The sequence below is a fragment of the Enterobacter sp. BIGb0383 genome, assembly GCF_003751845.1.
Taxonomy (GTDB): Bacteria; Pseudomonadota; Gammaproteobacteria; order Enterobacterales; family Enterobacteriaceae; genus BIGb0383.
Genome location: NZ_RJKQ01000001.1, coordinates 1,427,173 through 1,484,843, shown reverse-complemented (window position 1 = coordinate 1,484,843; position 57,671 = coordinate 1,427,173). Strand labels below are relative to the sequence as shown.

The window sequence follows — 57,671 nt, the reverse complement described above, 5'->3', positions numbered from 1 at the left end:
GGTGCCTTTATGAGCTTCGGTGAACGTCGTCTTCTGGGTCTGTTCCAGAACCGCTATGGACCGAACCGCGTTGGCTGGGGCGGTTCGCTCCAGCTGGTGGCGGACATGATCAAGATGTTCTTTAAAGAAGACTGGATCCCGAAATTCTCGGATCGCGTCATCTTTACCCTGGCACCGATGATCGCCTTTACCTCGCTGCTGCTGGCCTTCGCCATTGTGCCGGTCAGCCCGAGCTGGGTGGTTGCAGACCTCAATATCGGGATCCTGTTCTTCCTGATGATGGCCGGTCTGGCGGTGTACGCCGTGCTGTTCGCTGGCTGGTCGAGCAACAACAAATACTCGCTGCTCGGCGCGATGCGTGCATCTGCGCAGACCCTGAGCTACGAAGTGTTCCTTGGGCTCTCCCTGATGGGCGTGGTGGCGCAGGCCGGTTCATTTAATATGACCGACATCGTCAACAGCCAGGCGAATATCTGGAACGTCATCCCGCAGTTCTTTGGCTTTATCACTTTCGCTATCGCGGGCGTGGCGGTGTGTCACCGTCACCCCTTCGACCAGCCGGAAGCAGAGCAGGAACTGGCGGACGGCTACCACGTCGAATACTCCGGCATGAAGTTCGGTCTGTTCTTCGTGGGTGAATACATCGGTATCGTCACCGTTTCCGCAATGATGGTTACGCTGTTCTTCGGTGGCTGGCATGGCCCGTTCTTACCGCCTTTCATCTGGTTCGCGCTGAAAACCGCGTTCTTTATGATGATGTTCATTTTGATTCGCGCCTCATTACCGCGTCCGCGTTATGACCAGGTAATGTCCTTCGGCTGGAAAGTGTGCCTGCCGCTGACGCTGATCAACTTGCTGGTAACGGCGGCTGTCATTCTCTGGCAGGCGCAATAAGGGTGAAGAAACCATGACCTTAAAAGACATAGTGGTAGGGTTTGGCACCCAGGTTCGTAGTATCTGGATGATCGGCCTCCACGCGTTTGCAAAACGCGAAACCCAGATGTACCCGGAAGAGCCGGTTTATCTGCCGCCGCGCTACCGTGGCCGTATCGTGCTGAGTCGCGACCCGGACGGTGAAGAGCGCTGCGTTGCCTGTAACCTGTGTGCGGTAGCCTGCCCGGTAGGCTGTATCTCTCTGCAGAAAGCAGAAACCAAAGATGGCCGCTGGTATCCGGAATTTTTCCGCATCAACTTCTCGCGCTGCATCTTCTGCGGTATGTGTGAAGAAGCGTGCCCGACCACGGCTATCCAGCTTACGCCGGACTTCGAGCTGGGCGAGTACAAGCGTCAGGATCTGGTGTACGAAAAAGAGGATCTGCTGATTTCCGGTCCGGGCAAATACCCGGAATATAACTTCTACCGGATGGCAGGTATGGCAATCGACGGCAAAGACAAAGGCGAGGCGGAGAACGAAGCCAAACCTATCGACGTCAAGAGCCTGTTACCTTAAGGAGAGGGCAATGGAGTTCGCATTTTATATCTGTGGCCTTATCGCCATTCTGACCACGTTTCGGGTGATCACGCACACCAATCCGGTGCATGCGCTGCTGTATCTGATCATCTCGCTGCTGGCCATTTCCGGCGTCTTCTTCTCGATGGGCGCTTACTTCGCAGGTGCGCTGGAGATTATCGTCTACGCGGGTGCCATCATGGTGCTGTTCGTGTTTGTGGTGATGATGCTGAACCTTGGCGGCGCCGAAGTCGCCCAGGAACGTCAGTGGCTGAAGCCGCAAATCTGGATTGGCCCGGGTCTGCTCTCTGCTGTCCTGCTGGCCGTTATCGTTTACGCCATTCTCGGTGTGAACGACCAGGGTATCGACGGCACGCCAATCAGCGCGAAAGAAGTCGGTATCACCCTGTTCGGGCCGTATGTCCTGGCGGTCGAGCTGGCGTCAATGCTGCTGCTGGCGGGTCTGGTTGTCGCCTTCCATATCGGTCGTGAAGACCGTAGTGGTGAGGTGCTGAGCAACCGCACGGATGACCGCGCGAAACGTAAAACGGAGGAGCAAGCATGATCCCCTTACAACATGGACTGATCCTTGCCGCGATCCTGTTTGTTCTCGGCCTGACCGGTCTGATTATCCGCCGCAATCTGCTGTTTATGCTGATCGGGCTGGAAATCATGATCAACGCCTCCGCGCTGGCCTTTGTGGTCGCCGGTAGCTACTGGGGCCAGCCTGATGGCCAGGTAATGTATATCCTCGCCATCAGCCTTGCGGCTGCGGAAGCGAGCATTGGCCTGGCGCTGCTGCTGCAGCTCCACCGTCGCCGCCAGAACCTGAACATCGATTCAGTAAGTGAGTTGCGTGGATGAACATGCTTGCCTTAACCATTATCTTTCCGCTGATCGGCTTTATCCTGCTGGCATTCTCACGTGGGCGCTGGTCTGAAAACCTGTCTGCCACCGTGGGTGTGGGTTCGATTGGCCTTGCGGCCTTAGTCACCGCGTATGCGGGCATCGACTTCCTGAGCAACGGCAAGCAGGCGTTTAGCCTGCCGCTGTGGACCTGGATGTCGGTTGGTGATTTCAATATCGGCTTTAGCCTGGTGCTGGACGGCCTCTCCCTGACCATGCTTTCCGTGGTCACCGGCGTGGGCTTCCTGATCCATATGTTCGCGTCCTGGTATATGCGCGGTGAAGAGGGCTACTCCCGCTTCTTCGCGTACACCAACCTGTTTATCGCCAGCATGGTTATCCTTGTGCTGTCCGATAACCTGCTGTTGATGTACCTGGGCTGGGAAGGCGTGGGCCTGTGTTCCTATCTGCTGATCGGCTTCTACTACACCGATCCGAAGAATGGCGCAGCGGCAATGAAAGCGTTCGTCGTGACCCGCGTGGGTGACGTCTTCCTCGCCTTCGCGCTGTTCATTCTTTACAACGAACTGGGCACGCTGAACTTCCGCGAAATGGTCGAACTGGCGCCTGCGCACTTTGAAGCCGGCAACAATATGCTGACCTGGGCCACTCTGATGCTGCTGGGCGGTGCCGTCGGTAAATCGGCACAGCTGCCGCTGCAGACCTGGCTTGCGGATGCAATGGCCGGTCCGACGCCGGTTTCTGCGCTGATCCACGCCGCCACCATGGTGACCGCGGGCGTCTACCTGATTGCCCGTACGCACGGCCTGTTCCTGATGACCCCGGAAATTCTCCATCTGGTGGGCATCGTGGGTGCCGTGACCCTGGTGCTGGCAGGCTTTGCCGCGCTGGTGCAGACCGATATCAAACGCGTACTTGCCTACTCGACCATGAGCCAGATTGGCTACATGTTCCTCGCCCTCGGCGTGCAAGCATGGGACGCGGCGATTTTCCATCTGATGACGCACGCATTCTTTAAAGCGCTGCTGTTCCTGGCGTCCGGCTCGGTGATCCTGGCCTGCCACCACGAGCAGAACATCTTTAAGATGGGCGGCCTGCGTAAGTCGATTCCGCTGGTATACCTGAGCTTCCTGATTGGTGGTGCGGCCCTGTCGGCGCTGCCGCTGATTACCGCCGGCTTCTTCAGTAAGGACGAGATCCTTGCGGGCGCGGTAGCAAACGGTCATATCAACCTGATGGTGGCGGGTCTGGCAGGGGCGTTTATGACCTCCCTCTATACCTTCCGTATGATTTTCATCGTCTTCCACGGTAAAGAGCAGATCCACGCGCATGCAGGGAAGGGGATTACCCACCACCTGCCGCTGATTGTGCTGATGGTGCTGTCTACCTTTGTTGGCGCGCTGATTGTGCCGCCGCTGCAGGGCGTACTGCCTGCTACCACCGAACTGGAGCACGGTAGCGTGATGACCCTGGAGATTGCCTCCGGCGTGGTGGCGATTGCCGGTATCCTGCTGGCCGCATGGCTGTGGCTGGGTAAACGCACGCTGGTGACCTCCGTCGCCAACAGCGCACCGGGCCGTCTGTTGGGCACCTGGTGGTATAACGCCTGGGGCTTTGACTGGCTGTACGATCGCGTGTTCGTTAAGCCGTTCCTCGGCGTCGCCTGGCTGATTAAACGCGACCCGCTGAATGCGCTGATGAACCTGCCTGCGCTGCTGTCGCGCTTTGCCGGTCGCGGCCTGCTCTATAGCGAAAACGGACAGCTGCGCTGGTACGTTGCCTCTATGAGCGTTGGCGCGGTGGTCGTGCTGGTGCTGCTGATGGTTCTGCGTTGATCGCAAAGTGGATTTTATTCGAATTCGTTGAAAATCAGGCCCCTGCCGGGGGCCTTAAAAAGGAATGTAAATCGCCATGTTATTACCCTGGCTAATATTAATTCCCTTCATTGGTGGATTCCTGTGCTGGCAGACCGAACGCTTTGGCGTGAAGATGCCGCGTTGGATCGCGCTGATCACCATGGGACTGACATTCGCGCTCGCGATGCAGCTTTGGCTGCAGGGCGGCTACGGACTGACGCAATCCAGCGGTCTGCCGCAGTGGCAGTCGCAGTTTGAACTGCCGTGGATCCCGCGCTTCGGTATCTCTATTCACCTTGCTATCGACGGTCTGTCGCTGCTGATGGTGGTGCTGACCGGCCTGCTTGGCGTGCTGGCAGTACTCTGTTCCTGGCGTGAAATCGAGAAGTATCAGGGGTTCTTCCATCTTAACCTGATGTGGATCCTGGGCGGCGTTATCGGCGTGTTCCTCGCCATTGACCTGTTCCTGTTCTTCTTCTTCTGGGAAATGATGCTGGTGCCGATGTACTTCCTGATCGCACTCTGGGGCCACAAGGCCTCCGACGGGAAGACGCGTATTACCGCGGCCACCAAGTTCTTCATCTACACCCAGGCGAGCGGCCTGGTGATGCTGATTGCCATCCTGGCGCTGGTGTTCGTGCACTATAAAGCCACCGGCGTGTGGACCTTCAACTATGAAGATCTGCTGAATACGCCGATGTCTCACGGTGTGGAATACCTGCTGATGCTCGGCTTCTTTATCGCCTTCGCGGTAAAAATGCCGGTAGTGCCGCTGCATGGCTGGCTGCCGGACGCGCACTCTCAGGCACCGACGGCGGGTTCTGTTGACCTGGCGGGTATTCTGCTGAAAACCGCGGCCTACGGTCTGCTGCGCTTCTCGCTGCCGCTGTTCCCGAACGCGTCCGCCGAGTTTGCCCCGATTGCGATGTGGCTCGGTATTATTGGTATCTTCTACGGCGCGTGGATGGCCTTTACCCAGACCGATATTAAACGTCTGATTGCCTACACCTCCGTGTCCCATATGGGCTTCGTACTGATTGCCATCTACACCGGCAGCCAGCTGGCGTACCAGGGCGCGGTCATTCAGATGATTGCTCACGGCCTTTCCGCTGCGGGTCTGTTCATCCTGTGCGGCCAGCTGTACGAGCGTCTGCACACGCGCGATATGCGTATGATGGGCGGTCTGTGGAGCAAAATTAAGTGGCTGCCTGCGCTGTCGATGTTCTTCGCGGTGGCGACCCTCGGGATGCCGGGTACCGGTAACTTTGTCGGCGAATTTATGATTCTGTTCGGCAGCTTCCAGGTGGTGCCGGTGATTACCGTTATCTCCACCTTCGGGCTGGTCTTCGCCTCCGTTTACTCGCTGGCGATGCTGCATCGCGCCTACTTCGGTAAAGCGAAAAGCGATCTGGCAAATCAGGACCTGCCGGGGATGTCACTGCGTGAACTGCTGATTGTTCTGCTGCTGGTAGTACTGCTGGTACTGCTGGGCGTCTATCCGCAGCCGATTCTGGATACCTCGCACTCTGCGATGGCGAATATCCAGCAGTGGTTTGTTAATTCCGCAACTATTACAAGGCCGTAAATCGCCATGACAATAACTGCACAACACCTGATTGCGCTGCTACCGCTGCTGATCGTCGGCTTGACGGTGGTGGTTGTAATGCTCTCCATTGCGTGGCGACGCAATCACTTTCTCAATGCCACGCTGTCGGTACTCGGCCTTAACGCCGCGTTAGTCTCGCTCTGGTTTGTTGGCCAGGCGGGCGCGATGGACGTCACGCCGCTGATGCGCGTTGACGGCTTTGCCATGTTCTATACTGGCCTGGTGCTGCTGGCGAGTCTCGCCACCTGTACCTTTGCCTACCCGTGGCTGGAAGGCTATAACGACAACCAGGAAGAGTTCTACCTGCTGGTGCTGATTGCCGCGCTCGGCGGTATTCTGCTGGCCAACGCCAACCATCTGGCGGCGCTGTTCCTCGGTATCGAGCTGATTTCGCTGCCGCTGTTCGGCCTGGTGGGCTATGCCTTCCGGCAGAAACGCTCCCTGGAAGCCAGTATCAAGTACACCATCCTGTCCGCCGCAGCCTCTTCATTCCTGCTGTTCGGTATGGCGCTGGTGTATGCAGAATCCGGCAGCCTGTCGTTTGTTGAGCTGGGCAAAAGCCTCGCCGACAACATGCTGCACGAGCCGCTGCTGCTGGTGGGTCTGGGCATGATGATTGTGGGCCTCGGCTTTAAACTCTCTCTGGTGCCGTTCCACCTGTGGACGCCGGACGTTTACCAGGGCGCACCTGCGCCGGTCTCCACCTTCCTGGCGACCGCCAGCAAGATTGCCATCTTTGCTGTGGTGATGCGTCTGTTCCTGTACGCGCCGGTTGGCGACAGTGAAGCGGTACGCGTGGTGCTGGGTGTGATTGCCTTCGCCTCCATCATCTTCGGTAACCTGATGGCGCTGAGCCAGACCAATATCAAACGTCTGCTGGGCTACTCCTCCATCTCCCATCTGGGCTATCTGCTGGTGGCGCTGATTGCCCTGCAGAATGGTCAGATGTCGATGGAAACCGTAGGCGTTTACCTGGCCGGTTACCTGTTCAGCAGCCTCGGCGCTTTCGGCGTGGTGAGCCTGATGTCCAGCCCGTACCGTGGTCCGGATGCAGATTCGCTCTACTCCTATCGCGGCCTGTTCTGGCACCGTCCGATTCTGTCGGCGGTGATGACGGTAATGATGCTGTCTCTGGCAGGTATCCCGATGACGCTGGGCTTTATCGGTAAGTTCTACGTGCTGGCCGTCGGTGTGCAGGCCAACCTGTGGTGGCTGACCGGTGCGGTGGTGGTGGGTTCGGCTATCGGTCTCTACTACTACCTGCGCGTGGCCGTGAGTCTCTATCTGACCGCGCCGCAGCAGCTGAACCGCGATGCCCCGTCCAACTGGGCCTACAGCGCGGGCGGTATCGTGGTGCTGATCTCTGCACTGCTGGTACTGGTGCTGGGTATCTACCCGCAGCCGCTGATTAGCCTTGTACAGCTTGCCCAGCCGCTGATGTAAATCAGTCCGGGCAATAAAAATGCCGGTCACCTCAGGGTGATCGGCATTTTTTTTCGCTATTAGTCAGACAATTAATTTTCTGAATAAATAACATTGTCTGCTCTTAATTATAATTTCTATATATTCCCGCCCCGCCCTCCACGCGATATACCTTTCTGGAGGTAGATTTCCATTCGTCTTGTTTTTAATTGATTTTGCACAAAAACTGCATCGCTATATATGGAATTATACAGCGATATATCCTGACAAGATGAATACCACTATGCTGACACGTCGTTTATTTCTCCAGGCGCTGAGTTCCGCATTTCTTCTTCATATCAGTCCTGCAAGGGCAGAAGAGCGGGCCAGCGGCCTGTTTCCGATTGGCAAGATCCCCGGCCCCGAACAGATCCAGCGGGTGGTGAGCGCGGGCGCGCCTGCCGATCTGCTGCTGCTGGCCGCCGCGCCGGAAAAAATGGTCGGCTTTTCCTCCTTTGATTTTTCGCTGCGGGCGGGGGGGATTGTGCCCGATAAGATCCGGCGTCTGAAGAAAATAGGGCGGATTGCCGGGCGGGCCAGTACCCTCTCCCTGGAGTCGCTGATGGCGCTGAAGCCGGATCTGGTGATCGACTGCGGCTATTCGGATGAAACCTGGCTCTCCCAGGCGCGCCGGGTTAATGCCCAGACGCAGATCCCCTGGCTGCTGATCGACGGTACGCTGCGTGATTCGCCGCAGCAGCTGATGACCGTCGGTCAGGCGCTGAATACCGAATTCCGCACCACGCCGCAGGCGGCGCTGGCCCGCCAGTTTATCGGGGAGGCGCTGGACTTCTCCCGTACGCCTGCCGCCGGGATGAGCTTCTATGCCGCACGCGGTCCTCGCGGGCTGGAAACCGGTTTGCAGGGCTCGCTGCACACCGAAGCCGCAGAGCTGCTTGGCCTGCGTAACGTGGCGAAAATTCCGGGGCGTTCCGGGCTGGTGCTGGTGTCTATGGAGAATCTTCTGCAATGGCAGCCGGATATTATCCTCGTTCAGGATGCCACCACCGCACAGTATCTGCGCCAGGATCCGATCTGGCGCGGCGTTAAGGCGGTCGCGCAAAACCGCATTCTTTTTCTCAGCGGGCTGCCCTTTGGCTGGCTGGATGCGCCGCCGGGCATCAACCGTCTGCTGGGTCTGCGTCGTCTTCACGCCTGGCTGGATGCGGATATTCAGCGGGGCTTTAAAGAGGAGATGGGCCGCTTCGCAGATCTGTTCTGGCACCAGCCGCTCAGCGATGCGCAGTATCAGCAGATCGCAGGTGGGCAATGAAAACCTCCACCCTCAGCCTGCTGCTGGGCACCATCTTACTCCTGTGTATTGCCGGGGCGTTGGTCTCCGGGGCCTATTCGCTGACGCTCCATCAGCTGGCAGGGATGATATTGGCGGGCGGAGAGGTGAGCCCCCAGGACCAGATTGTCTTCTGGCAAATACGTCTCCCACGGATTCTGGCCGCGCTGTTGCTTGGCGCGGCGCTGGCGGGAGCGGGGACCACCTATCAGGGCATGTTCCGCAATCCGCTGGTGTCGCCTGATATTCTCGGCGTGGCGGCGGGGGCCGGGCTGGGGGCGTCCACGGCGATTTTGTTTGGCTTGCCCATGTGGCTAATTCAGCTCTACGCCTTTGGCGGCGGGATGCTGGTCGTCACCGGCGTCTGGCTGATTACCCGACGTATCACCCGGCACGATCCGGTCCTCGCGCTGGTGTTGGTGGGCATTGCGCTGGGCACCCTCTGCGGCGCCGGGATTTCGCTGATTAAAATCCTCGCCGATCCCTACACCCAGCTTCCGACGATCACTTTCTGGCTGCTCGGCGGGCTATCGACGCTGACGGTGGAGGATCTCGTCTATTCGGCTCCGGTGATACTGGTCGGCGCGACGCCGCTGCTGCTGCTGCGCTGGCGGATGAACCTGCTGACGCTGTCGGACGATGAGGCGCGGTCGCTGGGGATTAACGTCACGCGCCTGCGGCTGGGACTAATAGTGTGCGCGACGCTGATCACCGCCAGCACGGTGGCGATTGCCGGCGTTATTGGCTGGATTGGACTGATCGTGCCGCATATCGGACGCCTGCTGATCGGGAGCAATCACCAGCGGCTGCTCCCGGTGTCTATGGCCATTGGCGGCCTCCTTCTGCTGCTGACCGATACGCTTGCCCGCAGCCTCAGCACCACTGAAATTCCGCTCGGTATTCTGACCGCGTTTATCGGCGCGCCGTTCTTTTTGCTGCTTTTGCTGCGCGGAGGCGGGCGATGAACAGGCTAAGGGTGCGTCAGGTCGCGCTGGGATATGGCGGACAGCCCATCCTGCGCGATATCAATTTTGCGCTTTGTGCCGGGAGCATCTGCTGCCTGCTGGGCGGCAACGGCAGCGGAAAAACCACCCTGATGCGCGCCATTCTCGGCGTACTGCCGCTGATAGACGGCGAGATTCTGATCGACGACACACCGCTTTCCCGCCTCTCTGACCGGGCGCGCGCCACGGCTCTGGCCTGGGTTCCTCAGGCGCACAGCGGGGCATTTACCTTTAGCGTGCTCGACAGCGTCCTGATGGGGCTGGCAGCGCAAATGGGCGCATTTTCCATCCCCGGTAAGCATGAACGCGACCAGGCGTATCAACAGCTGGAGGCGCTGGGCATCGACCATCTGGCGAACCGGCAGTGGAATGCCCTGAGCGGGGGAGAGCGCCAGCTGGTGCTGATCGCCCGTGCTCTGGTGCAGCGCCCGCGCGTATTGCTGCTGGATGAACCCGCATCCAGCCTCGACTTCGGGCATCAAATCAGCCTTCTTGACCGACTGCAGACGCTGAAAAAGTCAGGGATGACGCTGCTGATGGCGACGCATCATCCTCTCCATGCCAGAGCGATAGCCGATAGCGTCGTGCGTATCGAGCCGGACGGTCTGGTAACGCAGGGCGACCCGAAAAGCCAGCTGGATACCGAACGACTGGCGGCGCTTTACCAGGTGACGCCTGAGCAAATCCACCACCACCTCTATGGTGCTTCTCCATAAGGAACTGCGATGCTTATTGATGAGATTAACTTTGCCGAACTCTATCGCCAGCAGCTGGCGCTGGCGAAACGCACGGAAAAATCCCCTGAGCACTGGGATAAACGGGCAGAAAAAATGGCGGATAACTGCGCGTTGCCGCAGGACAGCTATTTGCTGCAACTGCTGAGCAAGATTGATCTGCAGGGTGCCGACTCCCTGTTTGATATGGGATGCGGACCGGGAACCGTCGCCCTGGCGCTGGCGGATAAACTCGGCAGCGTCTACGGCGTGGACTACAGCCAGGGCATGCTTGACGTGGCTGCCCGGCGTGCGGCAGAGCAGGGCGCCACGCACGTTCAGTGGGTCCGGCGCGCATGGGAACAGACCTGGGACGATATACCCCGCTGTGATATTGCCGTCGCTTCGCGGTCGACGCTGGTCGCGGATATGCGCCAGGCGATGGCCCGACTCAACCGTCAGGCGAGGCTGCGCGTCTATACCACCCATCTGGTTAATGCCTCCTTTGTCTCCGCCGATATCCAGCGGGTGGTCGGACGCGAAGTGACCGAACTGCCTAATTATATTTATGCCCTGAACGTGCTCTATCAGATGGGGATCCGCGCCCGGGTCGACTTTATTCGCGGGCGTAACTGCCAGCAGGACAACAGTACCTGGAGCCGCTTTGAAGAGAATATTCGCTGGACGCTGGGCGAGCTAAGCGATGACGAGCGTGCGCGGCTGCAGAGCTGGTATCAACAGCAGGATCCCGACTCGATTGCACCGGCCAGCCGCGACTGGGCGCTGATTTGGTGGGACCGCGTGCCGGAGGCGCAACTATCATGATTTTTATCTCTCAGGCCCAGACGGATGCGTGGCTGCTGGAGGATATTCAGGGTGGCGATCTCACCACGCGGGCGCTGGGCATTGGTGCGCTGCCCGGCACGATGGGGTTTTATCACCGGCAGGGAGGATGCGTCAGCGGTATCGCTATCGCCCGACAGATGCTGCTTTCGCTCGGGCTGAAGGTTGAGGTGCAGATACAGGACGGCGAACGTGCGGTGGCGGGCCAGCTGCTGCTCAGCGCCAGCGGTCCGGCGGCTGCGTTGCATCAGGGATGGAAAGCCGTGCAGAACGTGCTGGAGTGGAGCTGCGGCGTCTCCGGCTACCTCGCCCGCATGCTCGAACGGCTGCACGCCCACTATCCCGCCGGGCAGATTGCCTGTACCCGCAAACTTATCCCCGGAACCCGGGCTCTGGCGACCCAGGCGGTGATTGCCGCCGGCGGGATGATGCACCGTGGCGGCTCTGCGGAAACGGTGCTGCTGTTCGCCAACCATCGGCGTTTTCTTCAGCCCTGTACCGGCTGGCAGGAAACCCTCGCTCTGCTGCGCCGCCAGGCGCCGGAAAAAAAGATCGTCGTTGAGGCGGATACGCCGGATGAGGCACGCGCTGCGCTGCAGGCCGCTCCTGACGTACTCCAGCTTGACAAATTTTCGCCGGACCAGGCGGCAGAGATCGCGGTGATTGCGCCTTCTCTGGCACCGGGATGTACGCTGGCGCTGACCGGCGGGATTACGCTCGACTCGCTGGAAAGCTATCTCCACTGCGGTATTGAACTGTTTATTACCTCCGCTCCCTACTACGCCTCCCCGGCGGATATTAAGGTCCACCTTGCGCCGGACGGGCAGGGAATATAACGCTAACAACAGGGAATGATCATTATGAAAACGAAGAAAACGCTACTTTGCACCGCTTTGTCACTCGCATTTGCGCATCAGGCGATAGCCGCGCAGGAGGGCGAATCCATGACCGTCTGGTCAAGTCCTGTGACCACCAGTACGACCATTCTCGGTCAGACAACGATAAAAGCGCTGGATAAGCAAAATGTCGCCCAGGCGCTGAGCGTCGTGCCGGGCGTGACGTTGCAAAAGTCCGGCGGGCGCAATGAGCTGCAGGTCAGAGTTCGCGGATTTGATAGCCGTCAGGTTCCCGTCTTTTTTGACGGCGTGCCGATATATACACCCTACGATGGCAACCTGGATTTAGGGCGTTTCCTGACCTCTGATATTGAGTCTGTGGAAGTGTCGAAAGGCTATTCGTCGCTGCTGCAGGGGCCGAACCAGATGGGCGGGGCTATCAATATCACCACCCGGAAACTGTCCCAGCCGCTGGAGGCCAGCATCGGCTACCGGCAGGGCTGGAGCGGTGGGAAGCATAATGCCTGGGACGGGCATGCCTCTTTCGGTGCGAGCAACGATCTGGGCTATATCCAACTGAGCGGTAGCCGATTGAAACAGGATTTTCTCGGCCTGCCGGGCGGGGTGAATAATGAGATTGCCGGGCAAAACCGCAGAATGATCAACTCCTCTGCAGATGATAAGCACGGCGTTGTGAAGGTGGGTTTTACCCCTCGCGCCAACGATGAGTATACGTTCACCTATATCAATCAGGATGGTCAGAAAGATAACCCGCCTTATTCCGGGACCCTTCAGGGTGCGCGCTACTGGCAGTGGCCCCAGTATGATAAAGAGAGCTATTACTACCAGGGCATCACCCATATTGGTGAAGGCCTGACCCTGAAGAGCCGACTCTATCACGACACCTTCAAAAACACGCTGATGCTGTATAACTCGCTGGCCGGTCTTAAAAATAAGATCGGAGACTACAGCTACTATTCTGCTTACAGCCAGGGTGGCGGTCTGCAGTTATCCGCAGATGTGCGCGAAAGCGATGTCCTGTCGTTTGCCGTAAACTGGAAAGATGATGTTCATCGGGAAAAAAAGGCGGTCAACGCGCCATTCGACCTCTATAAAGACCGGACCTGGTCATTGGCCAGCGAATACCAGTGGGCCGCGGCCGATAACCTGGACGTGGTGGCCGGTATCAGCTTCGACCAACGCGACAGTCGGGAAGGGCTGAAGTATGAGAGCAACGGCACCGTCACCCGCTATGACGATAATAGCCCGACGGCGTTTAACTGGCAGGTGATGACCAAATACCATTTCGACAATGAGGATACGCTGGCGCTCTCCTTGTCCGACAAAACCCGGTTCCCGACCCTGAAAGAGCGTTACACCACGTCCAGACCGGCGTCGAATCAGGTTGCACGGGTTAACCCTGCGCTCAAGCCCGAACGTGCGAAGATCCTCAATCTGACCTGGAATGGTACTCTCGGTCGCCACTGGGGCTATGAGATTGGCGCTTACTATAACCGTGTCGGCGATGCGATCAGGTCGCAGAATATTGATGCCTTCACGGTACAAAATCAGAACACGGGCCGGGTGGATTACAGCGGTCTTGACGTGGGACTGAAGGGGGAACTGAGCGACATGCTGGATGTGGGGCTGAGCTATGGCCTGATCCATGCCGACCCTAAACGCAGCGACGTGGGAAAAATCACCGGTCTGCCGACGCAAACCCTGACGGCCTGGATGACCTTTAAGCCCTGGGATCCGCTGAGTGTGACCCTGTCGGAAGAGGCGCGCTCTTCCAGCTACAGTAATACGAATGGCACGCAAAAGGCGGCGGGCTTTGCCCTTACCCATCTGCGGACAGATTACCGCATCGGGCATGGGTTTAGCGTCAATGCTTCGGTGAATAATCTGTTCGATACCCGCTACGCTTACACGGAAGGTTTTATCGAAGAAGGCCGCAACTACTGGCTCGGCGTTGAGTATAAATTTTAAGTAACCGCCTCCCGCGCAGGCGGGAGGCACCTCGCCCCGAATCCACGTTGTTCTCTGTCATTAATTTGTCATGCAACTCCTCAATACTTAAACGAAACAAAGCCCAACAATTTGAAATGATTTGAAAATAATTAATGTTATTTTAAACCAATGGAGAATTAGTATGACCCGTCAACGCCCCGCGCTGAACGCTTCCGCTCTGTTTCGTAAAAGCCATTTAGCCCTCTGCATCTTGTCCTTCGCCGGTATGGCTGCGGCCGTGCCTTCTGTGGCAACGGCAGCCGAGGTCAAAGCCAAAAACGTGATTGTGATGATCAACGACGGGGCGGGTTGGGGAGCCTGGGACGCAACGGCCGACTGGCAGTATGGCGGCCGCGAGCACACGCCGTACGCCGGGTTCCCGGTAAAATATGCCATGACGACCTATCCGCTGAACGCGTCGAAAAAAGCGACCCACAGCGCCGAGTCATTAGTGAATTACGATCCGCAGAAGGCCTGGGATACCGCCCCGAACGCGGATAAAGACCTGCCGTTTAAAGGCTATGCGTATCTGGCAACGGACCCGACCGACAGCGCTGCCGCCGGTACCGCCCTGGCCTCCGGCACCAAGACCTATAACAACGCCATTAACGTCGACAACAACGGCAAACCGGTCAGCTTTGTTACCCTCGTCGCGAAAGAGCAGGGTAAAGCGACCGGTGTGGTCACCAGCGTACCGTTCTCTCACGCAACGCCTGCTGCATACGGCGCACAGAACGCATCCCGCAACGATTACCATGCTATCTCCCACCAGATGCTGACGTCCGGCAAGCTGGATCTGATTATGGGCACCGGTCTGCCGGGCTTTAACTCGAACGGCACCGAGTGCGGCAAGCTGGCGAAGGATGAGTCTGCCGCAGGCTGTGGCGATGACTCATATACCTATCTGGCCAAAGCGGAAGCGGATGCGCTGACCTCCGGCAAACTGACCCCGGCCGGAGGCAGCCAGCCGTGGAAAGTGATCCGCAGCACGGATGAGTTTACCCAACTGGCAAGCGGCTCTCTGCGCTATGAAGGCCCGCTGCTGGGTTCTCCGAACGTGGCGCCGAACGGCACTCTGCAGCAGGGACGCCAGGCGGCCATCGTCGGTAAAGATGCGGCCACGCCTTCCGGCGATGCGTATATCCGCACTGTCCCGACGCTGAAAACCATGACCGAGGGTGCGATTCAGCACCTGAGCAAAAATACCAACGGCTTCTTTGTGATGGTTGAAGGCGGCGCGACCGACTGGTCCGCGCATACCAGCAATGCCTGTACCGGCAAAGGCGACTGGGGTAACTCCTATAACCCTAACTGCGTGGGCGTGGAATATGGTCGTCTGATTGAAGAGACCGCTGATTTTAACAACGCGGTGTCGTCGGTTATCGAGTGGGTAGAGAAAAACAGCAGCTGGGATGAAACCCTGCTGATCGTCACCACCGACCACGATAACGGCATGCCGATGGGCCCGGACGCGCAGAAAACCGCGTTTGAAGCCGTGACCAACAAAGGTAAAGGCCAGATGCCGGGTATCTCCTTCCGTCCGACCGGCAACCACTCTAACGCGCTGGTTCCGCTGTGGGCGAAAGGCGCAGGCGCTGACGCCTTCGCTTCGCGCGTGCACGGCACCGACGCAGGCTACGCGAAATATGTGGGTCTGAATGACGGGAAGTATATCGACAATACCGATGTCTTTCGCGTTGTGAAGGCGGCGCTGGAAGGATCGTCCGTTGAGAAAGTGACGCCGTAAACGCGAGCTTTGCAGGATAAAAAGGCCTCTGTTTCGACAGAGGCCTTTTTCGTTGTTACCAGGAGGTTGATGGCGACAGGGAAGGTCGCTTCATGTCCGTGGCGCGAGCTGGCCGCGACGCCGAACCTTCAACGACAAAGGCTTTCATCAGTTCCACCAGATGGGCAGCCTGATCGCTCAGGCTATCGGAGGCGGAAGCAGACTCTTCCACCAGAGCGGCGTTCTGCTGGGTGACCTGATCCAGCTGGTTGACCGCATCGTGGATCTGCGAAATACCGGCCGACTGTTCCTGGGTGGTGACGCCGATTTCGCCGATCAGCACGGCGACCTGGTGGGCCTGGCGTACCAGTTCATCGATAGTGCTACCGGCGTCGGTCACCAGCGCAGAACCGGTTTCGACTTTCTCAACGCTGTGGTTAATCAGCTCTTTAATCTCTTTGGCGGCGGAAGCAGAACGCTGCGCCAGCGAGCGAACTTCACCTGCTACCACCGCGAAGCCACGACCCTGCTCACCGGCGCGGGCGGCTTCAACGGCGGCGTTCAGTGCCAGGATGTTGGTCTGGAAAGCGATGCCGTCGATGACGCTGATAATGTCGCCGATTTTGTTCGAGCTATCGGTGATCTCTTTCATGGTGACCACGATATTACCGACCGCTTTACCGCCTTTGGCTGCGGTCTCGCTGGTGGTTTTTGCAAGCGCACTGGCGCTGCGCACCGTATCGGTATTCTGCTGAACGGTCTGGCTCATCTCTTCCATTGAGGCGGCGGTCTGCTGCAGGCTGGCGGCCTGCTCTTCCGTACGCTGGCTCAGGTCGGTGCTGCCGGCGGCAATTTCGCTGGCGCCGGTGGCAATGGATTCGCTGCTATGACGAACCTGTTCAACTATATTGCTCAGGCTCTTACGCATACTGTTCATCGCGGCCAGCACGCTGTGCTCATCGCCCGGGCGCAGATCCACGGCTACGGCCAGATTTCCTTCGGCAACCTGACGGGCCACTTCGGCGGCGTAGGAAGGCTCGCCGCCAATCTGGCTTTTAATCGTGCGGGTGATCAGGAAGGAGACAATGACGCCGACCAGCGCACCCAGGGCGGCAATCCACAGCAGCATCGCGCCGTCTGCGCGGGCTTCTTCCATGGCGCTGGTGGTCACCTCAAGGGTTAACTTTTTCTGCAGTTCGGTCATGCTGTCCAGGGCGGCGAACACCGGGGCCTGGGTGGTCTGCATCTCATTGACCATGATTCGCAGGGCTTCGGCACGATCGTCCGGGTTTTCGGACACGCCAAGGGTGACCGCTTTATTCACCGCGTCGCGGTAGGGCGGGCGCGCTTTGGTCAGACTTTCCAGCTGGTCGCGGGTGGCGGGCGTATCGAGGATTTCATACAGCTTTGCCAGGGTGTCGGTATTGCGGGCGATTTGCTGGTCGATCAGCGTCTTTTCCTGCTGGATACGGCTGCGGTCGTCGGACAGGCCGATATTGCGTACCGAGCGGGCGACGGAATCAAAACCGCTCTTCGCATCCTGAATCAGGATCAGGCTGGCGAGGTTTTTTTCCGAGAGGGATTGAATGTCGCCACCCAGGTCGACCAGGTGCGAACGGCCCAGGGCCGCGACCAGCAGGCCGATGACAATAACCGTCGTGAAACCGGTTACAAGCATTGTGCTGAGTTTAATCTTTGTTAAAAAGTTCATGGTATTCCTTTGATAATTATCCTTCGGTTAGAGCTTTTCCCGCGCGATAGCCCAGAGGATCGACGGGAGATATGGGTTGTTATGTGATGCGGAAAAGCATGAAAGAGAGAACAGGCATACTGTCAGCCCGGGAGTGTTTTCTCTTCCATAAAAAAATGCCGCGACTCTCAGGCTCGCGGCGTGTTCTTATTATGACGACTTGCTCACCGGCAGGGCTTTCGACTCCTGGCGCTGACGGCTAATCAGCGGGCCCTGAACATTGTTGGCGACGCGCTCCAGCACTTCCTGGATCACGGATGACAGCTCGTTGACCTCAAACTTTGCCACGTAGCCATCGGCCTGCACTTTACGCACGTGGTCTTCGTTGGCATTACCCGACAGGGAAGAGTGAATAATCACCGGCAGCTTTTTCAGACGCGGATCGGTTTTGATCTTACGGGTCAGCGTAAAGCCGTCCATCTCCGGCATCTCCAGGTCGGTCAGCACCAGCGAGATTTTGTCGGAAATCGGCACGCCTTCCGCCTGGGCTTCGGCAGCCAGCAGCTCAATCTTCTCCCAGGCTTCTTTACCGGTAATATGCAGTTGAGCAGGGATCTCCATCGCCTCAAGGCCTTTTTCCAGCATCGAACGCGCCACTTTGGAGTCTTCGGCAACAATGGCTACCGCACCCGGCTTGATGTTGAATTTGTTGGTTTTCAGGTTCTTGGCATGCAGATCGTGATCTTCCGGGGTAATGTCATAGAGGATCTGTTCCACGTCCAGTACCAGGGCCAGGTTGTTGCTGTCTTTGTCTTCATCGAGACAGGCAATACTGGTGATGTAGTGGCCGTTTACGGCTTTCTCTGCCGTATGAACCTGCTTCCAGTCGAGGCGAATAATATTGTCCACCGACTCCACCGCAAAGGCCTGTACGCTGCGGGCATATTCGGTGATCAGCAGAATATTCAGGCCGGTGCTCGGCGTACAGCCGGCGACGGCAGCGAGATCGATAACCGGGATAATCTGGTCGCGAATATTGACCATACCCATCAGCGGAGACTTGATACCCGCGGGTTTAGTAAAGACCGGCATCGGAACAATTTCACGCAGCTTAAACACGTTAATGCCAAACAGCTCGGACTTCTCAGAGTGCGCAGACGTACCAAGACGGAACAGCAAAAGTTCAAACCGGTTCGACAGGGTAAGGTTCGCCCTGTCATCGATATCTTTCTGGAAAGTATCCATAAAACCCTCAAGCATTAATACGGGAGTCGAGCTGTGTATTTCGGTTATCGGCACAGCAAAGAAAAAATACAGGGGGTTTACGCAGGCCAGCCCCGGTCTGAGGGGCTTCAGTGCGCAGAGATAAAGGGGAAGGGCGCGAACGGCAAGGCTTGCAGACCGTTCGCGCAGCAAAAACTAAAGTGAAATAATGCTGAAATCTTCCGCCATGTCGGTATTCGGGAACACCTCCCGGGACTCGTTCAGCAGTTGCTGGCAGCCTTCTGCGTCATAGCGCGAACTGACGTGGGTGACAATCAGTCGTCCGACACCGGCCTCCTTTGCCAGCCTTGCCGCCTGGCGGGAGGTGGAGTGGCCCCGGGCGTTGGCTTTTTCCGCCATCGCATCTTCCAGGGTGGTTTCATGGACCATCACATCCGCGTCGCGAGCCAGCTCCAGCGCGGCCGGGCAGGGAGCGGTATCGCCGAAAATGGCCAGCGTCTTACCGCGCTGGGGCGGGCCGAGGAAATCGCTGCCGTTAACCACGCGTCCATCGTCAAGCTGAACGCTTTCGCCGCGTTTCAGGCGCTGAAACAGCGGGCCGGGCTGAATTCCCTGTTCGCGCAGAGCGGCGGCGTTCAGCGATCCGGGCTTGTCGTGTTCCACGATGCGATAGCCGTAGCACTCAACCGGATGGTCAAGCGGCCAGGCGGTGACGCTAAACTGACCGTCATCGAACACCTCTCCGGGAGTGATTTCATGAATGGTCATCGGATAGTCGGTCCAGGAGCCGCTCAGGCGCAGGGCCATCTCGACAAACTCACGCAGCCCCTTCGGGCCGTACAGGGTGAGCGGCAGGCTCGAATTGCCCTGCATGGATCGGCTGCACAGCAGACCGGGCAGGCCAAACAGATGGTCCCCGTGCAGATGGGTGATAAAGATTTTATCGACCTTGCCCGGATTAAACGCCGTTTTCAGAAACTGATGCTGCGTGCCTTCGCCGCAGTCAAACAGCCAGATCCCGGCGCGGTCCGGCTGTTGCAGGTTCAGCGCGATGGATGTCATATTACGCGTGCGGGTAGGGACGCCAGCGGAAGTTCCCAAAAAAATCAATTCCATAACCATTACCTTCGGCACCGTGTCAGAGACTTATCATATACGCTGCGCGGAGGAATAAGGAGTAAAGCATGATCGCCTGGCAGGATTTACATCACGACCAGCTAACCGTTCCCCAGCTCTATGCGCTGCTGAAATTGCGCTGCGAAGTCTTTGTTGTGGAACAGAATTGCCCCTATCTGGACGTTGACGGCGACGATCTGGTGGGTAATAACCGCCATATCCTGGCCTGGCGCGACAACCAGCTGATCGCGTATGCGAGGATTCTGAAAAGCGACGACGATCTTGAGCCGGTGGTGATTGGACGGGTGATTGTCAGCGACGCGGCTCGCGGTGAAAAACTGGGCAATAAGCTGATGGAGAAAACCGTCGCCAGCTGCCGCCAGCACTGGCCTGACAGCGAAATCTACCTGAGCGCGCAGGCGCATTTACAGGGCTTCTACGGCCACTTCGGTTTTGTGCCCGTGGGGGAAACTTACCTCGAAGACGGCATCCCGCATATCGGCATGGCATGCGCTGCAGGCCAGGCATAACCGGGCGGCATTGACTATAGTTAGCGGACTGATTGTAAACAGGAGAGAAAAGAATGACCCAACATTCCTGGGACTCACGTATTGATGACGATCTGGCCCTGCTGAGCGAAACGCTTGAAGAGGTGTTACGCGCCTCGGGCGATCCGGCGGATCAAAAGTATCTTGAGCTGAAAGCCCGCGCCGAGCTGGCGCTGGAAGAGGTCAAATCCCGCGTCTCTAATGCTTCGGATACCTATTACTATCGGGCCAAACGCGCGGCGTATCGCGCCGATGACTATGTGCATCAAAACCCCTGGCAGGGTATCGGCGTGGGTGCCGCTGCCGGCCTGGTGCTTGGCCTCCTGCTCCGCCGCTAACCTCCCGCCTCACCCCTCCTTAATCAGGGGTACTGTAATTTAGTCGGTACCCCCGTATAATATGCGGCTTTCAGCAAGGAAAGCCGTGCTTCTTCGCCTTTCCTTTGCGCAGGCGTCTGTTTTTCATGTCGCACTGACTCACACAATAACGACCCATATCAAAAATCTATTATTCGCGATTCATTATACTGAGTCGCAATATTGATACCGGACAAACTCATGTCAGTAAGCGCATTTAACCGACGCTGGGCGGCGGTCATTCTTGAAGCTCTCACCCGCCACGGCGTGCAGCACGTCTGTATCGCGCCCGGCTCGCGTTCGACCCCGCTAACCCTGGCGGCGGCGGAGAACCCTGCGCTCACTTCCCATACGCATTTTGACGAGCGCGGTCTTGGTCATCTGGCGCTGGGGCTGGCGAAAGTCAGCCAGCAGCCGGTGGCGGTGATTGTCACCTCCGGTACGGCCGTCGCGAACCTCTACCCGGCGTTAATTGAAGCGGGTCTGACCGGTGAAAAGCTCATCCTGTTGACGGCCGACCGCCCGCCTGAACTGATCGACTGCGGGGCCAATCAGGCCATCCGCCAGCCGGGGATGTTTGCCTCGCATCCGGCGCAAAGCCTGGCCCTGCCGCGTCCGACGGAAGCCATTCCGGCGCGCTGGCTGGTATCGACTGTCGATAATGCCTTGTCTACTCTGCGGGGCGGGGCTATTCATATTAACTGTCCGTTTGCTGAACCGCTGTACGGCGATATGGACGAAACTGGGCTAGCCTGGCAACAGGCGCTCGGTGACTGGTGGCAGCAGGATACGCCCTGGCTGCGCAGCGGGTCGTCGGCCCCGGGTCAGCCTGAGCAGGACTGGGCCTTCTGGCGACAGCAGCGCGGCGTGGTGCTGGCAGGCCGAATGAGCGCCGACGAAGGCCGTCAGGTCGCCGACTGGGCACAAACGCTGGGCTGGCCGCTGATTGGCGATGTGCTGTCGCAAACCGGTCAGCCTTTGCCCTGCGCCGACTTATGGCTGAGCAACCCGCGTGCGCTCGACGCGCTGAATCAGGCGCAGATTGTTATCCAGCTGGGCAGTAGTCTGACCGGCAAGCGCGTGCTCCAGTGGCAGGCCAGCTGCGAACCGCAAGAATACTGGGTGGTGGACAGCCTCTCGGGCCGTCTGGATCCGGCCCACCATCGTGGACGTCGGCTGGTGGCCCCGGTTGGCGACTGGCTGGCGCAGCATCCGGCGGAAAAACAGCAGCCCTGGTGCGTGACGCTTCCCGCGCTGGCGCAGCAGGCCTGGCAGTTAGCCGTAGCGCGTCGCGATGCGTTTGGCGAAGCGCAACTGGCTCATCGTATGGCGGGGTATCTGCCGGAGCAGGGGCAGCTGTTTGTCGGCAACAGCCTGGTGGTCCGTCTTGTCGATGCGCTTTCACAGCTTCCGGCCGGGTATCCTGTTTACAGTAATCGCGGTGCCAGCGGTATCGACGGCCTGATTTCGACGGCCGCCGGCGTGCATCGTGCGGGTCAGAGACCCACGCTGGCGATTGTCGGCGACCTTTCCGCGCTCTACGATCTTAATGCCCTGGCGCTGCTGCGTGACGTTTCCGCGCCGCTGGTGCTGATCGTCGTTAACAATAACGGCGGCCAAATTTTCTCTATGCTGCCGACCCCGGCCGAAGCGCGGGAGCGTTTCTACGCGATGCCGCAGAACGTCCATTTCGATCACGCCGCGGCCATGTTTGGTCTGGACTATCATCGGCCGCAGAACTGGCAGCAGTTCGATGATGCGCTGAACGGGGCGTGGCATGGCAAAGGCACCACGCTGATTGAGCTGGTGGTGGACGATACTGAGGGCGCACAAACCCTCTCGCAGCTGCTGGCGCAGGTAAGCCAGCTGTGACGCTGCACGCGGTGGCGCAGCCGGGCAAGCCGGGGTTACCCTGGCTGGTGTTTTTGCACGGTTTTTCCGGCGATGCCCGGGAGTGGCAGCCGGTGGGCGCACGATTAGCCGACTATCCCCGGCTCTATATCGATTTGCCCGGACACGGTCAGTCGGTCGACGTTGAGGTTAGCGATTTCGCCCAGGTTCGTCAGGCGCTGCGCGCTACCCTGAATAGTTACAACATACTCAAGCACTGGCTGATCGGTTACTCGATGGGCGGTCGTATTGCGATGAGCTGGGCCTGCGAAGACGCGGAGCCGGGTCTGTGCGGCATTATCATTGAGGGCGGGAATCCCGGCCTGGCGAATGAGGCTGCACGCCAGGCGCGCTGGGTTAGCGATAGCCGCTGGGCGACGTGTTTTCGTCAGCAGCCGCTGCCGCAGGCGTTCGATGCCTGGTATCGCCAGCCGATATTTGCCGACATGATGCCCGACGCACGGCGTGCGCTGGTGTCTCTGCGCCAGGAAAACAACGGCCCTCAGCTGGCAAAAATGCTGCTCGCCACTTCTCTGGCGGTCCAGCCTGACTATCGCCCGGCGCTGCGTACGCTCGGGGTGCCGTTTCATTATCTGTGCGGCGAGAACGACGCTAAGTTTGCGACCATTGCCGACGAACTGGCCGCGCCACACCATCTTATTCATGATGCCGGACACAACGCCCACCGGGAAAACCCGGCTCGGGTCGCGGACCGTCTGGCCCACATTCTGCATTTCTGACGAAAGGACACACTATGCTCTATCCTGATGAATCCATGCTGTATGCACCCGTTGAGTGGCTCGACTGTTCCGAAGGCTACAGCGATATCCGCTACCAGAAATCCACCGACGGTATCGCCAAAATCACCATCAACCGCCCGCAGGTGCGTAACGCATTCCGCCCGCTGACGGTTAAAGAGATGATCGATGCCATGAACGATGCCCGCTACGATGACAATATCGGGGTTATCGTGCTGACCGGCGAAGGCGATCAGGCCTTCTGTGCCGGCGGCGATCAGAAGGTGCGCGGCGACTACGGCGGCTATCAGGATGACTCCGGCGTCCATCACCTCAACGTGCTCGACTTCCAGCGTCAGATCCGCACGCTTCCGAAGCCGGTTGTGGCGATGGTCGCGGGTTACTCCATCGGCGGCGGTCACGTGCTGCATATGATGTGCGATCTGACCATTGCGGCTGAGAACGCGATTTTCGGCCAGACCGGCCCGAAAGTCGGCTCCTTCGACGGCGGCTGGGGCGCGTCCTATATGGCGCGTATCGTTGGACAGAAAAAAGCGCGTGAGATCTGGTTCCTCTGCCGTCAGTACGATGCAAAACAGGCGCTGGATATGGGCCTGGTCAACACGGTTGTTCCGCTGGCGGATCTGGAAAAAGAGACCGTACGCTGGTGCCGTGAAATGCTGCAGAACAGCCCGATGGCGCTGCGCTGCCTGAAAGCAGCCCTTAACGCCGACTGCGACGGCCAGGCCGGTCTGCAGGAGCTGGCGGGTAACGCCACCATGCTGTTCTATATGACCGAAGAGGGTCAGGAAGGGCGCAACGCCTTCAACCAGAAGCGTCAGCCGGACTTCAGCAAATTTAAACGGAATCCGTAAGATGCGTCGGGCGCAGGTTTACCGCTGGCAAATCCCGATGGATGCGGGCGTGGTGCTGCGCGAGCGGCGCCTGAAAACCCGCGACGGACTCTTTGTTCACCTGAGCGAAAATGGCAGGGAAGGCTGGGGCGAAGTGGCCCCGCTTCCCGGTTTTAGCCAGGAGACGCTGCAGGACGCCCAGGGTGCGGTGCTGGCCTGGGTCGATGCGTGGCTGGCAGGGCAGGAGGGCGACTGGCCGTCCGAGCCCTCCGCCGCTTTTGGCCTGAGCTGTGCGCTGGCGGAGTTGCAGGAGACGCTGCCCCAGGCGGCGGACTATCGTGCTGCCCCCCTGTGTACCGGTGACCCGGACGAGCTGTTTGCCGCGCTTGCCGCTATGCCTGGCGAGAAGGTGGCGAAGGTCAAAGTCGGCCTGTACGAAGCCGTGCGCGACGGGATGGTGGTCAACCTGCTCCTGGAGGCGATCCCCGATCTGCGTCTGCGTCTCGATGCAAACCGCGCCTGGACGCCGCTAAAGGCGCAGCAGTTTGCGAAGTATGTTAATCCGGACTATCGCTCGCGCATTGCCTTTATCGAAGAGCCGTGCCGGACCCGGGACGACTCCCGCGCCTTTGCGCAGGAGACCGGGATCGCTATCGCCTGGGACGAAAGTCTGCGCGAGGCGGATTTCCGCTTTGCCGCCGAACCGGGCCTGAGCGCGGTGGTGATTAAGCCGACGCTGACCGGCTGCCTGGAGCGGGTACGCGAGCAGGTGACGGCGGCGCATGCGCTGGGTCTGACGGCGGTGATTAGCTCGTCGATCGAATCCAGCCTTGGCCTGACGCAGCTGGCGCGCATCGCGGCCTGGCTGACGCCGCAGACCATTCCAGGGCTGGATACGCTGAATCTGATGCAGACCCAGCTGGTGCGGCGCTGGCCTGACAGCCCGCTGCCGTGCGCGGAATTAACCTCTCTGGAGCGGCTGCGATGACGTTCAGTGACTGGCCATGGCGCGAATGGAGACAGCGTGGTGCGGACAGAACGGCCCTGCGTCTGAATGAGATCACCCTAAGCTGGCGCGCCCTGTGCCAGCAGCTTGACGGCCTGGCGGCGGGTTTTTACGCCCAGGGCGTGCGTGACGGTGACGGCGTGATGCTGCGGGCCGCGAACGGACCGCAGACGCTGCTCGCCTGGCTGGCATTATTGCAGTGCGGAGCGCGGGTTCTGCCGGTGAATCCGCAGCTGCCGGAGAGTTTGCTGGCGACGCTGCTGCCGTCGCTTAGCCTGCGTCATGCCCTGACGCTGGAAGATGACACGCCGTGCCCGGATTTACATCCCCTTATTTTACAGCCGCTGACGACGGCCTACGCCGTTGACTGGCAGCCGGATCGCCTGGCTTCAATGACCCTGACCTCCGGTTCGACGGGGCTGCCTAAGGCGGCGGTGCACAGCGGTCGTGCTCATCTGTCCAGCGCCGAAGGCGTGCTGGCGCTGATCCCCTACGCCGGGGATGATGACTGGCTGCTGTCGCTGCCCCTGTTTCACGTGTCGGGCCAGGGCATCCTCTGGCGCTGGCTACAGGCCGGTGCGCGCTTAACCGTGCGTGACAGGCAGCCGCTGGCGCAGGCTCTTGCCGGTTGTACTCACGCATCGCTGGTGCCGACTCAGCTCTGGCGCCTGCTGAATGACCCGGCCCGCATCTCCCTGAAGGCCGTCCTGCTGGGCGGCGCGGCGATCCCGGTGGAATTGACAAACGAGGCGCAGGCCAGAGGCATTCGCAGTTTTTGTGGCTACGGTCTGACCGAGTTTGCCTCGACGGTCTGTGCCAAAGAGGCGGACGGTGAAGCCGATGTCGGCGCGGTGCTGCCGGGTCGGGAGCTGCGTATCGTCGAGGGTGAAGTCTGGCTGCGGGCGCAAAGCCTGGCGGCGGGCTACTGGCGTGACGGTGGGCTGGTGCCCCTGGTTAACGAGCAGGGCTGGTTTGCGACCCGCGATCGCGGCGAAATTCGCAACGGCAGGCTAACGATTATTGGTCGGATGGATAACCTGTTCTTCAGCGGTGGGGAAGGGATCCAGCCGGAGGAGGTTGAGCGAGTGATAGCCACGCATCCTCTGGTCCGCCAGCTGTTTATTGTGCCGATTGACGATGCGGAATTCGGCCAGCGCCCGGTGGCGGTACTGGACGCCGAGCCTGAGCTGGATCTCAGCGAGCTGGCCGCATGGGCAAGTGAGCGGCTGGCGCGTTTTCAACTGCCGATCCACTGGCTGCCACTGCCGGAGGCGCTAACAAACGGCGGTATTAAAGTTTCTCGCCGGGCGCTACAGCAGTGGGTTCACAGCGTTTCCGTCGCCTGATGGCTCAAAGCAGCCCTTTTAAGCTGAGGGTCTCGCGGGTGGCGACGTTAAGGTCATACTGCGGCAGGTCCTGCGGGCTAACCCAGGCGAAGTCCTGAAACTCGTCGTTAATTTCAACGTCCCGATTTTCGCTGACGCAGTCAAAGATCAGGTAGATCATGGCGATCTCTTCTTTACTGCCGTCGGCATAGGTTTTGATTCTGATGTCATCCCTGAAGGTCCAGGGGGTGATGCTGGCAAAGCGCAGTTTCTCACCCAGCTCTTCGCGGACCTCCCGGCGCAGGGCCTCTTCAATTCGCTCCCCCGGCTCCACGCCGCCGCCTGACAGCGCCCACTGTCCGGGAAACACGCCGCGATCGTCGGCCATTTTGCACAGCAGATAATGACCGTCGTTCTGGATAAGCGGGCACACAATAGTCCTTTGACGCATGGGGTTAATCCTTGTGAAGTGAAGGGGTTTTAGAGTAGCAGAAATAAAGAGAAAAGCAGGCCTTTTAACCGATTGAATAATTTACTTTCAAGGGTACAATCCACCCCGTTCGGGGCATTGCCCCTTTTTTCTTGCGCGGATGAGTAAAAATGAAAAAAGCTGTTGTTGCAGGACTGACTGGCCTGCTGCTGGTATCCGGCGCCGCTAACGCGGTCAGTTTCAATGGTCAGGTGGGCAAAGACTACACCAACTTTGGCTTTGGCGCGGGTACCGAGAGCTCCGGTCTGGCGCTGAGCGGTAACTGGGCGCATAACGATGACGATGGCGACATCGTGGGTCTGGGTCTGGGCTTCAATATTCCGCTGGGTCCGATGATGGCTACCGTAGGCGGTAAAGGTGTTTACCTGAACCCGGACGTGGGCAGTGAAGGCTACGCGGCAGCGGTCGGCGGTGGCTTACAGTGGCAGATGATGGACAGCCTGCGCCTGTTCGGCGAGTACTACTACTCCCCGGATTCCCTCTCCAGCGGCGTGAAAGACTACACCGAAGCCAATGCCGGTGCGCGCTACACCATTATGCGTCCGCTGAGCATTGAAGCAGGTTACCGCTATATCAACCTGAGCGGTAAAGAAGGCAAACGCGATAACAAGGTTGCCGACGGTCCGTACGTGGGCGTCAGCGCTAGCTTCTGATTTATCGGGCGTGGCACGCTGCCGCGCCCGTTTTTTCCCTCCGCGAACGTCCCCCCATACGCTATAGTAAGTCGTCTTCTTTATGCTGGAGAAAATGATGATAACAGTGGAGATGCTGTCCACCGGCGACGAAGTTTTACATGGACAAATAACCGATACCAATGCCGCCTGGCTGGCCGATTACTTTTTTAATCAGGGACTGCCGCTGGCGCGTCGAAACACCGTAGGCGATAAGCTCGACGATCTGGTCGCCATTTTGCGCGAACGAAGCCTGCATGCCGATGTGCTGATCGTGAACGGCGGCCTCGGGCCGACCAGCGACGATCTCAGCGCGCTGGCGGCGGCAACGGCCAAAGGCGAAGGCCTGGTACTGCATGAAGCCTGGCTTGCGCAGATGGAGCAGTTCTTTAGCGAGCGCGGCCGCGTGATGGCGCCGAGCAACCGCAAGCAGGCGGAAATTCCCGCCAGCGCCGAGCTGGTCGATAACCCGGTCGGCACCGCCTGTGGCTTTGCCGTCCGGCTTAACCGCTGCCTGATGTTCTTTACCCCTGGCGTGCCGTCAGAATTTAAGGTGATGGTGGAAAAAGAGATCCTGCCGCGTCTGCAGCAGCGTTTCGATCTGCCTTCGCCGCCGCTCTGTCTGCGCCTCACCACCTTTGGCCGTTCGGAAAGCGATCTGGCGCAGAGCCTGGATTCACTGCCAATGCCGCCGGGCGTAACCCTCGGCTACCGCTCTTCAATGCCGATTATTGAGCTGAAACTCACCGGTCCGGCAGAGCAGCGCCAGGCGATGGAAGCTTTGTGGCCGGAAGTGAAAAAGGTCGCGGGCGAAAGCCTGATTTTCGAAGGCACCGAAGGTCTGCCCGCGCAGATTGCGCAGCAGCTCCAGGATCGCCAGCTGGGCCTGACGCTCAGCGAGCAGTTCACCGGAGGACTGCTGGCTCTGCAGCTCTCCCGCGCCGGTGCACCGCTGCTGGCCAGCGAAGTGGTGCCGTCTCAGGACGAAACTCTGGCGCAAACTGCCCACTGGGCCGCGGACCGTCGCAGCAACCATTTTGCCGGGCTGGCGCTCTCCATTACCGGACTCGCCGACGACCATCTGAACTTTGCCCTGGCAACAGCGGAAGGCACCTGGGCGCTGCGGGTGAAGTTCAACACCACCCGCTACAGCCTTCCGGTTCGTCAGGAAGTCTGCGCCATGATGGCGCTGAATATGCTGCGCCGCTGGTTTAACGGCCGGGATATCGTCAGCGAACACGGCTGGATTAACGTGGTGGAGTCGCTGAGGCTGGAGTAATGCTTATCGGGAAGCGAAGGCGCTTCCCGATGTTTTCAGGTGTAAAAATATTCCCGGATTAAGTCCACTCAAGAGAGCCGTCTTCAAGTACCCATACAGCACCACCAGGGCAAACCTCATCAAAGAACCAGATGCCATCCTCCATTTCTTCTTCTGTTTTTGGCAACGCCTGGCGGAAGCGTTCAACCTGTTCATCAACGCTCCCCTCCAGGAACTTACCGTGCTTGGCAAGCTTAATACGGCCATCATTTAAAAGACGTTTTAATGCCCATAAAAATATTTCCCTCCTGTCAGTAAAGCTAAAGCCGGTAGGGCAAGGCTCCGGAACTGAATAACACAGAATGGCATCAAGCGTTTGTCCTTGAGCTGCATCCGCTAGTTCTTTATATTCTATTTCACTTAGCTCGTGAATCATTTGAATTTAATCTCCACGCGTGAGTATTTATTACCTAACTCAGTTAGTTTCCGGCTGTTACGTATATCTATGGTCCAACGAGCTCCAGTTTGAGCTTCAGATGTCGACACATTTCTGAGTGTTAACACCGAGCCATCTGATAATTTAGACGTATAGATCCCCGATCTCACTTCCTTCAGCGGTGTTTCACCTGCCAGTTGCTGAGCATATTTATAGATCTGTTGATCGGTAAGGTTCTGGCTTTCAAACACCTTCGTTGTGCCGTAATTATTACTCACCTCGCCTTGACGGATTGTCTGACCATCTATATTCAGATTTTGCGATGCATTGCTCTTGTCATAAAGCTTGCTCAGCTCATCAAAATGCTCTTTCTGCTGTTTAACAGTCTCACTGTTGCGCTCATTCTCCTCATCCTGAGGTTCCCAGCCGCCCGGTGTACCCGATCCCGCCCCACCGAGCTCAGCCTTCTCCGTGTCTGTCAGATTTGCTCCGGCATTTGGCCCGGCGTTGCTGCTGGCACTGTCACCGTTCTGCTGTGCCATAACCACCGCCATGATGACACAACTCGGATTTTCCAGACAGGCTGCGCTCAGTCCTTTCTTTACCGCTTTTGTCAGCGCCAGCGCTGCCTGCTCGTTTGCGCCGCCTTCACCGGCTTCGGCTATAGCCGCTGAGTTCAGTAGCTCTAGCGCCAGCATCCGCTGCAACATACCCATGCTGGCCATATTATTGCTGATTTCATTCTGGCCTGCCTGCGCCCCGGCTAAGGCATCACCCGGGTTATCTCCGGTGAGCCCGCCAGCCAAACCCGCAGCCAGGCTTCCCAGAGCCACCAGCGTCTGCTTCTGTTCTTCGCTCAGTTGGCTCACCGGAACGTCACCGTACAGCGCCTTTTTGATGGCTTCCCCCATCAGCGCCGTGGTGGCTGCCCCTGCCGCGCCAGCGGCGGCTGTGTTACCCTGTGCCGCCGCTATCACTCCGGCTACCGCCGCATGGGCGATTACGCGGCTGGCTTCATCCGGCGCGTACTGTTTAATCACTTCTGCCAGATAAGGTGCCGCTGCGCCACTCGCCGCCTGAGCGATATTTCCACCCGCCAGCCCCTGTATTGCCGCCGTTGCCGCCTGGATGCCCTGCTGGATGGCGCTACCGGTGCCAAACTTCTGTATTTCAGCCAGGTAGATATCGGTTTTTCTCAGCGCGTCAGGACTCAGACCCGGATATTTCTCTTTTGCGGCATTCAGACCGTTGATATCTCCCTGCGTCCGCGCAATATCCCCGATCTGGGCCCCGATTTCCCCTATCAGCTGTAGCGTCTGTAATCGCTTTTGTTCCTTTTCCAGATCAAAGATGGGTGAAAGCTGCTGGTTAGCATTGGCGACATCCTGGCTTAGGGTGGCGATAGCCTGCAGTTGGGTCTCTGGTGCCGTAATGGTCAGCAGAGCAGGGGAGAGTGCGGCGCGGGTCCAACTGCTGGCCTGGTCACTGCCGCCGCCCACGCTACCGCCGCCGCCTCCGGTGCCTGCGCCGATCGCGGACTGCTGCGTCTCATAGCTGGCAGAATTCAGAATATCGCGCCAGCCCAGCGTTTTTGTCAGCAGGCGGTTATCTTCCGTGCCCGCCCGGGAGGCGATCACGGCCCCGTCCAGCCAGCTGTGGCCCTGCACCTCAATATCAAACCCTGCCGACCCGGCGTAAATTCCGGTTTGTTCGACAACACTCAGGTAGTCACTATTTATCCGCTGGCTGCTGGCGCTGAGGCTTGCCGATCCTCCTGCACCAAACACGGCGACGCTCATATTGCCGCTGATGCTGTCCTGCTTCGCTTCATAGCTATCGCTGTCCTGCAGGCTGGTCATACTGAGGCGGTTTCCCGCCCTGACGACAACTTTATCACCGCTGACCTGGGCGCCAATCAGGGCGATATCCTTCCCGGCACGCAGTTCCACCTGATTGCCACTGTTCACCAGCGTTTCAATCATCTCCGTGGTGCTGCCGTTCTCTTTGCCTTTGCTGTAGTTCGCGCCTGCCGTTACGCTAAATCCGCTGCTCTGTCCCAGGCCAAAACTGATGCCCACGCTACCGCCAGAGCTGCTGTTCTTACTGCTGTTCTTGTGGGTACTGGCCGCTGCGGCCAGCAGCAGATGATGACCAGCCTCCAGCGCGATATCGCCGCCTGCCGTTAACCGGCTGCCGGCAATCAGCAAATTATTATCAGCGACGATCCAGGTTTCGTCGCCGCTGCTGATTTCTGAACGGTTAACAATGCTGGAAGTATCCCGGCGCTCCATGACCGATTTTTGCTGGCCCAGGGAGGCCGAGATGCCGACCATGCTGGCAGCCGGTTCACTGGCGTTGGCGGCAGCGGACTGGGCCACCTGGACCCCGGAAAGTATTGTCTGTAAGCCGCGAAGTGCTGACACCCGGTTTAACCCCGCCTCCCTGACAGAATGGACGGTGTTTAACGCGCTGGTGATGGCATTGACGAGGGTGCCTGAAAGCGCAAACGTCAGTCCCCGAACGCTGTGCTCCAGCCGCTCATAGCGCTGCAGATCGTCCCGCCCCGGCTGAATCTGGATGTTACGGGCAAAGAGGGCGAGCTTCCGGGCGGCAATCATATCGGCCCCGGTTAGTTCAGCCTGGCCACCGGCATTAATGGTCACGTCTCCGGCAGTGCTGCCGAGCGTACTCAGGCTCTGACTCTGTGTGATGCCGTTTTCTTCCACCTTATGGCGGGAGGATTTTTTGCCGATAGTAAAACCGAAAGTTCCCCCGCTAAAGATCCCGCTTTTACTGACGTTTTCGATGCGTATACTGGAAAATTCTTCATCGGCGGCGGCCAGGGAGACGTCATTGACCGCGTTGATCAGCAGTGCGCTGTCGCCGATCAGCGCAGAGCCGGTCATCTTCAGATCGTTTGCGGCATAGACAGAGAGCGTATCTGCGCTTAGCAGGGTGCCCTTTTCCAGCGTGGCGTAGTCTTCATAAAGGGTTTGCTGACGGGTTGAAGAGAGAATATTGCTTGATGCGGTATTTTTCTCATAAAAATAGTAATCGCTCTCCGTCGCACTCTCCAGATGAATATTCTCTCCTGACGCCAGACCAATGCTGCCTTTGGCCTCCAGTTTTGCAGCCTGCAGGGAAAGACTTCCCCCGCTGGTTAAGCTGATATTCCGGGCGCTGGTTAATTCGGTACTCGCCTGGCGAATATAATGCTCTTCTTGCTGTTGTGTATAATCACTGCTGCGTTTGTAATCTTCCGCCTGTACCGTATTAAGATGGATCGCCTTTGTGGACGCCAGCGTGATATCTCTTCCGGCAATCAATGTGCTGGCGTGAGTGATGATATCCGCCCCGGCATCAAGAATAATATCGCGAGCGCTGGTGACTAACGTTATGCCGTTTTCAATCCAGTGCTGGGTGCTGTCGAGATATTTATGATTTTTGGTGTCATTCTCACTGACCAGCGAGATACCCTCAGTGGCATAAAGCTTCACATCCCCGGTGGCGGAAAGCTTAACGGCCGTGGCGTTAAGATTTCCTGATGCGTTAAGCCAAAGCGCACCACCCGCCGATAACTCGGTGGGGAACCAGCGCTCATAATATTCCTTGTTAGCATCGTCGCCATAGTACCGGGAAATACCGTTGAGAGTCATATCTCTGGCAGAGGAAAAAGAGAGCGTGTTATCAGCGTTAAATTTACCGCCGGTGATATAAAGTTCTTCGGCATTAATCGCCAGATCCCGGCCAGTGAAGTTAGCGCCGTGAAACTGGTATCGGGTCATGATATCGGAGGTGTAAAAATCCGAGTTGCCTGACAGCGCCAGCATGCCTGCCGCGTTAATATTGATGCTTTCTTTAGCCTCTATGTTTGTGGAATATAATACCGCATAGTCGCCGAAGGTGAAGTCCAGGCTGCCGCCGCTTTTTATGTCAGAATATCCGACATAATAATCCTCATAAAAACCGGATGTTCCTCTGTCGCCAGAGGATCCATGGTAGCCTTCGCCTGCGCTGTCGAAATTGTTTGCGCGAAAACTGACGTTGCCACCGGCATCCATCTGCACATGACGAATGCGCATATTATCATTTGCCGTCAAAGCGATATTGCCCTGACCGGACAGCCGCGGCCTGATCCACTTCGCAGTCCAGGTATCTGGTTCCGGGTCATTTTCAGTCCAGTTTACGCGATCCTTGATCGTGATATCGTCTGCCTGGATAGCGATATGCCGACCTGCTTTGATCTCCGGAGGGATTGCGTCATCAGAGTCCGAGTACAGAGAAAAGTACCCCCCATGTATATTAATATCCCCTTGCTCTGTCGTTAATTTCCCGCCTGAAACGACGACGCTATTGCGCTCCTCGTCGGATTTCGGCCCGATAGTGATATTTTTCCGGGCGGAAAAATGGCTTTTTTCTGCATTAAGATCGCCATTAATAATGATGTCGTTGCCACTTTGATAAGTACTATTTTCACTGCTGAGCGATGCATGGATAGTTAAATCGTTACCAGACTGCACCTGCGCATTCTCTACCTGAAGAGACTCGCCAGACAGTTGAATATCTCCTCCGGCCTGGTGGTTTCCCTGCAATCTGATATCGTCGGACTGAACCCGCAAATCTGCCTTCGCGGCGGCATTATTCAGTACCAGCTGACCATTACTTTTCAGCTCGATATTTCCCTGGCTGGCCACCAGGTTCGCCAGGTTCACGCCCACGCCTTTTTCACTGGCAACCAGTCTGATCCGGTGGCTGTACATACCTCCCAATGCCCCCGTATCGATAGCCACCTGAATGTCACCCTCTGCAGTCTCCAGCGGTATAATTTGCCTGTCAGCCGTTACGCGGTTGCTGCCGAGGATCACCGTCGTATCCTTACCGTTGAGTTGGGCATTGAGTTCAGCTGCACGAGCGATCAGTGCCAGTTTGTCACTCTGGCTGGCATCCAGCCCTTTTCCTTCCAGTAAAATCGTGCCCTGTTTAACCTCCAGAGCCTGCAACTCTCCATTCTGTCCCCACTCAGGTTTGCCGGTGGTCAGGACAACGCGTGGGGTATTGATAAAGCCGCAGCCGTTGCAGGTAATACCATAGGGGTTTGCGACCACAACGCTGGCGGCCGTTCCGGCGACCTCAAGATAGCCCTTCAGCTGTGAACGATTGCCGGAAACCACCTCATTAACAATCCCTGAGGCGGCATTTCCTGCCGCCAGATGAGGGTTGGCGGCAATGCTGCCCGCCAGCCGCGTTTGGGCGGATTGCCCGGCGGCGTTATTAAGGATCGCACCCTGTTGCTCAACGTTGAACTGGTGATACTGGTTATGAGAGATCCCCGCCTGATTCGGCGGGGCAATATTAATCACGGGGACGCCGCCGGGCGTCTGATTGATTTGCGTATTACCTGCTGCGACCTGAATCGACTCCCCGGCGTAACATAAAACCGTTTGTCCCGGTAAAATCGAATAAAGCAGGATGGCAAGCGGGGCGTGTTTTGTTTTCAACCGGTGGTGTTTTTTTATGTTCATCCCTGTTCTCCTGAGCACGCTTATTCCACGCGCCATTAAGGCACATCAAGAAAACTCCCTTTGTGATTGAAAAGACTTTTTATTATTAATCAGAATATTAGGGTGGGGTCACAAGGTTTGATAACAAACGCAACACTTTCGCAAAGTGGCGGGTGCGATGCCGGGCATGTTTTCCGGCATCGCGTGAACGTTAAAAAGACAGAGGTTAGCTAAGCGCCTGCGCCAGCAAAGAGATCGGATGTTCACAGCGTTTGCTGGTGGACATCTCGATCTGCCATTTGCAGGTTTCGCAGTCCGTCACCACCAGATCCGCGTCGCTCTCTTCAATCTGCTGAAACAGCGGGGCGCCTATTGCCTGCGAGGTGGGGTAGTTCTCCGATTTAAACCCGTAGGTACCGGCGATACCGCAGCACTGTGAGTCCAGCACCTGTAGCTGCAGGCCGGGGATCTGGCGCAGCAGCGTCAGGGTGTAGAGCGTCCAGCCCATTTTCTCCATATGACAGGGCGTGTGATAGACCACCTTCAGCGGCAGCGGGCGCAGCGGGAGCGTTTTGCCCGCGTCGAGCTGACGCCAGATCCAGCGGGTGGCCAGTTCGATGTTATCGCGCAGATCGTGATTATCGACATCGAGCAGATGCGGGTACTCATCGCGCAGGGTGAAGGTACAGGTCGATGAGGTCGCCAGCACCGTCATATTCTTGTCGATAATGGCCTCGCGCAGTGAGGCCACGTTGCCGGTCGCCTGTTTACGCGCTTTCTCCGTAAAGCCGTTGGCAATCAGCGGCACGCCGCAGCACTTCTCTTTATTTAACAGCTGTACGCCCACGCCCAGGGCGTTGATCACCCGCAGCAGATCCTTGCCGAGCTGGGGATGGTTGTAGTTGACGTAGCAGCCGTGAAAAAAGGCAACCTGCTCGCTAAACTGCGCCTGCTGCGCGGCCTCGCGGCGATACCAGCGGCGGAATGTGCCGCCGGAGGCATATTTCGGCAGGCTGCGGCGATGGTCTATCTTGAGGGCCATATCGAGCAGTCGACGTACCGGTTTTAGTCCGGTTGCGGCGTTAACCAGCGGGGCGAACGGCGTGGAGACGCTGCCCATCAGATCCGTATGACTGAGGATCGCGTTGCGCAGGGAAGGCGTGTGTTTTTCATGTCTGGCGCGGGCGCGCTGAATAATGTCGCCGATTTTGACATCAGACGGGCAGGCGACCTCGCAGCGTTTGCAGTTGATACAGTATTTCAGCGCCTCATCATAGAGTGCGCCATCCTTCAGACGCAGACGTTCGCCGTCGGGACCGGCCTGCTTCGGGCCGGGATAGCGGGGATTGACGCGACTCACCGGGCAGGCGGTGGTACAGACCGTGCATTTAATGCAGCTTTCAAAACGGGTGTCGTTCATTGTGCGCCTCCGGCGACGATCTGCTGTGCCACATGCAGGGCGGTGACGGCACAAACGCCGCCGCCGCAGCCCTGAGCAACAGGGTCAAATCCCCCCAGCACCGCGCCGGTGGCAAACAGATTATTAAAGCGCTGACCCTGCAGCGCCGGACGCAGGCTGGCATCGGTTGTCACGCCGAACTGCTGCCAGGGCTGGGGCTGAAAGAAATCGCTGTGATACCAGTCGGCGCGGGATGCGGACTGCATCACATCCAGCCCCAGTACCGTTTCGCGGATGCCTTCGCGGCTGGCGATCAGGCCATTGCTGAAAAAGCTGCCGCTGGCCAGCACCGTAAAGCGCGGGCGCAGGGCAATATCGCCGTGGTTGCGGGTGCGCACGGCCGCTACCTCGCCATGCTGATGTTCTAGATGAGTGACTTCATCTCCCGCCATCCAGATCCCGCCGGTTTTAATAAACTGACGCTGAAGCTGAGTATGGATACGCATGCCGGGCACCGACGGCGGCAGCGTGGGCAGCAGGAACAGAGGGCAGGGGAGCTCGCGTTGTAGCCAGTTAAATAGCCGGTAGTCGTTCAGGCCAAAGCAGGCGGGCATAAACAGCGCGTCGGCCTCCTGAGTCAGCGGCAGCAGGGCGGCGCGCAGCACCGTCCACATGGCCTCGGTTTCCAGCAGGCGGGCAATATTTGCCGAGCGAAACTCGGTCGGGTTATCCCGCAGCACGTCCAGCTCCGGCAGGACGATCTCCGCCGTATCAACCCGTGCGCCTTCTTTCGCCAGCCCGGCCGCGGCGAGCTGCGGCTGAAAATCGGCAAAACCGCTAATGCCCACTATCCGAATACGCTGTCCTGCCAGTGAACCGACCGGCACCTCTGGCGGACTAAGCCAGGCCGCACGGCGCGTACCCAGCGGGGTAATGCGCTGATGAGGCTGCTCCGGCTGGCCGACCATCGGGATACCGCTTTCCACCAGCAGGCTCTGCGCCTGGCGGGCATAATCCATCACTTTATCGGTCCCGATACGGACGTAAGGATGTTCCGGGGCCTGTCGGGCGAGGATATGTAATCCCGCTGCGGTGTCGCTGACCGGCGTGCCGTCGGGCAGGGCAGAGAGTAAATCCAGCGAGCCGGACGCGAAAAACAGCCCGCTCTGTCCCCGGCTGACGATGGCGCAGCTTAGCCCGTGTTGATTAAGCGCCAGACCGCACAGCAGGCCGCTCAGGCCGCCACCGATAATCACCGCGTCAAATTTCATGCTGCTGCTCCTTTTCCAGACCGCACAGGCCTTGCCAGACCCAGCGGGTAAATTCACTTTCGCGCAGGGTATCGCCCCAGGCAACGGGCTGGATCCCTTTCCAGCGCTCATTTAAAAAGTCCGACAGCTGGTCGATAGACTGGGCGGGCGTGGTGACCTGCAGGGTATTGAGCATACCGGCGGCGCGGCAGGCGCACAGTTCTCCCTGGCAGGTGCCCATCCCGATGCGGGTCCGGCGGCGTAGGTCGGAGAGGGTGTTGACCGCCAGATTCTCAACCGCGTATTTGACCTCTCCGGCGGTGACCGCTTCACATTCACAAATCAGGCTACGGGACTGGCGCGAATCGCCAATCCAGGCCGGCGTACGGTCACCGTGTCGCCAGACCGCCGATCCGCGCAGGGGCGTGGGCAGGGAGATAATTCGCTTCAGGGTCTTCTCCGTCTCCTCCTGCGAACCGGGCAGCGGCTGGTCGGCGGTGACGCAGGCGTGGGTATTGCCCAGCTTGCGGCAGACGGCATCGGTGGCCCACTCCGCCATCAGGCGATAGGTCATCAGCTTTCCGCCGGTGATGGTAATAAACCCCTCCAGCCCGTCGCGGGAGGCGTGATCGAGCAGCACAATGCCGCGGCTGACGTTGCGACCGGTCGGGTCATCATCGCTGGCCACCAGCGGCCTGACCCCGGCATAGGCGCGCAGAATACGCGTTTTCGCCATGATCGGCGCCAGCTTTTCGCCTTCGCGCAGAAGGGTATCGACTTCGTCGGCGGTGACGCGATGGCTGTCGATATCGCGATAGTCAATATGGGTTGAGGTGGTGCCAATCAGGGAAATCGTATCGCCGGGCACCAGAATATCGGCGTCAGAGGGTTTGCGGCAGCGGTTAATCACATGCTGATTAATACGGTGATCGAGGATCAGCAGCGAGCCTTTTGCCGGGAACATCTTCACGCTCAAATCGGCATATTCAGCAATATGCTGGCCCCAGATCCCGGCGGCGTTTACCACTATCGGTGCAGAGAGGGCCATCGTTTCACCCGTCAGAGGATGCCGAACCCTGACGCCCTCGACGCGGTCGCCGGTGCGGATAAGACCGGTGACCTCGTGACCGGTGAGGATCGTCGCCCCGTGCTCGCGGGCATCGAGCATATTGGCGGCCGTAAGACGGAAGGGATCGACGGTGCCATCCGGGACTTTGATCGCGCCGACCAGCTGCGGGTTGATCTGCGGCTCCATCTGCAGCGCCAGCCGTGGGTCGATAGCCTCCGCGCTGATGCCTGCGGCTTCGCAGGCGCGAATAAAGGTGCTCTGAAAGGCGAGATCGTCCTCCGGGAGGGTAATAAAGAGGCCGTCCGTCGCCTCAATGCAGTGGCGGGCGATTCGCTTGAGGATCTGGTTCTCACTGATACATTCCCGTGCGGATTCGCCGTCGGTCACCGCATAGCGTGCGCCGCTGTGCAGTAGGCCGTGGTTGCGCCCGGTGGCGCCGGTGGCAATATCATGGCGTTCCAGCAGGGTGACCCGCAGCCCTCGCAGGGCGCAGTCTCGCGCAATTCCGGCACCGGTCGCGCCCCCGCCAATGATAATCACATCGCTTTCCAGCGCTCGACTTTGCATTTGTACTCCCTCACTCCATCACTTTTGCGCAGTTAACCATACAAAAAGCATGGAATGTTTGATTGCGAGCATATTCGCGCTCAATTCGAAAGTGACTAAGTGAAATTTTGTGTCTTTTGGCGCATTTGTCATAATTCTGTAACAATGTGTGCGATGTTTCACAGTAACGCGCCGGATGTTTCCCTACCATCGCGCCCATGCTGGAGACGGAGGCTATTTTCCCCGTTTTTAGATGACGGTTTTATCAGACAAGACTGGCCACGGAGGCTGATATGTTAAGCATTTTTAAACCCGCGCCGCATCAGGCGCGCTTGCCTGCGGATCGCACCGATCCGGTGTACCGCCGTTTACGCTGGCAGATTTTTATCGGGATCTTTTTTGGCTATGCGGCCTACTACCTGGTGCGTAAAAACTTTGCCCTCGCGATGCCCTATCTGATTGAGCAGGGCTTCTCGCGAGGCGACCTCGGCTTTGCCCTGTCCGGGATCTCGATTGCCTACGGTTTTTCGAAGTTTATTATGGGATCGGTCTCGGACCGTTCGAATCCGCGCGTTTTCCTGCCCGCAGGCCTGATCCTTGCGGCGCTGGTGATGTTGTTTATGGGCTTTGTCCCCTGGGCGACCTCCAGCATTATGGTGATGTTTGTGCTGCTGTTTGCCTGCGGCTGGTTCCAGGGGATGGGATGGCCGCCGTGCGGACGCACCATGGTGCACTGGTGGTCGCAGAAAGAGCGCGGCGGTATCGTGTCGGTGTGGAACTGCGCCCATAACGTCGGTGGCGGGATCCCGCCGCTGCTGTTCCTGCTGGGGATGGCGTGGTTTAACGACTGGCGTGCGGCGCTCTATATGCCCGCGTTTGCGGCGATCCTGATCGCGATTATTGCCTTTGCCCTGATGCGCGATACGCCGCAGTCCTGCGGTCTGCCGTCGATTGAAGAGTACAAGAACGATTATCCGGATGACTACAGCGAGAAAGATGAAGAGGAGCTGACGGCGAAGCAGATCTTTATGCAGTACGTGCTGCCGAACAAGCTGCTGTGGTATATCGCTATCGCTAACGTTTTTGTCTACCTGCTGCGCTACGGCATTCTCGACTGGTCCCCGACCTATCTGAAAGAGGTGAAGCACTTCGCGCTGGATAAATCCTCGTGGGCCTACTTCCTCTATGAGTACGCCGGTATTCCCGGCACGCTGCTCTGCGGATGGATGTCGGATAAGGTCTTCCGTGGAAACCGCGGCGCAACGGGCGTCTTCTTTATGACCCTGGTCACCATTGCCACCGTGGTCTACTGGCTTAACCCGCCGGGCAACCCGACGGTGGATATGGCCTGTATGATTGTGATTGGCTTCCTGATCTACGGTCCTGTGATGCTGATCGGTCTGCATGCCCTTGAGCTGGCGCCGAAAAAAGCGGCGGGTACGGCGGCAGGCTTTACCGGGCTGTTCGGTTATCTCGGCGGTTCGGTGGCGGCCAGCGCTATTGTCGGCTATACCGTAGACTTCTTCGGCTGGGATGGCGGCTTTATGGTGATGATCGGCGGTAGCGTGCTGGCGGTGATCCTGCTGGTGGTGGTGATGATCGGTGAACGACGCCATCACGCCGAAATCGAGGCCAGACGCGGCTAATTAAGGAGCAGTGTGATGAACAGTGCATTAAAAGGATTTGGCGGGGGTTTATTACTGGTCGGCATGGTGATGAGTATGGCGGCCGGTGCCGAGGACAAGCTGGTGATTGCCCATCGCGGTGCCAGCGGCTATTTGCCGGAGCATACGCTACCGGCAAAAGCGATGGCCTGGGCGCAGGGCGCTGACTATCTGGAACAGGACCTGGTCATGACGAAAGATGACCAGCTGGTGGTGCTGCACGACCACTACCTGGACCGGGTTACCGACGTGGCCGAACGTTTTCCGGGCCGCGCCCGTGCTGACGGGCGCTACTACGCCATCGACTTCACCCTGGCGGAGATAAAATCGCTGGCCTTCACCGAAGGCTTCGAGCTGGAAAACGGTAAAAAGGTCCAGGTGTTCCCCGGACGCTTCCCGATGGGGAAATCCACCTTCCGCATCCATACCTTTGCCGAAGAGATTGAGTTCATCCAGGGGCTGAACCACTCCACCGGGCGCAACGTGGGGATCTATCCTGAAATCAAAGCGCCCTGGTTCCATCATCAGGAAGGGAAAGATATTGCCGCCCGCACCCTGGATGTGCTGAAGCAGTATGGCTACACCCACAAGCAGGATAAGGTCTATCTGCAGTGTTTTGATGCCGATGAACTCAAGCGCATCAAAAATACCCTGCTGCCGGAAAGAGGGATGGATCTGAAGCTGGTCCAGCTGATTGCTTATACCAACTGGCAGGAAACCCAGCAGAAGCAGCCCGATGGTAAGTGGGTGAACTACAGCTATGACTGGATGTTCCAGCCCGGGGCGATGAAGCAAATCGCCGGATACGCCGACGGCATCGGTCCGGATTACCATATGCTGGTGGCGGAGAATTCTACCCCTGGCAAGATCCGGCTGACGGCGATGGTGAAAGAGGCACATGCCAGCCATATGCAGGTGCATCCTTATACGGTCCGGGCCGACAAGCTGCCGGATTACGTGACCGATGTGGACGGCCTGTATGAGGTGCTTTATCACCAGGCCGGCGTCGACGGTCTCTTTACCGACTTCCCGGATAAGGCGGTGCGTTTCCTGGAGAAAACGCCGCGGTAATGCGTAAGGCGCGGGCAATTTGCCCGCGCTTTTTTCTTACTGATAGGAGAAGGTAATACTTGCCAGCGCGTTCGCCGTGCCGGGAACCAGCGGGCCGGTACGCACATAGCGGACGGTAAACGGCAGGTTTAGCTGCTCTTCTGCCGACTGGCTTTTAATAAAGAATTGATTGGCTGTGCCCGAGGCTGAACTGTCCGGGCCGAGAGCCAGCGGTCCCGTATCATTATAAAAGACCTGCACCCCAACCCCTTCCGCCCCGGAATCACCTGTCAGAGACAGAGCCGTCGAGCGGTTCCCCGGATCGCTCTGGTCCGAAACGACCGCATACAAAGAAACCCCTGCATCGCAGGTCAGAGCAATATTAAAGGCGCTGGCAGGAGAGATGCTGCCTTCGTCCGGCAGGTCACGGGTATTGACGCGCCCCAGATTGACGCTGGCATTACGCGTCGCAACGATACAGCCGCTTGCCGTCACCGTAATGGTGGCGGGGTTGATGGTGACGTTGGCCGTCTTCGTTTCGTTGTTATAGGCGGTCAGGACCGCAGCGTTAATGGTCGGCGTCTGGTAAACCCCGGATTTAAGCGCGGTGCTGGTTTTGACAAAGGTGACCTTTGCCGACCAGCCGAGGTCGCTGGCATAGCCCGCGCTGCCATCGGCAGGATAGGTTTGCGTGGTCTCTTCCTGCAGGGGAAGCCAGGCTGTCGCGTTACTGTCTTTTAAACCGATGATATAGCCAATGCCGGGAACACCGGTTTCGAATATCGCGTAACGCACGCCATCCAGCTCCACATTCAGGCCGGAGGGCACTGCGTCCGCACCCGGGGTCATGGTGCCTTTGCTGCAGGTGAAGACGAGCCCACACCAGAACACCTGAGTGACCGTCGTCGTTGTGCTCCACTGTGCACCGATAATATGACCCGGCACCACCGAGTCCGCCGGGCCGGACCAGGTCATCGTGGCCGGGGAGAGAATAATGTCAGCTTTCCACTCAAGCGCCATCGCGCTGTGGCTGCCAGCAAACCACAGCGCCAGGCTGAGGCAGAAAGAGAGATAAAACGGTTTGATCATCATTGATACTCCAGTTCCCAGGTGGCTATCGCTGTGGCGCTACCGGCTTCAACCGGCATTCTGGTGGCCTGCAATCGGGCGGAAAAGTTAAGCGTGGCGGTTCCGTCTCCGTTGCCTGACCAGAGTTCGCTCCAGGTATTCAGCGGTACGGGGTTGCCGTTCGCGTCGAGGATCTGGACGCCGACGCCCTGAGCGCCTCCGGCATCCAGCTGCAGCAGCTGCGGGCTGTCGTCATCGGGCGTGCCGGTAAAACGTACTTTTGCTCCGCTAAAGGTCGGGCCGCAATCTTCCAGGCTGAGCGCGAAGGGCTGGCGGATATTGCTGACCGAGCCGACGCCGGAAAACTGGCGGGTCGAAATCGTCCCCAGATTGACCTTAATATGGGTTGAGTCGCCGGAGACGATGCAGGTATTGCCGACGATTTCGCCCCGGATATCGACCAGCACATCCCAGGCAAGGGTGACGGAGAAAGGCAGGGCAGCAAGCAGGGTGCAAACTATCCGCAAGGGATCCTTTAATGACATACGAGCTCCTGTGTCCACAGTCCAGTCTGCGGGTTGAGATAGCGATCTTCCAGCCGGTAGCGCGCGATGCAGGTCTCTTCATTGCCGTTGCCCCAGCGGGCAGTGATTTTCCCCTCCTGAGGCAGGCCTGAGAGATAAACGCTGCCGCCATCGCCGACGATACCGGTATTCTGCTTTTCGCCGTTGACCGACACCGTCGTGCCAAAGGGCAAGACCTTTCCTTGCTGGCTGACAAAGAACATGGCCTTCATGCCGACGCGGGTGGGGAGGGTGGCACGGATCAGCGCGCCTTCGGTTGGCGTATGGTGAACAACCGAGTGCTCAATTTCGACATGCTGCCCGGCGGTCGTGACGTCGAGCTCGACCCGATTGACGCGATAGGGCGTGGCGAAAGGCACCACGGCGTAGCCCCGGTTGTCGGTTTTAACGCCCTTATGGTTGCGAACGTCTACGTGGCTGGCACCCGGCGCTTTAACCAGAATATTGGTGTTGCCCAGCGGCTGGCTCAGGGTCAGGCCATCTTCGTGCAGCACTACGCCGCCGCTGAGGCCGTAGCTCAGATACTGAGACTGGCTGGAGTAGCTGTAGCCGAGATTTGAGCTGCCGCGCGAACCCTGATACTGCATCGCCATATCGGCGCCGTACTGCTGCTGACGACCGTAGTGCTGCATCAGGCTGTAGCTGGCATTATCGATGCCGGGAACGTAACCGCTCAGGCCGGCGCTGTGGGTTATGCCGGACGCGTTCGAGCGGGTCATGGCATAGCGCGCGCGGGTCGAACTGGTCGGGTTGCCCAGCGGGACGGACATGGACAGAGACAAAATATTATCCCGCTTGCCGGACCCGAGCTGACTGCTGCTCTGCAGGCCGACGCCCCAGGCGACACTGGCGAAGGTGTTGTTCCAGGAGAGCATCGCACTTTCGGTCGTCCTGGCGGTTTGCCAGAAGCTTTGCTGATTCCACGAGAGCGTCAGCGAGCCGTAGTCGCCCATATTTTGTGACACCATCAACTGATTTTGTGCCTTACGGGCATTTTGCAGATTAAATGCATTTTCGACGGTCGTGATGCCGTTCTCCGTCTGGCTAACGGTGCCGCCCTGCATACTGCGTCGGGCGGTGTCGCTCAGGTCATAGAAACCCGAAGTCGAATAGCGCCAGGCGTAAAAATTGAAACGGGTCCCGTAGTCGTTGAGTCGTTTACTGTAGCGCAGGCGAATGGACTCCCCGCTGTAGCGCTGCTGGTCTGCCAGCAGGCTGCGGGCCTGGGTGACGTCAACGGAGATCGCGCCCAGCCTGCCCATATTCTGGCCAATACCCAGCGCCAGGGCGCGGTAGCGATCGGCAAACTGCGCTCCGCCGTAGAAGGTCAGCCCATAGCGCCAGCCATAAAACAGATCTCCCTGGGCAAAAAGCGGATCGTCCTGTCGATAGCCGGGGCGAAAACGACCGGCACCGAGCGCGTATTTCAGCTGTCCCGGGCGCAGCAGATTCGGAACGCTGGCAAAGGGCACCACGTACCGGGTGATATGACCATTCTCTTCCTGAATGGTGACCTGCAGATCGCCCCCGGACGCCGTAGGATAGAGATCTTTCAGCACAAACTCGCCGGCGGGCACCGACGTCTGATAAACAATATTACCGCTTTGACGAATGGTCACCGTGGCGTTCGTACGCGCAATACCCCGGACGTCCGGGGCATAGCCGCGCAGGCTTGAGGGCAGCATATTGTCGTCGGTGTTGATCTGCACACCCAGTAGGCCAACGGAGTCAAACACGGAGGAGGAGGTCCAGGTTTCACCCAGATAGAGCTGGGACTGCATTGCAGGCAGATCGCGTTGTAGCCAGGTGCGCACGTGCGTTAACTGGCTGCCGCCTTCGCCACCGTAGGTGAGTGTCGTATAGTCCCGCAGACGCCAGGGCCCCAGATTGACCCCGCTATTCAGGCTGGCAAAATAGCGATCCTGACGCAGATCCTCGCCACCGCTTTGATAGCGGCTGCGCGATCCGTTCAGGACATAGTTAAGCCAGGCGCTGGTAATACCGTGCTCGTGGCTGTCCGGGTTGACGTAGCCACGCGGCAAATTCTGCATATAGCGCTGTGGCACCGAGAAATGGACGGAGAGGGTTTTGCTGTCAAATTCCACCGTTGCTTCGGGGAACGGCATGCTGAGCGGTACGCACTCCGTCTGATTCGTCCGGGTGATAATATCCGTGCCGATGAGATTGATGCCCAGCGCGTCAATCTGCCCGGCGGTCAGGCAGGGTAATAATTTTTTACCCTCTGCGCCTTCGACAATTTGAAACGTCAACGCCTGAGAAAAAATATAGCTGTTGTTAATATAGATATTAACCCTGTATTCACCCGGTGGTAGCTCAACGTCATTGCTGGCCCACGACAAATCGGCAACGTTACCTTTCTCTCCGTCGAGAAACGCCGGATTAAAATGATAACTCTCTGCGTGGGCGAGATTCCCGATTAAAAACGTATTAATCAGAATAGCAATAACGTTAATTTTCACGGTGCTGCATGACCTTTATTGAAGGGTTAAGGCTTTATGTGATTCTTTGGTCAGGGCACCATAATCGTTAATAGTGCTGTAGCTAAATTTGCTGGCCGCTGGGAATGTTTCGCTGAGCGTCACCCTGTCTTTAGGCGGGATCATGACCGGTTTGACGGCGCGACCATCAACCTTAAGGTTTGTCAGCGTCAGATAATAAGCGGTTGGATTGATCAGCGTGATTTTACCTGCACGCCTTTCGCCGGTAATTTCCTGCCAGGCATTACTGGCGCCCCGGGCTAAAGATGCCGGGCGATAAAACAGTTTGATACGATTAGCAGAGGCAAACTGCAGCGTATTATTTTGTGGCTGAGAAGCGGACTGCGGGATCGCTTTGACCACCATCCAGTAGAGCGTTTCACGATCGTCCGGAAGCTGAGGGCCGCTAAACATCACCCGCACGCTGTTTTCGCTGTTGGGTTTGAGGACAAAAAGCGGCGGTGTCACGACGAAATCGCTGCTGCGCTGTCCGCCGGCATTTTCTATCCACGACTGGATCAGAAACGGGGAGTGCGCGTCGGTATTACGCACGTTAAGCACCGACTGTGAGCCGGAGCTGAGCCAGACCATCCGCGTGGCACCCAGCCCCACGCCGCCAGCCTGAACGGCCGTCGCGCAGAGTGAAAGCGCCAGCGCCGCGATTGTTGTTAATATCCGCATCGATTATTTTCCGCTATAAACAGACCCGACCCGAGGGCCGGGATCTGACATTAAGAGTAGGTCAGCGTATAGGTCGCCACTGCGCTGGCGTCCCCCGCCGTTGCCCCGCCTTTTGGTGAGGCGTATTTCGCCGTGAAGTTCAGCGCATTGTCGCCGTCACGCAGCGTGATAACGTCGGAAGCAGTGCCGATGCTGATGGCTTTACCCGCTTCATCATACAAACGGATCGCCACGTTCTGTGCCGAGCTGCCGCTTGTCCCCGCCTGCAGATAGGTGGCATCCGTGGCGTCGGTCGCGCCGCTAAAGGTCACCGCCACGCCGCTGTAGGTGGAGGCATCGCAATCCGTTAACTTGATTGAGAAAGCTTTGCCTGCGGAGGCTTCACTGCCTGCGGCTAACAGCGCGGCGGTACGGATCTGGCCCATATCGACCTTCATACTGCTGCTGTCGGCCGAGATAGCACAGGCGGCGGTGACGACGCTCCCGTCAAAGTTCACGGTGCCACCGTCGACGGTGATCGGCGTAGGGTCTGCTGCCAGGACCGGTGCCGCAGCGGGTAACAGGGCGCAAACGCTCAGAGCCAGTATGTTTTTATTCAGTTTCATTATTTCTATTCCTTCTTGTGGTGGGTATCCGGAACCGGGTTATGTTTCCTTTTCTTTCCTGGTTGATAGTGACAGGAAATATAATTCATTAGTTATAAACGTGACGTAAACTGATTAATCTATTTAATGCTAATGGCGGTGCGGGATACCCGGGATATCACTTCGTCTGACAGAGAAATTAATTCAGTATTAATGAGTTAACCTTCTTTGTATTTGCATTGCACTACGGTGTCTGACGGCTTAATGCTACATTGCGTTGTGATAATAAAGGATTTCTGATTGATGAAATTATTATATTTCTAATGTTTTGTAAATTCGTCACTCGGCAAGATAATATTGAATTAACGGTCTTTTGTTTAAAATAGGTTGAGTGAGGTATTTATATGCTGAATGGTTTATCTTTTTGATTTTCGGTCTGAGGGGGTTGTTTTATTCTTATTTGATTCTGCATGTTAATTGGATATTAAATTAAAATACAGGGAAAATAACATTGAGTGCAAAAAGAAAGGCCGCATCGCGACCTTTTTCCGTTTACATTTCCAGTTCGATATCGCCCTGCGCCAGACAGCAGCAGGGCAGGATCTCACCCTCCTGAATAAACGCCAGCGGCTCCGTCAGCCAGGTGACCTGACCGGCCAGCAGGCGGCAGCGGCACGAGCCGCAGTAGCCCGCACGGCACTGGTATTCCACTTCGACCTGGTGCGATTCAAGCGCGACCAGCAGGGAAGGGTGTTCATCCCGGCACTGCAGCTGCGTGCCGGTGATGCGCAGGGTAACGCGGCTCATCAGAGCTGGAAGTCGCTCAGGTCGTCGGTATTCACTTCAGAATCAATCTGACCGACCAGATAGGAGCTGACTTCGACTTCCTGCGGCGCAACCTGAACGTTATCGGACACCAGCCAGGTGTTGATCCACGGGATCGGGTTGGAGCGGGTCTGGAACGGCAGGTCGAGGCCGACCGCCTGCATACGGATATTGGTGATGTACTCAATATACTGGCACAGGATGTCTTTGTTCAGGCCGATCATCGAGCCGTCGCGGAACAGATATTCCGCCCACTCTTTCTCCTGAACGGCGGCCAGCACAAACAGGTCGTAGCACTCTTGTTTGCACTCTTCGGCAATCTCCGCCATCTCCGGATCGTCAACGCCGGAACGCAGCAGGTTCAGCATATGCTGAGTGCCGGTCAGGTGCAGCGCTTCATCGCGGGCGATCAGGCGAATGATTTTGGCGTTGCCTTCCATCAGTTCGCGCTCGGCGAAGGCAAAGGAGCAGGCAAAGCTCACGTAGAAGCGAATGGCTTCCAGCGCGTTCACGCTCATCAGGCACAGATAGAGTTTCTTTTTCAGCTCGCGCAGGTTCACGGTCACGGTCTTGCCGTTAACCGTGTGCGTGCCTTCACCCAGCAGATGCCAGTAGCTGGTCAACGCAATCAGTTCGTCGTAGTACGACGAGATCCCTTCCGCACGTTTGAGGATCTGCTCGTTGGTGACGATATCGTCAAAGACGATAGCCGGATCGTTAACGATATTGCGGATGATATGGGTATAGGAGCGCGAGTGAATCGTCTCTGAGAACGCCCAGGTTTCTACCCAAGTTTCCAGTTCAGGGATCGAGATCAGCGGCAGCAGCGCCACGTTCGGACTGCGGCCCTGAATGGAATCCAGCAGCGTCTGATATTTCAGGTTGCTGATAAAAATGTGTTTTTCATGCTCAGGCAGAGCCTGAAAATCGATACGGTCGCGGGAAACGTCCACTTCTTCCGGTCGCCAGAAGAAGGAGAGCTGTTTCTCAATCAGCTTTTCGAAGATGTCATATTTTTGCTGATCGTAGCGCGCCACGTTAACCGGCTGACCAAAGAACATCGGTTCCAGCAGCTGGTCGTTTTTCGTCTGTGAAAAAGTGGTATAGGCCATGAGTGTATCCTGTGGTGTTAATTTCCGTCAGCCCAACCTTCTCCCGACGGGAGAAGGTTAAGGACAGAGAGGAAGCTGATTAGATCTTACATGCGCCGCTTTCGCAGCCGTCATCCTGAATGGATGGTGCCAGGTCGTCCTGGGCATCTTCCGCGCCGTCACGGGTGTTCTGATAGTACAGCGTTTTAACACCGAATTTGTAGGCGGTGAGCAGATCTTTCAGCAGCTGCTGCATCGGCACTTTCCCTGATGCGAAGCGCGACGGATCGTAGTTGGTGTTGGCAGAGATCGACTGGTCGATAAATTTCTGCATGATACCCACCAGCTGTAAGTAACCGTCGTTGTTCGGCATTTCCCACAGCAGCTCGTACGCATTTTTCAGCTGTTCATAGTCCGGCACCACCTGACGCAGGATCCCGTCTTTTGACGCCTTGATGCTGACGTGGCCGCGCGGCGGTTCAATGCCGTTGGTGGCGTTGGAGATCTGCGAAGAGGTCTCGGACGGCATCAGGGCTGACAGGGTGGAGTTACGCAGACCGTGGGTTTTGATCGATTCGCGCAGCTGCTCCCAGTCTAAGTGCAGCGGTTCACTGGCGATCGCATCCAGGTCTTTCTTATAGGTGTCGATTGGCAGAATGCCTTTCGAGTAAGTCGTTTCGTTAAACCACGGGCACGCGCCTTGCTCTTTCGCCAGCTCGTTAGAGGCTTTCAGCAGGTAGTACTGAATAGCTTCAAAGGTGCTGTGAGTCAGGTTGTTGGCGCTGCCGTCGGAGTAGCGCTTACCGTTTTTCGCCAGCCAGTAGGCGAAGTTGATCACGCCAACACCCAGGGTACGACGACCCATTGCGCCGCGTTTTGCAGCCGGGATCGGGTAATCCTGATAGTCCAGCAGGGCGTCAAGGGCACGTACGGCCAGCACGGCCAGCTCTTCCAGGTCATCGAGGCTGTCGATAGCGCCGAGGTTAAAGGCGGACAGCGTACAGAGCGCGATTTCACCGGTTTCGTCGTTAACATCTTCCAGCGGTTTGGTCGGCAGGGCGATTTCCAGGCACAGGTTAGACTGGCGCACCGGCGCGACAGCCGGATCGAACGGGCTGTGGGTGTTGCAGTGGTCAACGTTCTGAATATAGATACGACCGGTGGAGGCGCGCTCCTGCATCATCAGCGAGAACAGCTCAACGGCTTTGATACGCTGTTTACGGATGCTGTCGTCTTTTTCATATTTGGTGTACAGGCGCTCAAATTCGTCCTGATCGGCAAAGAAGGCGTCGTACAGGCCCGGAACGTCAGACGGGCTGAACAGGGTGATATCTTCGCCCTTCAGCAGACGGGTGTACATCAGCTTGTTGATCTGCACGCCGTAGTCCATATGACGGACGCGGTTGCCTTCAACGCCGCGGTTGTTTTTCAGAACCAGCAGGCTTTCCACTTCCAGGTGCCACATCGGGTAGAAGAGGGTGGCCGCACCGCCGCGCACGCCGCCCTGAGAGCAGGACTTCACCGCGGTCTGGAAATGCTTGTAGAACGGAATACAGCCGGTGTGGAACGCTTCACCGCCGCGGATCGGGCTGCCCAGGGCGCGGATGCGACCGGCATTGATGCCGATACCAGCGCGCTGGGAAACGTATTTCACGATGGCGCTGGAGGTCGCGTTGATGGAGTCCAGGCTGTCGCCGCACTCGATCAGTACGCAGGAGCTGAACTGACGGGTCGGGGTACGCACGCCGGACATAATCGGCGTCGGCAGGGAAATCTTAAAGGTGGATACCGCGTCATAGAAACGCTTCACGTAGTCCAGACGGGTTTCACGCGGATAGTTAGAGAACAGGCAGGCGGCAACCAGAATATAGAGGAACTGTGCGCTCTCGTAGATATCGCCGGTCACGCGGTTCTGAACCAGGTATTTGCCTTCCAGCTGCTTCACAGCCGCATAGGAGAAGTTCATATCACGCCAGTGGTCAATAAAACCGTCCATCTGCGCGAACTCTTCTTCCGTGTAGTCTTCCAGCAGATGGTTGTCGTATTTGCCCAGCTCGATCATTTTGATGACGTGATCGTACAGTGCCGGCGGCTCGAACTGGCCGTAGGCTTTTTTACGCAGGTGGAAAATCGCCAGGCGTGCGGCCAGATACTGATAGTCCGGCGCATCGCGGGAGATCAGGTCCGCTGCTGCTTTGATGATGGTTTCATGGATGTCGGCGGTTTTGATGCCGTCATAGAACTGAATATGGGAACGCAGCTCAACCTGAGAAACAGAAACGTTGTTCAGTCCTTCTGCCGCCCAATCCAGTACACGATGGATTTTGTCGAGATTGATGCGCTCAGTGGTACCATCACGCTTTGTCACCAGCAGACTCTGATTCATAATTTACCTGTCCGTGAAAGAAAAAATGTCCCCCGCTTATCCACAGCACAGGGTTGTGACTAACTCTGTGGATAAATACTATATGTAGGGGGTTTGCGATAAGGGAAACGCTATATACTGAGTATTCTAGTAAGTAATCTTTTCAGTACAAGAGTTGATTTTGAGGTTAAATTGAGGTTGCGAAAGGGTGAAAATCGCTAAGTCCTTATGGAATAAGGCCTGCAGGGCATGTCAATAATCTGGCAAAAAAAATGATATTTTGTTCGTATGTCGATTTCTTCGACGGCGGTCATTTTTCGGTAATATGACGTAGCGCAAATTCCATAGGTTTTCCCGATTGAGGTTTCCCTGCGGACCCGATAACCGGACAGCCCGCAGGGTGATGGCGCGACCTTAGTCGGCTTTGGCGGTGGTGTGCAGCATATAGTTAACGTCAACGCCCGGGCCGAGCTTAAAGTGGTCGGTCAGCGGGTTGTAGTGCAGGCCGGTCATATGGCGATCCTGCAGCGGCGTGGCGTCTACCCAGCCCAGCAGCTCGGACGGCTTAATAAACTTCTTCACGTCGTGCGTGCCTTTCGGCACCATCTTCAGCACGTACTCCGCGCCAACCACCGCCATCAGCCAGGCCTTGCCGTTGCGGTTAATGGTGGAGAAGAAAACGTGGCCGCCCGGCTTGACCAGTCGCGCACAGGCGTTAACGACCGACTGCGGGTCCGGGACGTGTTCCAGCATCTCCATGCAGGTCACGACATCGTAGCGTCCTGCGTGCTTATCGGCGTGGGCCTCAACGGTTTCCTGAACATAGTCCACCGCGATACCTGATTCCAGCGCGTGCAGACGCGCAACCTGCAGGGGTTCAAAGCCCATATCCAGCCCGGTGACGTTCGCCCCTTCGCGGGCCATGCTTTCCGCGAGGATCCCGCCGCCGCAGCCGACGTCCAGCACCGTTTTGCCAAACAGGCCATTGGCGCGTTCGCCAATATAAGCCAGACGCAGCGGGTTAATGCGGTGCAGCGGCTTGAATTCGCCTTCCAGATCCCACCAGCGCGACGCGACGGCTTCAAATTTGGCGATCTCTTCATGGTCTACGTTCTGAGCCACCGACGTTTTTTCGGCATTCATGGGCGCTTTTACTCCTTGTTCAGTCAGACCGCAGAGTATATCAGCACGGGCGCGTGAATAAAGCGCCGCCGGGGAGTTATAGATTTACCTCAATCAACACGACTGTGTTATAATTTGCGACCTTTGAATCCGGGACACAGTAAGAGGGATAGCGGTTAGATGAGCGACCTTGCGAGAGAAATTACACCGGTTAACATCGAGGAAGAGCTGAAGAGCTCCTATCTGGACTATGCGATGTCGGTCATTGTTGGCCGTGCGCTGCCGGATGTCCGAGATGGCTTAAAGCCGGTACACCGTCGCGTACTATACGCCATGAACGTATTGGGCAATGACTGGAATAAAGCCTATAAAAAATCTGCCCGTGTCGTCGGTGATGTTATCGGTAAATACCATCCCCACGGTGATTCCGCAGTATATGACACCATCGTTCGTATGGCGCAGCCATTCTCCTTACGTTACATGCTGGTTGATGGCCAGGGTAACTTCGGTTCCGTAGACGGCGACTCCGCGGCGGCGATGCGTTATACGGAAATCCGTATGTCGAAAATCGCTCATGAGCTGATGGCCGACCTGGAAAAAGAGACGGTAGACTTCGTTGACAACTATGACGGCACGGAACGCATTCCGGACGTTATGCCGACGAAAATCCCTAACCTGCTGGTAAACGGTTCGTCCGGTATTGCCGTAGGTATGGCGACCAACATTCCGCCGCACAACCTGACGGAAGTGATTAACGGCTGTCTGGCCTATATCGACGATGAAGACATCAGCATTGAAGGGCTGATGGCGCACATTCCGGGGCCTGACTTCCCGACCGCCGCCATTATTAATGGTCGTCGCGGTATCGAAGAAGCCTACCGTACCGGTCGCGGCAAGATCTATATCCGTGCCCGCGCGGAAGTAGAAGCCGACGCGAAAACCGGTCGTGAAACCATTATCGTGCACGAAATTCCGTATCAGGTGAACAAAGCTCGCCTGATCGAGAAAATCGCCGAGCTGGTAAAAGAGAAACGCGTTGAAGGCATCAGCGCGCTGCGTGACGAGTCTGATAAAGACGGGATGCGCATCGTGATTGAAGTGAAACGCGATGCGGTCGGTGAAGTGGTGCTGAATAACCTCTATTCACAGACCCAGCTGCAGGTCTCCTTCGGCATCAACATGGTTGCGCTGCACCATGGCCAGCCGAAGATCCTGAACCTGAAAGATATTCTTTCCGCGTTCGTGCGTCACCGCCGTGAAGTGGTAACGCGTCGTACCATTTTCGAGCTGCGCAAAGCACGCGATCGTGCGCACATCCTCGAAGCGCTGGCGGTTGCGCTGGCCAACATCGATCCGATTATCGAACTGATCCGTCGCGCTCCGACCCCGGCCGAAGCGAAAGCGGGCCTGATCGCGCAGCCGTGGGCTCTGGGTAACGTGGCGGCGATGCTGGAACGTGCAGGCGATGATGCCGCGCGTCCGGAGTGGCTGGAGCCGGAGTTCGGCGTTCGTGACGGTCAATACTACCTGACCGAGCAGCAGGCTCAGGCGATTCTGGATCTGCGTCTGCAGAAACTGACCGGCCTTGAGCATGAAAAACTGCTCGACGAGTATAAAGAGCTGCTGGAACAGATTGCCGAACTGCTGCATATCCTCGGCAGCGCTGACCGCCTGATGGAAGTGATCCGCGAAGAGCTGGAACTGATCCGCGATCAGTTTGGCGACGAGCGTCGTACTGAAATCACGGCGAACAGCTCCGATATCAACATCGAAGATCTGATCAACCGTGAAGATGTCGTGGTTACCCTGTCTCACCAGGGCTACGTGAAGTATCAGCCGCTCACCGACTACGAAGCACAGCGTCGTGGTGGCAAAGGCAAGTCGGCTGCACGTATCAAAGAAGAAGACTTTATCGACCGTCTGCTGGTCGCTAACACCCATGACACGATCCTCTGCTTCTCCAGCCGTGGTCGCCTGTACTGGATGAAGGTTTATCAGCTGCCGGAAGCCAGCCGCGGTGCACGCGGGCGTCCGATCGTTAACCTGCTGCCGCTGGAAGCCAACGAACGTATTACGGCGATCCTGCCGGTGCGCGAGTACGAAGAGGGCGTTAACGTCTTTATGGCGACCGCCAGCGGTACCGTGAAGAAAACGGCGCTGACCGAGTTCAGCCGTCCGCGTTCCGCCGGGATTATCGCCGTCAATCTGAACGAAGGCGATGAGCTGATCGGGGTGAACCTGACCGAGGGCGGTGACGACGTGATGCTGTTCTCCGCTGCGGGTAAAGTGGTCCGCTTTAAAGAGAGCGCGGTGCGCGCCATGGGCCGTACGGCTACCGGCGTGCGCGGTATTCGCCTGGCGGAAAAAGACAGCGTTGTGTCGCTGATCGTTCCGCGTGGTGAAGGCGCTATCCTGACGGTTACCCAGAACGGCTACGGTAAACGTACCGCTGAAACGGAATACCCGACCAAATCCCGTGGTACTCAGGGTGTTATCTCCATCAAGGTGACCGAGCGTAACGGCTCCGTGGTTGGTGCGGTGCAGGTAGACGACTGCGACCAGATCATGATGATTACCGATGCGGGCACCCTGGTGCGTACCCGCGTGTCGGAAATCAGCGTGGTAGGCCGTAACACCCAGGGCGTTATCCTCATCCGTACTGCGGAAGACGAAAACGTGGTGGGTCTGCAGCGCGTGGCCGAGCCGGTGGATGACGAAGAGCTGGATTCTATCGACGGTAGCGTGGCGGAAGGGGATGACGATATCGCCCCGGAAGCGGAGACCGATGACGACGTGGCGGACGACGCCGACGAGTAATCGTTGTTCTTCTCTATTAAGGGCCGGGTTTCCGGCCCTTTTTTATGGTACGGGACGGCAGGCTAATGTTGCGGACCTGCGCGTTTACCGCTACTTTAAACCACATTTGATTAACCTGCTGCGGCGGAGCTTCGCCCCCTTGAAATATCTGGTCTCCTTTCGTTCCACCCTCAAAGTATCACGCTATCTTTTTCGGGCGCTGGCGCTGCTGCTCTGGCTGCTGATCGTCCTGATTTCGGTGTTTTACATCGTTAACGCCCTGCATCAGAAAGAGTCGCAAATCCGCGACGAGTTTAACCTTAACGCCGATCAGGCCCAGCGCTATATCCAGCGCACCGCCGACGTCATGAAAGAGCTGAAGTATATCGCCGAGAATCGGCTGACGGCGGATAACGGCGTGCTGGGCGCACGCGTGCGTGAAGAGAAATCCGAGGTGCCGGAATTTGAGCCACTGTTCCAGGATTCCGACTGCAGCGCGCTCAGCAGCACCTGGAGCGGTTCGCTGGAGTCGCTGTCGTGGTTTATGCGCTACTGGCGGGAGAATTTCTCCGCCGCCTACGATCTTAACCGCGTTTTTCTGATCGGTAGCGATAACCTGTGTATGGCTAACTTTGGCATCCGCGATATGCCGATGGAAAGCAACGATGCGCTGAAATCGCTGCACGAGCGTATCGTCAAGTACCGTAACGCCCCGCAGGAAGAGCGAGGCGACAACCTGTTCTGGATAAGCCAGGGCGCGCGTCCCGGCGTTGGCTACTTCTATTCCCTGACCCCGGTATATCTCGCTAACCGTCTGCAGGCGATGCTCGGGATTGAACAGTCCATTCGCATGGAAAACTTCTTCACTCCCGGCAGTCTGCCAATGGGCGTGACGGTGCTGGATGAAAATGGCCATCCGCTGATTGCGCTGAGCGGGCCGGAAAACGTTCTGAAAGTCGATTCGCGCTGGATGCAGGAGCGTTCATGGTTTGGCTATACGGACGGCTACCGAGACCTGGTCCTGAAGAAAAGCCTCCCGCCTTCGTCGCTGAGTATTGTCTACTCGGTGCCGGTAGATATGGTGCTGGAGCGGATCCGCATGCTGATCCTGAATGCGGTACTGCTGAACGTGCTGATCGGTCTGGCTCTGTTTACGCTTGCACGCATGTATGAGCGGCGCATCTTTATTCCGGCGGAAGCCGACGCCCAGCGTCTGGAAGAGCACGAGCAGTTCAACCGTAAAATCGTCGCGTCCGCGCCGGTCGGGATCTGCATTCTGCGCACGCAGGACGGCACCAATATCCTGAGTAATGAGCTGGCGCATAACTATCTCAATATGCTGACGCACGAAGACAGGCAGCGGCTGACGCAGATTATCTGCGGTCAGCAGGTGAACTTTGTCGACGTACTGACCAGTAATAACACCAACCTGCAGATAAGCTTCGTCCATTCGCGCTACCGCAATGAAAACGTGGCGATCTGCGTGCTGGTGGACGTCAGTTCGCGCGTCAAAATGGAAGAGTCCCTGCAGGAGATGGCGCAGGCGGCAGAGCAGGCCAGCCAGTCAAAATCGATGTTCCTTGCCACCGTCAGCCACGAGCTTCGCACGCCGCTGTACGGGATTATCGGTAACCTCGATCTGCTCCAGACCAAAGAGCTGCCTAAAGGCGTTGACCGCCTGGTCACGGCGATGAATAACTCCTCCAGCCTGCTGCTAAAAATCATCAGCGACATTCTCGACTTCTCGAAGATTGAGTCCGAGCAGCTGAAGATTGAACCGCGAGAGTTTGCGCCACGCGAAGTCATGAACCATATCACCGCCAACTATCTGCCGCTGGTGGTGCGCAAGCAGATTGGGCTGTACTGCTTTATCGAGCCGGATGTCCCGCAGCAGATGAACGGCGATCCGATGCGCCTGCAGCAGGTGATTTCTAACCTGCTAAGCAATGCGATCAAGTTCACCGATACCGGCTGCATTATTCTGCACGTGCGCAGTGATGACAGCTATCTGAGTATCCGCGTGCGCGATACCGGCGTGGGGATTGCGGCCAAAGAGGTGGTGCGCCTGTTCGATCCGTTCTTCCAGGTTGGCACCGGGGTACAGCGTAACTTCCAGGGCACCGGACTGGGGCTGGCGATCTGTGAAAAACTGATCGGCATGATGGACGGCGATATTGCCGTTGATTCTGAACCGGGCATGGGCAGCCAGTTTACCATTCGCATTCCGCTGTATGCCGCGCAGAATCCACCGGCGATTGAGAGCGACGATTTACGCCAGAAGCGCTGCTGGCTGGCGGTACGCAACGCCTCGCTG

The 57,671-nt window shown here is 57.7% G+C and carries 45 protein-coding genes (2 of these 45 only partly in view); 27 read left to right on the top strand and 18 right to left on the bottom strand.

What is annotated here, in order from left to right:
* The 14 genes from nuoH to EDF81_RS06935 all read left to right on the top strand — a co-directional run.
* Nucleotides 1-894, top strand: partial view of an NADH-quinone oxidoreductase subunit NuoH gene (gene nuoH, locus EDF81_RS07000; protein ID WP_123347361.1) — the 3' portion only. Its footprint begins 84 nt before the window's first position; only the last 894 of its 978 coding nucleotides appear in the window; its start codon lies beyond the left edge, outside the window; its stop codon occupies nucleotides 892-894.
* A gap of 13 nt (nucleotides 895-907) precedes the next feature.
* Complete coding sequence (gene nuoI, locus EDF81_RS06995) at nucleotides 908-1,450, top strand: NADH-quinone oxidoreductase subunit NuoI (protein ID WP_123347360.1); 543 nt, start codon at nucleotides 908-910, stop codon at nucleotides 1,448-1,450.
* A 10-nt stretch (nucleotides 1,451-1,460) separates the two neighbouring features.
* The gene (nuoJ, locus tag EDF81_RS06990) at nucleotides 1,461-2,015 is read left to right on the top strand and encodes an NADH-quinone oxidoreductase subunit J (RefSeq protein ID WP_123347359.1); all 555 of its coding nucleotides are present in this window, start codon (nucleotides 1,461-1,463) and stop codon (nucleotides 2,013-2,015) included.
* Entirely contained in the window at nucleotides 2,012-2,314 is a 303-nt protein-coding gene (gene nuoK / locus EDF81_RS06985) for an NADH-quinone oxidoreductase subunit NuoK (protein WP_123347358.1), read from the top strand. Before nuoJ ends, nuoK begins: the two co-directional genes overlap by 4 nt.
* Nucleotides 2,311-4,152 carry an NADH-quinone oxidoreductase subunit L gene (gene nuoL / locus EDF81_RS06980; protein WP_123347357.1) on the top strand — a complete coding sequence of 614 codons (1,842 nt, stop codon included), beginning with the start codon at nucleotides 2,311-2,313 and terminating at the stop codon, nucleotides 4,150-4,152. Before nuoK ends, nuoL begins: the two co-directional genes overlap by 4 nt.
* A gap of 76 nt (nucleotides 4,153-4,228) precedes the next feature.
* On the top strand, nucleotides 4,229-5,758 hold the full coding sequence (gene nuoM, locus EDF81_RS06975) for an NADH-quinone oxidoreductase subunit M (protein ID WP_123347356.1): 1,530 nt from the start codon (nucleotides 4,229-4,231) through the stop codon (nucleotides 5,756-5,758).
* 6 nt (nucleotides 5,759-5,764) lie between these two features.
* Nucleotides 5,765-7,222, top strand: a complete 1,458-nt coding sequence (nuoN, locus tag EDF81_RS06970) for an NADH-quinone oxidoreductase subunit NuoN (protein WP_123347355.1) — start codon at nucleotides 5,765-5,767, stop codon at nucleotides 7,220-7,222.
* A 262-nt stretch (nucleotides 7,223-7,484) separates the two neighbouring features.
* Nucleotides 7,485-8,513: an ABC transporter substrate-binding protein gene (locus EDF81_RS06965; RefSeq protein ID WP_184999471.1), complete on the top strand. Its 1,029-nt coding sequence runs from the start codon at nucleotides 7,485-7,487 to the stop codon at nucleotides 8,511-8,513.
* Nucleotides 8,510-9,496, top strand: coding sequence for an iron ABC transporter permease (locus EDF81_RS06960; protein WP_123347353.1), 987 nt, complete (start codon nucleotides 8,510-8,512; stop codon nucleotides 9,494-9,496). The genes EDF81_RS06965 and EDF81_RS06960 overlap by 4 nt, the downstream gene beginning before the upstream one ends.
* Nucleotides 9,493-10,251: an ABC transporter ATP-binding protein gene (locus EDF81_RS06955; RefSeq protein WP_123347352.1), complete on the top strand. Its 759-nt coding sequence runs from the start codon at nucleotides 9,493-9,495 to the stop codon at nucleotides 10,249-10,251. Before EDF81_RS06960 ends, EDF81_RS06955 begins: the two co-directional genes overlap by 4 nt.
* A gap of 9 nt (nucleotides 10,252-10,260) precedes the next feature.
* Nucleotides 10,261-11,073: a class I SAM-dependent methyltransferase gene (locus tag EDF81_RS06950; protein ID WP_123347351.1), complete on the top strand. Its 813-nt coding sequence runs from the start codon at nucleotides 10,261-10,263 to the stop codon at nucleotides 11,071-11,073.
* A complete protein-coding gene (gene modD / locus EDF81_RS06945) occupies nucleotides 11,070-11,927 on the top strand; it encodes a ModD protein (protein ID WP_123347350.1) in 858 nt (285 codons plus the stop codon). Before EDF81_RS06950 ends, modD begins: the two co-directional genes overlap by 4 nt.
* Nucleotides 11,928-11,951: 24 nt before the next feature.
* Nucleotides 11,952-13,916, top strand: coding sequence for a TonB-dependent siderophore receptor (locus tag EDF81_RS06940; protein WP_123347700.1), 1,965 nt, complete (start codon nucleotides 11,952-11,954; stop codon nucleotides 13,914-13,916).
* A 163-nt stretch (nucleotides 13,917-14,079) separates the two neighbouring features.
* On the top strand, nucleotides 14,080-15,684 hold the full coding sequence (locus EDF81_RS06935) for an alkaline phosphatase (RefSeq protein ID WP_123347349.1): 1,605 nt from the start codon (nucleotides 14,080-14,082) through the stop codon (nucleotides 15,682-15,684).
* 55 nt (nucleotides 15,685-15,739) lie between these two features.
* On the opposite strand, the gene EDF81_RS06930 is transcribed toward EDF81_RS06935, so the two are convergent.
* From EDF81_RS06930 to rnz, 3 genes are all read right to left on the bottom strand, one after another.
* The gene (locus EDF81_RS06930; protein WP_123347348.1) at nucleotides 15,740-17,374 is read right to left on the bottom strand and encodes a methyl-accepting chemotaxis protein; all 1,635 of its coding nucleotides are present in this window, start codon (nucleotides 17,372-17,374) and stop codon (nucleotides 15,740-15,742) included.
* Between the two features lie 189 nt (nucleotides 17,375-17,563).
* Complete coding sequence (locus tag EDF81_RS06925; protein WP_123347699.1) at nucleotides 17,564-18,598, bottom strand: chemotaxis protein; 1,035 nt, start codon at nucleotides 18,596-18,598, stop codon at nucleotides 17,564-17,566.
* A gap of 174 nt (nucleotides 18,599-18,772) precedes the next feature.
* Nucleotides 18,773-19,693: a ribonuclease Z gene (gene rnz / locus EDF81_RS06920; protein WP_123347347.1), complete on the bottom strand. Its 921-nt coding sequence runs from the start codon at nucleotides 19,691-19,693 to the stop codon at nucleotides 18,773-18,775.
* Between the two features lie 68 nt (nucleotides 19,694-19,761).
* Here rnz and EDF81_RS06915 point away from each other — a divergent pair, with 68 nt between their 5' ends.
* The 7 genes from EDF81_RS06915 (at nucleotide 19,762) to menE (ending at nucleotide 26,430) form a co-directional block, all read left to right on the top strand.
* Nucleotides 19,762-20,223, top strand: a complete 462-nt coding sequence (locus tag EDF81_RS06915; RefSeq protein WP_123347346.1) for a GNAT family N-acetyltransferase — start codon at nucleotides 19,762-19,764, stop codon at nucleotides 20,221-20,223.
* A gap of 53 nt (nucleotides 20,224-20,276) precedes the next feature.
* Nucleotides 20,277-20,579 (top strand): stress response protein ElaB, encoded by a 303-nt coding sequence (gene elaB, locus EDF81_RS06910; protein WP_123347345.1) that lies wholly within the window; start codon nucleotides 20,277-20,279, stop codon nucleotides 20,577-20,579.
* A gap of 219 nt (nucleotides 20,580-20,798) precedes the next feature.
* Nucleotides 20,799-22,469, top strand: a complete 1,671-nt coding sequence (menD, locus tag EDF81_RS06905; RefSeq protein WP_123347344.1) for a 2-succinyl-5-enolpyruvyl-6-hydroxy-3-cyclohexene-1-carboxylic-acid synthase — start codon at nucleotides 20,799-20,801, stop codon at nucleotides 22,467-22,469.
* A complete protein-coding gene (gene menH / locus EDF81_RS06900; RefSeq protein WP_123347343.1) occupies nucleotides 22,466-23,227 on the top strand; it encodes a 2-succinyl-6-hydroxy-2,4-cyclohexadiene-1-carboxylate synthase in 762 nt (253 codons plus the stop codon). The genes menD and menH overlap by 4 nt, the downstream gene beginning before the upstream one ends.
* Nucleotides 23,228-23,241: 14 nt before the next feature.
* Nucleotides 23,242-24,099, top strand: a complete 858-nt coding sequence (gene menB, locus EDF81_RS06895) for a 1,4-dihydroxy-2-naphthoyl-CoA synthase (RefSeq protein WP_123347342.1) — start codon at nucleotides 23,242-23,244, stop codon at nucleotides 24,097-24,099.
* Between the two features lies 1 nt (nucleotide 24,100).
* The gene (gene menC, locus EDF81_RS06890) at nucleotides 24,101-25,066 is read left to right on the top strand and encodes an o-succinylbenzoate synthase (RefSeq protein WP_123347341.1); all 966 of its coding nucleotides are present in this window, start codon (nucleotides 24,101-24,103) and stop codon (nucleotides 25,064-25,066) included.
* The gene (menE, locus tag EDF81_RS06885) at nucleotides 25,063-26,430 is read left to right on the top strand and encodes an o-succinylbenzoate--CoA ligase (protein ID WP_123347340.1); all 1,368 of its coding nucleotides are present in this window, start codon (nucleotides 25,063-25,065) and stop codon (nucleotides 26,428-26,430) included. Before menC ends, menE begins: the two co-directional genes overlap by 4 nt.
* A gap of 4 nt (nucleotides 26,431-26,434) precedes the next feature.
* On the opposite strand, the gene nudI is transcribed toward menE, so the two are convergent.
* Nucleotides 26,435-26,860 carry a nucleoside triphosphatase NudI gene (gene nudI / locus EDF81_RS06880; RefSeq protein ID WP_123347339.1) on the bottom strand — a complete coding sequence of 142 codons (426 nt, stop codon included), beginning with the start codon at nucleotides 26,858-26,860 and terminating at the stop codon, nucleotides 26,435-26,437.
* A 149-nt stretch (nucleotides 26,861-27,009) separates the two neighbouring features.
* Between nudI and EDF81_RS06875 the strand changes: the two genes are divergently transcribed.
* Complete coding sequence (locus EDF81_RS06875) at nucleotides 27,010-27,552, top strand: YfaZ family outer membrane protein (RefSeq protein WP_123347338.1); 543 nt, start codon at nucleotides 27,010-27,012, stop codon at nucleotides 27,550-27,552.
* A 97-nt stretch (nucleotides 27,553-27,649) separates the two neighbouring features.
* Nucleotides 27,650-28,849, top strand: a complete 1,200-nt coding sequence (locus tag EDF81_RS06870) for a nicotinamide mononucleotide deamidase-related protein YfaY (protein WP_123347337.1) — start codon at nucleotides 27,650-27,652, stop codon at nucleotides 28,847-28,849.
* Between the two features lie 58 nt (nucleotides 28,850-28,907).
* On the opposite strand, the gene EDF81_RS06865 is transcribed toward EDF81_RS06870, so the two are convergent.
* The 5 genes from EDF81_RS06865 to glpA all read right to left on the bottom strand — a co-directional run bounded on the left by EDF81_RS06865 (nucleotide 28,908) and on the right by glpA (nucleotide 39,050).
* Nucleotides 28,908-29,264, bottom strand: coding sequence for a DUF596 domain-containing protein (locus EDF81_RS06865; protein WP_123347336.1), 357 nt, complete (start codon nucleotides 29,262-29,264; stop codon nucleotides 28,908-28,910).
* The gene (locus tag EDF81_RS06860; RefSeq protein WP_123347335.1) at nucleotides 29,261-34,786 is read right to left on the bottom strand and encodes a hemagglutinin repeat-containing protein; all 5,526 of its coding nucleotides are present in this window, start codon (nucleotides 34,784-34,786) and stop codon (nucleotides 29,261-29,263) included. Before EDF81_RS06860 ends, EDF81_RS06865 begins: the two co-directional genes overlap by 4 nt.
* A gap of 205 nt (nucleotides 34,787-34,991) precedes the next feature.
* Complete coding sequence (gene glpC, locus EDF81_RS06855) at nucleotides 34,992-36,185, bottom strand: anaerobic glycerol-3-phosphate dehydrogenase subunit GlpC (RefSeq protein WP_123347334.1); 1,194 nt, start codon at nucleotides 36,183-36,185, stop codon at nucleotides 34,992-34,994.
* Entirely contained in the window at nucleotides 36,182-37,435 is a 1,254-nt protein-coding gene (gene glpB / locus EDF81_RS06850) for a glycerol-3-phosphate dehydrogenase subunit GlpB (RefSeq protein ID WP_123347333.1), read from the bottom strand. Before glpB ends, glpC begins: the two co-directional genes overlap by 4 nt.
* Complete coding sequence (glpA, locus tag EDF81_RS06845; protein ID WP_123347332.1) at nucleotides 37,425-39,050, bottom strand: anaerobic glycerol-3-phosphate dehydrogenase subunit A; 1,626 nt, start codon at nucleotides 39,048-39,050, stop codon at nucleotides 37,425-37,427. The genes glpB and glpA overlap by 11 nt, the downstream gene beginning before the upstream one ends.
* Before the next feature lie 272 nt (nucleotides 39,051-39,322).
* Here glpA and glpT point away from each other — a divergent pair, with 272 nt between their 5' ends.
* Both glpT and glpQ read left to right on the top strand, forming a co-directional pair.
* Complete coding sequence (gene glpT, locus EDF81_RS06835; protein WP_123347330.1) at nucleotides 39,323-40,675, top strand: glycerol-3-phosphate transporter; 1,353 nt, start codon at nucleotides 39,323-39,325, stop codon at nucleotides 40,673-40,675.
* Nucleotides 40,676-40,690: 15 nt separating this feature from the next.
* The gene (glpQ, locus tag EDF81_RS06830; RefSeq protein WP_123347329.1) at nucleotides 40,691-41,764 is read left to right on the top strand and encodes a glycerophosphodiester phosphodiesterase; all 1,074 of its coding nucleotides are present in this window, start codon (nucleotides 40,691-40,693) and stop codon (nucleotides 41,762-41,764) included.
* A 36-nt stretch (nucleotides 41,765-41,800) separates the two neighbouring features.
* Here glpQ and EDF81_RS06825 read toward each other — a convergent pair whose 3' ends face one another.
* From EDF81_RS06825 to ubiG, 9 genes are all read right to left on the bottom strand, one after another.
* Nucleotides 41,801-42,835, bottom strand: a complete 1,035-nt coding sequence (locus EDF81_RS06825; protein ID WP_260232673.1) for a fimbrial protein — start codon at nucleotides 42,833-42,835, stop codon at nucleotides 41,801-41,803.
* Nucleotides 42,832-43,356, bottom strand: coding sequence for a fimbrial protein (locus tag EDF81_RS06820; RefSeq protein ID WP_123347328.1), 525 nt, complete (start codon nucleotides 43,354-43,356; stop codon nucleotides 42,832-42,834). Before EDF81_RS06820 ends, EDF81_RS06825 begins: the two co-directional genes overlap by 4 nt.
* A complete protein-coding gene (locus tag EDF81_RS06815) occupies nucleotides 43,347-45,875 on the bottom strand; it encodes a fimbria/pilus outer membrane usher protein (RefSeq protein ID WP_123347327.1) in 2,529 nt (842 codons plus the stop codon). The genes EDF81_RS06820 and EDF81_RS06815 overlap by 10 nt, the downstream gene beginning before the upstream one ends.
* Before the next feature lie 15 nt (nucleotides 45,876-45,890).
* The gene (locus tag EDF81_RS06810) at nucleotides 45,891-46,574 is read right to left on the bottom strand and encodes a molecular chaperone (protein WP_123347326.1); all 684 of its coding nucleotides are present in this window, start codon (nucleotides 46,572-46,574) and stop codon (nucleotides 45,891-45,893) included.
* Nucleotides 46,575-46,624: 50 nt separating this feature from the next.
* Nucleotides 46,625-47,179, bottom strand: coding sequence for a fimbrial protein (locus tag EDF81_RS06805; protein ID WP_123347325.1), 555 nt, complete (start codon nucleotides 47,177-47,179; stop codon nucleotides 46,625-46,627).
* A 531-nt stretch (nucleotides 47,180-47,710) separates the two neighbouring features.
* Nucleotides 47,711-47,965 (bottom strand): class I ribonucleotide reductase maintenance protein YfaE, encoded by a 255-nt coding sequence (gene yfaE, locus EDF81_RS06800; protein WP_123347324.1) that lies wholly within the window; start codon nucleotides 47,963-47,965, stop codon nucleotides 47,711-47,713.
* Nucleotides 47,965-49,095 (bottom strand): class Ia ribonucleoside-diphosphate reductase subunit beta, encoded by a 1,131-nt coding sequence (gene nrdB / locus EDF81_RS06795; protein WP_123347323.1) that lies wholly within the window; start codon nucleotides 49,093-49,095, stop codon nucleotides 47,965-47,967. The genes yfaE and nrdB overlap by 1 nt, the downstream gene beginning before the upstream one ends.
* 79 nt (nucleotides 49,096-49,174) lie before the next feature.
* Nucleotides 49,175-51,460: a class 1a ribonucleoside-diphosphate reductase subunit alpha gene (gene nrdA / locus EDF81_RS06790; protein WP_123347322.1), complete on the bottom strand. Its 2,286-nt coding sequence runs from the start codon at nucleotides 51,458-51,460 to the stop codon at nucleotides 49,175-49,177.
* A gap of 393 nt (nucleotides 51,461-51,853) precedes the next feature.
* The gene (gene ubiG, locus EDF81_RS06780) at nucleotides 51,854-52,582 is read right to left on the bottom strand and encodes a bifunctional 2-polyprenyl-6-hydroxyphenol methylase/3-demethylubiquinol 3-O-methyltransferase UbiG (protein ID WP_123347321.1); all 729 of its coding nucleotides are present in this window, start codon (nucleotides 52,580-52,582) and stop codon (nucleotides 51,854-51,856) included.
* Between the two features lie 159 nt (nucleotides 52,583-52,741).
* Between ubiG and gyrA the strand changes: the two genes are divergently transcribed.
* Together gyrA and rcsC are read left to right on the top strand one after the other, a co-directional pair.
* The gene (gyrA, locus tag EDF81_RS06775; protein WP_123347320.1) at nucleotides 52,742-55,378 is read left to right on the top strand and encodes a DNA topoisomerase (ATP-hydrolyzing) subunit A; all 2,637 of its coding nucleotides are present in this window, start codon (nucleotides 52,742-52,744) and stop codon (nucleotides 55,376-55,378) included.
* Nucleotides 55,379-55,517: 139 nt separating this feature from the next.
* Nucleotides 55,518-57,671, top strand: the 5' portion of a protein-coding gene (gene rcsC / locus EDF81_RS06770) for a two-component system sensor histidine kinase RcsC (protein ID WP_123347319.1). The gene runs 690 nt beyond the window's last position; 2,154 of the gene's 2,844 nt are visible here — the first part of the coding sequence; it begins with the start codon at nucleotides 55,518-55,520; the stop codon falls past the right edge of the window.

Bases quoted from the DNA above. Each gene is read 5' to 3' on its own strand.
- nuoI (WP_123347360.1), top strand. From the start codon at position 908: ATGACCTTAAAAGACATAGTGGTAGGGTTTGGCACCCAGGTTCGTAGT.
- nuoJ (WP_123347359.1), top strand. From the start codon at position 1,461: ATGGAGTTCGCATTTTATATCTGTGGCCTTATCGCCATTCTGACCACG.
- nuoK (WP_123347358.1), top strand. From the start codon at position 2,012: ATGATCCCCTTACAACATGGACTGATCCTTGCCGCGATCCTGTTTGTT.
- nuoL (WP_123347357.1), top strand. From the start codon at position 2,311: ATGAACATGCTTGCCTTAACCATTATCTTTCCGCTGATCGGCTTTATC.
- nuoM (WP_123347356.1), top strand. From the start codon at position 4,229: ATGTTATTACCCTGGCTAATATTAATTCCCTTCATTGGTGGATTCCTG.
- nuoN (WP_123347355.1), top strand. From the start codon at position 5,765: ATGACAATAACTGCACAACACCTGATTGCGCTGCTACCGCTGCTGATC.
- EDF81_RS06965 (WP_184999471.1), top strand. From the start codon at position 7,485: ATGCTGACACGTCGTTTATTTCTCCAGGCGCTGAGTTCCGCATTTCTT.
- EDF81_RS06960 (WP_123347353.1), top strand. From the start codon at position 8,510: ATGAAAACCTCCACCCTCAGCCTGCTGCTGGGCACCATCTTACTCCTG.
- EDF81_RS06955 (WP_123347352.1), top strand. From the start codon at position 9,493: ATGAACAGGCTAAGGGTGCGTCAGGTCGCGCTGGGATATGGCGGACAG.
- EDF81_RS06950 (WP_123347351.1), top strand. From the start codon at position 10,261: ATGCTTATTGATGAGATTAACTTTGCCGAACTCTATCGCCAGCAGCTG.
- modD (WP_123347350.1), top strand. From the start codon at position 11,070: ATGATTTTTATCTCTCAGGCCCAGACGGATGCGTGGCTGCTGGAGGAT.
- EDF81_RS06940 (WP_123347700.1), top strand. From the start codon at position 11,952: ATGAAAACGAAGAAAACGCTACTTTGCACCGCTTTGTCACTCGCATTT.
- EDF81_RS06935 (WP_123347349.1), top strand. From the start codon at position 14,080: ATGACCCGTCAACGCCCCGCGCTGAACGCTTCCGCTCTGTTTCGTAAA.
- EDF81_RS06930 (WP_123347348.1), bottom strand. From the start codon at position 17,374: ATGAACTTTTTAACAAAGATTAAACTCAGCACAATGCTTGTAACCGGT.
- EDF81_RS06925 (WP_123347699.1), bottom strand. From the start codon at position 18,598: ATGGATACTTTCCAGAAAGATATCGATGACAGGGCGAACCTTACCCTG.
- rnz (WP_123347347.1), bottom strand. From the start codon at position 19,693: ATGGAATTGATTTTTTTGGGAACTTCCGCTGGCGTCCCTACCCGCACG.
- EDF81_RS06915 (WP_123347346.1), top strand. From the start codon at position 19,762: ATGATCGCCTGGCAGGATTTACATCACGACCAGCTAACCGTTCCCCAG.
- elaB (WP_123347345.1), top strand. From the start codon at position 20,277: ATGACCCAACATTCCTGGGACTCACGTATTGATGACGATCTGGCCCTG.
- menD (WP_123347344.1), top strand. From the start codon at position 20,799: ATGTCAGTAAGCGCATTTAACCGACGCTGGGCGGCGGTCATTCTTGAA.
- menB (WP_123347342.1), top strand. From the start codon at position 23,242: ATGCTCTATCCTGATGAATCCATGCTGTATGCACCCGTTGAGTGGCTC.
- menC (WP_123347341.1), top strand. From the start codon at position 24,101: ATGCGTCGGGCGCAGGTTTACCGCTGGCAAATCCCGATGGATGCGGGC.
- menE (WP_123347340.1), top strand. From the start codon at position 25,063: ATGACGTTCAGTGACTGGCCATGGCGCGAATGGAGACAGCGTGGTGCG.
- nudI (WP_123347339.1), bottom strand. From the start codon at position 26,860: ATGCGTCAAAGGACTATTGTGTGCCCGCTTATCCAGAACGACGGTCAT.
- EDF81_RS06875 (WP_123347338.1), top strand. From the start codon at position 27,010: ATGAAAAAAGCTGTTGTTGCAGGACTGACTGGCCTGCTGCTGGTATCC.
- EDF81_RS06870 (WP_123347337.1), top strand. From the start codon at position 27,650: ATGATAACAGTGGAGATGCTGTCCACCGGCGACGAAGTTTTACATGGA.
- EDF81_RS06865 (WP_123347336.1), bottom strand. From the start codon at position 29,264: ATGATTCACGAGCTAAGTGAAATAGAATATAAAGAACTAGCGGATGCA.
- EDF81_RS06860 (WP_123347335.1), bottom strand. From the start codon at position 34,786: ATGAACATAAAAAAACACCACCGGTTGAAAACAAAACACGCCCCGCTT.
- glpC (WP_123347334.1), bottom strand. From the start codon at position 36,185: ATGAACGACACCCGTTTTGAAAGCTGCATTAAATGCACGGTCTGTACC.
- glpB (WP_123347333.1), bottom strand. From the start codon at position 37,435: ATGAAATTTGACGCGGTGATTATCGGTGGCGGCCTGAGCGGCCTGCTG.
- glpA (WP_123347332.1), bottom strand. From the start codon at position 39,050: ATGCAAAGTCGAGCGCTGGAAAGCGATGTGATTATCATTGGCGGGGGC.
- glpT (WP_123347330.1), top strand. From the start codon at position 39,323: ATGTTAAGCATTTTTAAACCCGCGCCGCATCAGGCGCGCTTGCCTGCG.
- glpQ (WP_123347329.1), top strand. From the start codon at position 40,691: ATGAACAGTGCATTAAAAGGATTTGGCGGGGGTTTATTACTGGTCGGC.
- EDF81_RS06825 (WP_260232673.1), bottom strand. From the start codon at position 42,835: ATGATGATCAAACCGTTTTATCTCTCTTTCTGCCTCAGCCTGGCGCTG.
- EDF81_RS06820 (WP_123347328.1), bottom strand. From the start codon at position 43,356: ATGTCATTAAAGGATCCCTTGCGGATAGTTTGCACCCTGCTTGCTGCC.
- EDF81_RS06810 (WP_123347326.1), bottom strand. From the start codon at position 46,574: ATGCGGATATTAACAACAATCGCGGCGCTGGCGCTTTCACTCTGCGCG.
- EDF81_RS06805 (WP_123347325.1), bottom strand. From the start codon at position 47,179: ATGAAACTGAATAAAAACATACTGGCTCTGAGCGTTTGCGCCCTGTTA.
- yfaE (WP_123347324.1), bottom strand. From the start codon at position 47,965: ATGAGCCGCGTTACCCTGCGCATCACCGGCACGCAGCTGCAGTGCCGG.
- nrdB (WP_123347323.1), bottom strand. From the start codon at position 49,095: ATGGCCTATACCACTTTTTCACAGACGAAAAACGACCAGCTGCTGGAA.
- nrdA (WP_123347322.1), bottom strand. From the start codon at position 51,460: ATGAATCAGAGTCTGCTGGTGACAAAGCGTGATGGTACCACTGAGCGC.
- ubiG (WP_123347321.1), bottom strand. From the start codon at position 52,582: ATGAATGCCGAAAAAACGTCGGTGGCTCAGAACGTAGACCATGAAGAG.
- gyrA (WP_123347320.1), top strand. From the start codon at position 52,742: ATGAGCGACCTTGCGAGAGAAATTACACCGGTTAACATCGAGGAAGAG.